Source organism: Massilia sp. DJPM01 (genome assembly GCF_030348125.1).
Classification (GTDB): Bacteria; Pseudomonadota; Gammaproteobacteria; order Burkholderiales; family Burkholderiaceae_D; genus Telluria_A; species Telluria_A frigida.
Genome location: NZ_JAQOZV010000024.1, coordinates 1 through 57671, shown reverse-complemented (window position 1 = coordinate 57671; position 57671 = coordinate 1). Strand labels below are relative to the sequence as shown.

The window sequence follows — 57671 nt, the reverse complement described above, 5'->3', positions numbered from 1 at the left end:
AGCCTCGCTGCGCGCGGAACTGGGCACTTGGTCGGCACCGCTGGCTGGCTACAGCATCGCGGCGGCGGCCGGCGTCTCGCACGGCAAGGCGCGCGACAGCAGCACCGGCAAGCAAGGCGAACTGGCCTCCACCCTGCCACGCAAGGCCAGCGCCACCTTCGCCTACGACGCGCCGAACGATGGGTACGGCGTCTCGCTGAGCGCCGTCGCCAGCGCCGGCAAGCAGCCGGCGTCGGACAGCGTCGGCGACACCAGCGCGCCGCGCTTTCGCATCGCCGGCGCCACCGTGGCCGACTTGGTCGCGTACTGGAACATCGGCAAGCACGTCAAGCTCCATGTCGGCATCTACAACCTGGGCGACAAGCGCTATTGGGACTACGCGACCTCGCGCTCGCTGGCCGCCGGCCTTGATGCCGCCACGCTGGCCGACATCGAACGCCAGGCGCGTCCCGGCCGCAATGCGGCAGCCATGTTGACGTTCCAGTACTAACCCCTATTTTTTTCACCACCCAGGAGACTCCATGAAACGCCTACGCACCCTTCCGCTGGCCATCGCCGGCGCCCTGCTTGTCCTGGCGGGCCACGCCGGTGCCGCCACCCTGTCCGAGCGCTGGAACACGCTGCGCGCCGAACAGCCCAAGGTGATGATCCGGGATGCCGCGCGCACGCTCGGCGTATCGGAAGCCGAACTGCTGGCGACCGGCATCGGCAGTACCGTCACCCGCCTGCGCAGCGACGGCAACGATCCGCGCGAGATCATGCGCCGCGCGCTCGACCTGGGCACCGTACTGGCACTGACGCGCAACGAGAATGGCGTGATCGAACGCACCGGCGTGGCCACCAGGGTCAAGCCCCAGCCCGACGACGCCAAGGACGCGGTGAAGGATGAAGAACGCGAAGCGCGCCAGCGCAACATCGCCGGCGGCTACCTTGGAGGCGAGATCGACCTGCGCTTCACGTTCTCGAAGTGGAAGCACGCCTTTGCGGTGGCGCAGCCGGGCGCCGACGGCGTGGTCAAACGCAGCCTCCAGTTCTTCGACGAGAACGGCGCCGCGATCCACAAGATTTATCCGAAAGACGCCGCCGGCGTGGCGGTATTCGACAAGCTGGTGGCCGACTTCCGCCACCCCGAGCAGAACGCGGTATTAACAGTGCAGGCGCGCGCGCCCAAGGCTGCCGAACTGGCCGACGCCAAGGTCGATGTGAAGGAATTCCAGCAGGCCTGGAACGAGATGAGCGACGTGCACCAGTTCAACCGCCTGCTGACCGAGTTCAAGATCACACGCGAACAGGCCATGCGCCTGGCGCCGGCCGGCATGGTCCAGCGCCTGAAACCCGAAGCGGTCCGCACCCTGCTCGATGAAGCGGCCAAGCAGCAGCTGCCGATCATGTCATTCCTGGGCAATGGCGCGCTGATCCAGATCTTCAGCGGCAAAATCACCAAGACGGCGGCGAGCCCGGGCTGGTACAACGTGCTCGATCCGGCCTTCAACCTGCACCTGCGCGAGAGCGCCTTCAAGAGCGGCTGGGTGGTACGGCGCGCCGGCGTGACCTCGGTCGAGTTCTACGACAACGAAGGCGAACAGGTGGTGAGCTTTTTCGGGGTGCGCGAACGCGGCCAACCGCAGCCGAAAAGCTGGGTTGACCTGACCGCCGCCCTTCCGAAGGGCTAAGCGGAGATTACTTTGCTTCCTTCGCGTCCTTCTTCTTCGCGGGCGTGAACAGCAGGTCCGCGAAGTCGTAGCTGAAATCGGTCTCGGTCGACACCGGCGCCATCTTCATGCGCTCGATACTGCCGTCCGGGTTCAGTGAAAACGTCACGTAGGCGTCGGCGTTGAAATTGCGCTCCTTCCAGCGCACGATGAAGGTATCGTGCTGGAAGTGCTCCAGTTCCCCTGTCAGGTCGGGCGTGCGGGTAAAGCTCATCACGCGCTTGCCGCCCACCGGCTTGATGGTCACCGTGCCGTACCAGGCATCGTTGTACTCGCCATCGTAGGATGCCATCGGCAGCGACGGGCGCGAGGCGGCGGCCCGGGTGGCGCCGGCGCTCTTCTGCTTGGCCAGGTCCTTGTTGCGCGTCTCGGTTTCCACATCGCTGATCAACTTGATCCAGTCGCTCGGCGCCGCGTCAAGATAATGATCGAGCAGGCGGTATTGCAGGGAGCCCAGCGCCCCGCCGCTTTCGGCATTGGTAAAGATCGCGATGCCCAGCTTCGCTTCCGGCACCATCACCACGCGCGAATAAAAACCCTGCAGCGCGCCGCCGTGCAAGGCCAGCTTGCGGCCCTTGTAGTCGCGCAGCTGGAAGCCCAGGCCATAGGCGAAGAAATTCGGCTTGGTCGCCGCCAGCGCCGGTTTCGGTTCGCTGATTTTCATCGGCGTTTGCGCGGTCCACATCTCGCGGCTTTGCGCCTCGCTGAACAGGCGCGCGTCCTTGCCCTGCGCGTCTTTCGGCGCGCCGGCTATGGCGCCGCCGTCGAGCAGCACCATCATCCAGCGCGCGATATCCTCGGCGTTGGTATTGATGCCGACCGCGCCGACAGCGTTCGGCACCGGCAGCGCGCGCACCGCCGCGGCCTTGCCGTTGATTTTGCTGTGCGGCGCCGAGACATTGGGATTGCCCGCATTCTCGGCCAGGCTGGTGGTGGTCGTATTCATCCCGAGCGGCTTGAGGATACGCTCGCGCACCGCGTCGCCCCAAGGCTTGCCAGCCTTTTGCGCGATGATCTTGCCGGCCACGATATACAGCAGATTGTCGTAGGCGTAGCTGTTGCGAAAACTCGTTGCCGGGCGCACGTAGCGCAGCTGCGCGATGATTTCATCGGTCGTGAAATTCGTGGTCGGCCACCACAGCAGGTCGCCGGCCCCCAGTCCCAGGCCGCTGCGGTGCACCAGCAGATCGCGCACCGTCATCTCGTGGGTGACGTAGGCGTCGTACATCTGGAAGTCCGGCAGGTGTTTGGTGACCTTGTCGTCCCATTCCAGCTTGCCCTCGTCGACCAGCATCGCCAGCGCGGCGGCAGTGAATGCCTTGGAATTCGACGCCACTTCGAAGATGGTCTTGCCGTCGACCGGCGCCGGCTCGCCCAGCTTGCGCACGCCGAAGCCGCGCGTGGCGACTACCTTGCCATCCTTGACGATCGCAATGGCTATGCCGGGAACATCGAAGGTCTTCATCACGCTGGTGACGTCGGCCTCCAGGTCGTAGGCGCGTGCCGGCGCACTGGCGCTGACCGGGGTGGCGGGCGCCTGGGCGACGGCCGCGAAGCTGGTGAATGCGAGCAGGATCGCTGCCGCGATACGGTTCATATGGAGCACGTGTCGGTCCTTTTATTTGCCAGCCATTTTTTTGTCGACGCTGGCCTGGGTGGCCGGGTGATAGCGTTCGCGCGCTTTCTTGTAGACCGACTCCGCGAAGACCTTGTCGGCCGGCTTGGCGCGCAGTGCGGCGTACAGCGGCACCACAAATTTCTGGCGGCCGACGCTCATGAGGAAAGCTTCGAGCGGTGCGCGCACCTCGCTGTAACCGGCGTTGATGGCGGCGCGGTAGAAGCGGAAAGCGACTTCGTTATTGGTACTCTTGGCCAGGCCGAAGGTCTGGTCGAGTTCCTTGAGCTGGGCGGCGGTGGCCTTGTTGTCGATATCGTTCAGGAACTTCATCCACTCGGTGGCATTCCATTTTTTGGTATCGAGCTTCGCGGTGGGGGTGACGCCCGACAGCCAGCTGGCGCGGGTCGCGTCGAGTGCGGCCAGGCGGGTCGAGACCACGCGCTTGGCACCAGCCGGGATGCCGGCGCCGTGCAGCCACTCTTCCAGTTCGGCCTCGCTCAGCACCTTCGGATGCTGCGCCAGCAGGTTCTTGCGCAGGTAATCGACGAACTGCCCGGTGGTCACGCTCTGGAACGCATGCTGGTCGAACCAGCCGCGCAGGAAGGGATCGAACACTGCGCGGCCGGCGCGCTGCTCCAGGGTGCGCAGGAACCACGCGCCTTTCGGGTAAGCCAGGCCTTCATCGGTGTAGTTGGCCGACGAGGTGTCCGGGTCCTTGGTCAGCAAGGCCTGCTTGGCGGCCGGGATGGTGGCCAGCGAAGCGATGGCTTCTTCCTGCTCCAGTTGCAGGTTCATGTCCGCCACTTCGGGGCCGTACAGCGACTCCAGGATGCGGGTGGTGACGTAGGTGGTGAAGCCCTCGTTGAGCCACCAGTGCTTCCACGACGCGTTGGTGACCAGGTTGCCCGACCAGCTGTGCGCCAGTTCATGCGCGATCAGGTCGACCAGGCTGCGGTCGCCCGCGATCATGGTCGGCGTGAGGAAAGTCAGGCGCGGGTTTTCCATGCCGCCGATGGGGAACGATGGCGGCAGCACCAGCATGTCGTAACGCCCCCAGCGATAAGGACCGAACAGGGATTCGGCGGCGGCGACCATTTTTTCGGTATCGACGAATTCATAGGCAGCCGCGCCGATGCGCTTTGGCTCGGCGTAGACGCCGGTGCGCGAACCGAGTGCACGCACATCGATCTCGCCGATGCCGATGGCCAGCAGGTAGGAGGGAATCGGCTGCGGCATCTTGAAGTCCCAGCCGCCCTTGCCGGTGGCATTGAGATCGTTATCGGCGCTCATGACCACGCGCAGGTCCTTGGGCGCTTCGATGTGCGCGCTGTAAGTAAAGCGCACGGCCGGCGTATCCTGCAGCGGCACCCAGGAACGCGCCTCGATGGTTTGGGACTGGCTGAACATGAACGGGCGCTTGCCCGACATGGTCTGCACCGGCGCGAGCCACTGCAGCGCGGTCGACTTCGGGGAGGTGTGGTAATAGATGCGCACCTTCTGCGGCTGCGCCGGCAGCGCGGCCAGGTCGATGTGCATGGCCTGGCCTTTTTCGGCATCCGCCTTGTCGAGCGTGTGGCGCACGGTGACCCATTTGCCGTCGGCGACCTGCGCCTGCACCTTCGAGATGGTCAGCGCGCGCGTGTCGAGATCGAGGATGCGGGCCGACTTATCGAGCCAGTTGAGCGTCAGTTCGGCGTGCCCGGACAAGGTCTTTTTCGCGAAATCGGCCTTCAGGTCCATGTGCACGGCGCTGGTTTTCACCTGGTCGTAGCGAGCGTAGCTGAGGGGGTCGAGGGCGTACGCGTGGGCGCTCAATTGGGCGAACAGGGCGCAGGCGGCGGCGCGCAGGAGGGTCGATGTCTTCATGGTCTTTCCGGGTCGGTGGCGTGTGAATTGGCGCAGGCAGAATATCACTTCCGCTGGCTGGACGATAGCGCGCAGGCGCGTATTGACGGTGCGCTGGCGCGCGTAGCCACGCTGGCGGCTCTGCTATGATCCGCGCTTTCCGCATTGGATCATGTGTATGGACGCCTTTCTAGTCTCAACGGGCATCGTCGCCCTCGCCGAAATTGGCGACAAGACGCAGCTGCTGGCGTTTCTGCTGGCGGCCAAGTTCCGGCGGCCGGTGCCGATCGTGCTGGGGATTTTGGTGGCGACCATCGCCAACCACGCGTTTGCGGCGGCGCTGGGGGCCTGGATCAGCGCCATGCTGGGACCGAATGTGATGCGCTGGGTGCTGGGGGTGTCGTTCCTGGCGATGGCCGCCTGGACCATGGTGCCGGACAAGCTCGATGGCGACGACCAGCCGGGGATGGGGCGATACGGGGTTTTCCTGACCACCCTGATTGCCTTCTTCCTGGCCGAGATGGGCGACAAGACGCAAATCGCCACGGTGGCGTTGGCGGCGCGTTACGACTCGATGCTGGCGGTGGTGGCCGGCACCACCTTCGGCATGATGCTGGCGAACGTGCCGGCGGTATATTTCGGCGAGCGGATTGCCAACAAAGTACCGTTGAAACTGGTGCACGGCATCGCCGCCGCCATTTTTGCCGTGCTCGGCATCGCCACCCTCCTCGGCGCCGGCGCCCGCTTCGGCTTTTAGTCCTAGAACAGCCCCACAACTCCCACAACCGGGGTCTGACCTCTGATTCGAAACATTGCAAAACCGTAGGCCGATCCACGCGAGGAAGCTCTCTAATTTTGCAAGTTTTGATGACGGTTGTTCCAGCGCTGTACTCGCGGCGACGGTTTGTTGTAAAAAAACGGCGGGCGGTGAACGGGAGTGTGCCCCTGTTCACCGCCCGCCGTTTTTATAACAAAAAAGTTTCGAATCAGAGGTCAGACCCCGGTTGGGGAATTGTTGCGTTTGGTTATTGGGCCGTGAGGGTCACGTCGTCGATGAGGAAGGCGGTCGGGACCATCGAGCCTTCCACGCCTTCAAAGTAGATCCGCACCGTCTGCCCTTTGTAGGCCGACAGGTCGAACGTCTTTTGCACGTAGCTGCTGCCCTTGTTCAGGTTGGAGTACGTCGCCAAGGTCGCCAGCACGGCATTGCTGCCGCTGCGCACTTGTACCTTGAGCTTGTCGTAGGCGCTCGTGGTCGTCGTTTCGCTCGAGACCACTTTCAGCCAGAACGCCAGGTTCGCCCTCGTCGCCGTCGATGGGATCGTCACCTGCTGGTACACGCTGTCGGTATTGACCGAGCCCGCACCATTGAACGCAGCCTTCCAGCTACCGCCATGCGCCGCCTGCCCCGACGAGGTAATCACGCCGCTGGTGGCAACCCAGGCGCTCGCTCCCGACTCGAATCCACTATTTAATAGCAGTTGCTGCGCCGCGCCGGCATTGCTCACGCTGAAACTGACCGGCGCCGAGACCGCGCTGTTAAGCGCCACATCGAAGGCCTTGGCCGTCAACTGGTGGCTGCCGTTGCTCAGGGTCGCCGAGTTCAGGCTCAGCGAATAGGGCGATGTCGTATCCGTTCCCTTGAGAACGTTGTCGACATAGAACTCGACCCGGTTGATGCCGCCATTGTCGCTCGCCGTCGCCGCCAGGCCAATGGTGCCGCTGCTGCCGCTCGCGCTGGCACTGACCACCGGCGGCGTAGTGTCGCCACCGCTGGCGTTATTCACGCTGAACGTCACCGCGGCCGAGGTACCGGCATTGCCGGCGGCATCGTAGGCCTTGGCCACCAGGCTGTGGCTGCCATTGCTCAAGGTCGTCGAGTCGATCGTGGCGCTGTACGGCGCCGCACCGCTGGTCGCCTTGAGCTGGTTGTCGACGTAAAACTCGACCCGGGTCACGCCCACGTCGTCGCTGGCATTGGCGGTCAAGCTGATGATGCCGCTGCCACCGGATTCGCCCGCCGTCACGCGCGGGGCCGTGGTGTCGCCGCCGCCATCGGTCTGGGTTACCCAGATCGGTGCCGACCACAAGATCTTGCCGTCGTCCTGGGTCAGCTTGGCATAGTAAAAGTGCTCGCCGACGGATGGGGTGACGGTGGTGTTTGCCGTACCGGACAGCTGGCTGACCGTGCCCTTGCGCCCCGGTACGCCTTCGACGATGGACACCGTCGACACCGTCCTGCCGCTGGTGCTGGCGAAGTTGGCGATCAGGTTGAGCGGGCCGCTGTTGCTGAAACGCTCGCCCATGACGCGGCCGTTGGCAGTGAGCACCAGTTGCGAGCTCTTGTCCATGGTGGCGAACACGCGGCGCGCCTTGAGTGCCTCGATGAAACTGGCTTGCGTCAGCGGCGTGCCGTTCGGAATCAGTACGCCAGTGCGGTTGGTGTAGGAAGCGCCCCAGTTGGCGCAGTGATTATCCTGGTTGGTGGCAAAGGCGATGTGGAATCCGGATTCCAGCGCCTTGTTGCACGCGCCCTCAAAGGTGCTGCGGCCGGTTTCGGTTTCGGTGGTGTTGGTCGAGAACGCCGACGTGTTGAGCACTTCGCACAGAACCATGGCCTGGTCGCCGTCCGCCGTGTAGCCGAGCGGCACACCATTGATGAGGAACTGTCCGCTCGACGATGGATGGTTGAACTGGCCGACCCAGCCGCGCTGGCGCATCATGGTGTACAGGCCGCTGTAGTCGCCCTTGGGCGTGAGCGTGTCGCCGATCACCTGGCCGCTGCTGTTGAGCTCCCACTCCAGCAATTCCGGCGTGTTGAAGATGTTCAGGTGGCCGCCGTTGTTGATGACGCCCCATTCGAGGCCGTACACGCCCAGGAAGTCGGGATTGGCGGCATTGAAGTCGGCGGCCGCGGTCAGGCCCGATTTGAACAGGGCCTTGGCGGTGGCCGGGCTGGCCGAGGTGTCGGTGCCGTCGGAGCCGTCGTACATGTGGTTGTGCTCGGACGTCATGAGGATGTCCAGGCCCTTGTTGCGGGCGTAGGCGTAGGCCTCGGCCGGGCCGTGGGCGGCGCTTTGCGGCGCCTGGGCACCGGAGCAGCTGCCGAGCGTGCCACCACCATCGCTGTGGTTGGTCTGGCTGTGCAGATTGGCGAAGTAGATGGTGTACGGCAGCGCGCCCGGTGCGGGCGCGGCCATTTGCACCGAGGACATCCCGCTCGACTTGCTGTCGGCCCTGCTTTCAACCCGGCTTTCGGCCTTGTTGGTCTGCAATGCGCGGAAGGCGGGCATGGCCGGCTTGGCGGTCTTGCCCAGCACCAGGTCCCAGCTCTGCTCGACCAGCTCGCCGGCACCGGCCGCCAGCAGGCGGTCGACCGATTCTTCCGACAGATCCGGCTCACGGCCGCGCTCGGCGGCATCGTTGGAGACGGCCTGCATGCGCACCTGGTAGACCCCGTCGGCCAGGCCGGCACGGCCAGCCCAGCGCACCTTGACCTCGACCGGCTTCTGGAACATGCGCTGCACGCCATGCCAGCGCTGGACCACCTGGCCGGATGGGCTGACCAGCTCCACCTTCCAGCTCACTTCCTGCAAGCGCTCGACGTGCGGATACTCGAAGGCCAAGGTGAACACGCGCGCCTGGGTTGCGCCGGCATACGGCACATGCAGGGTCGCTTCGAACTCCTGGTGGTCCGCTTCGGATGCCATGACGGCGTGGCTGGCGGAAAGCGCCAGGGCGATCGCGAGTGGGCGGAACAGCTTGAATGTCGTGAGGTGGCGCATGGGAATCCCGTTTACGTTGATAGTTACAGACAAATGAAGTCTCGCAACTATGCATGACGTAAACATGACAGAGTATTTACATTTTGAAATAATTTATTTGCCGAAATGGAGTTTCGTTACGTGAATCGACACGTATTTTTCCACAAGTCAACAAATTACTGACGGACTTAGCAGGGAGAATGGGATTTATTGCCGTGGAGCAGCGCGGCGCGCCTGTGGAAAACTAAATTAAACATTTGTTGTATGAAACACGAAAATGTCTAATTTAGGACAAAAATCCCGCGCGGGGCCTGAGCCGCGCGCGGGAATCGGCGCTGTTTATGCCGGTGCCGACGGCTGGCGGCGCACCCGCAGTTCCACCTTGTGCGGGCGGCCGTCATCGACCAGTTGGATCACATTCATCGGCTGCGGCACGCCGTCGACCGTCATCGCATCGGCGTCGGCGGCCTGCACCGAAATCGCATACACCGTCTCGCGATAGCGGTACTGCAGCGTGAAGCCAGGCCAGTCGGCCGGCAGGCGCGGCGTCATGGTCAGCTTGTCGCCGGCCAGGCTCACGCCCAGCAGCGACTCGACGATCAAGCGATACATCCAGCCCGAGGACCCGGTGTACCAGCTCCAGCCGCCGCGGCCGATGTGCGGCGAGACCGCGTACACGTCGGCGGCCACCACATACGGCTCGACCTTGTACAGGGCCGCGCTTTCCGGGGTACTGCCATGCTGCACCGGATTGATCATGCGCAGCAGCTCCCAGGCGCGCTCGGTGTCGCCCATCTTGGCGAACGCCATCGCGGTCCAGATCGCGGCGTGCGTGTACTGCCCGCCGTTCTCACGCACCCCCGGCACGTAGCCGCGGATGTAGCCCGGATTGAGCACGCCATCGTCGAACGGCGGATCGAGCAGCTGCACCAGCCCATAGTCGCGCCGCACCAGGCGCTCGTCGACCGCTTTCATGGCCGACGCCGTGCGCTGCGGATTGGCCGCGCCCGAAAGCACGCCCCAGCTCTGCGAGATCGAATCGATCTGGCATTCGTCGTTGGTGTGCGATCCGAGTGGCGTGCCATCGTCGAAGTAGGCGCGGCGGTACCACTGGCCGTCCCAGGCATGCGCTTCCACGTTGGCCGCCAGCGTGGCCGCCTCGCGCTTGCAGGTTTCCGCAAACGCGGGGTCGCCGTACACCACTGCCACCTCGGCGAAGCGTTGCAGCACTTCGTACAGGAAGAAGGCCAGCCACACGCTCTCGCCCTTGCCTTCGTTGCCGACCCGGTCCATGCCGTCGTTCCAGTCGCAGGTGCCGATCAGCGGCAAGCCATGCTCGCCGAAGCGCAGGCCGCGCTTGATGGCGCGCACGCAGTGCTCGTACAGGTCGCCGGTCTGGCTGGAACGCCCGGGCATGTCGTAGTAGGACTCTTCCTCGGGTTTGAGCATGCGCCCTTCCAGGAACGGTGCCGGCTCGGTCAGCACGCTGCGATCGCCCGTGCCGATGACGTAGCGGTGCGCCGCCAGCGGCAGCCACAGATAGTCGTCCGAACAATGGGTGCGCACGCCGCGGTCCGATGGTGGATGCCACCAGTGCTGCACGTCGCCTTCCACGAACTGGTGGGCCGCGCACATCAGCAAGTGCTCGCGCAGCAGGTGCGGCTCGGTGTGGATCATCGCCATGGCATCTTGCAGCTGGTCGCGGAAGCCGAAGGCGCCGCCGGACTGGTAGTAGCCGCTGCGCGCCCACAGGCGGCAGGCGATGGTCTGGTACATCAGCCAGCCGTTGGCGATCACGTCGAGCGACGGATCGGGCGTCTGCACCTGGATCGCGCCGAGCGTGTGGTCCCAGTGCTTGCGCACCATCGCCAGCGAGGCCGCCGCCGCCACGCTGCCGCTGTATTTCTGAACCAGGCCGCTGGCGTCCGCATTGCGGCGGCCACCCACGCCCAGCATGAACACCAGTTCGCGTTCCTGGCCCGGCTGCAGTTCCATCATCACTTGCAGCGCGGCGCAGGGGTCGAGCGCGGCGCCGATCTTGCCGGACAGGCGCGCGCGGCCCATCGCCGCCGGACTGGCCAGGGTGCGGTTGCGGCCGATGAATTCATTGCGGTCGGCGGTGAAGGTTTTGTGCTGCGCGTCGACGTGGAAGAACCCCACGCGGCCGGTGAACTCGGTGTTGTAAGCGTTGCGCGCGAAGATCGCGCCACTCATCGGGTCCTGCTCGGTGGTGACGTGCATGGCCGACTTGGCGCGCAGGTCACCCAGCACCCACTCCACATAGCCGGTGGCCGACAGGCGGCGCGGCACGGTGCTGTCGTTGCGGATCTTGATGACCGAATACTTGATCGAGGCGTCGAGCGCCACGAAGGTGGACAGTTCGGTGTGAATACCCTCTTCGCTGTGCTCGAACACGCTGTAGCCGAAGCCATGGCGGGTGATGTATTCGCCCGCCGCGCGCACCGGCAGCGCGGTCGGCGACCAGAAGCGGCCGGTCTGCTCGTCGCGGATGTAGAACGACTCGCCGCTGCTGTCCGACACCGGGTCGTTGGCCCATGGCGTGAGCCGGAACTCGTGCGCGTTTTCGCTCCAGGTGTAAGCCTGGCCGCTCTCCGACACCACGCTGCCGAAGTTCGGGTTGGCCAGCACGTTGGACCACGGCGCCGGCGTGCGGTTCTGGCCATCGGTGCGGATAACGTATTCGGTGCCGTCCGCGCTGAAGCCTCCCAGCCCGTTGTGCAGGATCAGGTCGCGCGCTTCAACAGGAATTCCGGCGCGCGGCTGGTATTCCTCGGCGCGCGCTTCGACCACCAGCGGCGGCAGTTTCGGCGCCACCGGAACGGCGCGCTTGACCTGGTCGGCCAGGGTGCCGCGGCTGTCGGAAATGATGGCACGCGCCACCGATTGCATCAGCACCCGGTCTTCCTGCGCGATCTGGTCGAGCAGGCGCACGAAGATGCCGCCCGGGCGGTCGATCGCTTGCGCGTCGATGCCGGAGGCGATCAGGCCCATGATCTGGTCGTGCAGCAGCTGGCGGTAACCCGACTGGTCTTCGTACCAGATGACCAGGTCGACCACCAGGCCCTTGAGGCGCCAGTAGGCGTGCGCCTGCACCATCTGGCGCGCCAGGTCGATGTTGGCCGGGTCCTTGATCTGCATCAGCACGATCGGCAGGTCGCCCGAAATCGCATACGCCCACAGGCCGGACTGGCCGCGCTGGTTGCGGATCAGGATGCCGGCGTCGGCGCGCAGCGAGGCATTCGGGTAGATCACCGTGCTGGCCAGGCGGCTGTAGAGCTGCGCGTCCGATTCGGTGGCGTTCAGCTGGCGCAGCACGACCTGGCTGTGGGTCCATGCCAGTTCGAATACACGGTCGGCCAGATGGCGGTCCTGGTATTTGTCGATCAGGTGCACGGCCTGCTCGCGCGTGTCGGTCATGCCGGTGACGACATCGAGCACCACCACCTGGTCTGGTTCGAGCGTGACCTTGTAGCGGATCGCAACCACCGGATCGAGCACCGAGCCTTCGCTGCCGCCCAGCGGCTGCGCTTCGAGCATGGCGCGCGGGGCGACCGTGCTGTTGGCGCGGCCGAGGAATTCGCTGCGGCTGGTTTCGTACGAGACGTCCACCAGCAAGCCGTCGTGCACCGTCATCAGGTTCAGCATCCATGGCATCTGCTCGTCCTTGGCGCGCGGACGGCGGGTGCACAGGATGGCATTTTCGTTGCGCAGGATTTCGGTCTGCACGAACAGTTTGCTGAACGCCGGATGGGCGTTGTCGGCGGCCGCCGGCGCCATCACCACTTCGGCGTAGCTGGTGAACTCGATGGTGCGCTTGACGTTCGATTTGTTGGTGATGCGGGTGCGCCGCAGTTCGATGTCGTCTTCCGGCGACACCACGATTTCGGTGTACAGGTCCAGGCCCCGGTCGTGGCGGCGGAATTCGGCGCGCCCTTCCGAGAAGATGACTTCATACGACTTCGGTTCGACCAGCGTTGGCTGGAAGGCGGTCGACCAGAAATGGCCGCTGTCGACATCGCGCACGTAGCAGAAGTTACCCCAGTTGTCGGAGGTGCCATCTTCGCGCCAGCGTGTCACGGCCAGGTCTTTCCAGCGGCTGTAGCTGCCGCCGGCGCTGGTGACCATCACGTGGTAGCGTCCATTCGAGAGCAACTGCACTTCCGGCTGCACCGTGGTGGTCTGGGTGATGATGCGGGTGGCGGCGGTCGACACTTCCTGCGCCGGGGCGCGCATGACCGCCAGTTCGGCGGTGTTGGAGTAAAACGCGCCGGCGCGCGGCACGCGTTCCTGGAGCACCAGCAAGGTGGCCTGGAACAGCGGGTCGGACTCGAAGCGGCGCTGCATCGGACGGTCGTGCAGCAGGTAGCTCAAGGCCAGGAAGCCCATGCCCTGGTGGTGCGCCATGAAGGAGCGGATCACGGCAAAGGTCTGGCCGCGCGGCAGGCGCGCAGCGGTGTAGTCGATCGCTTCGTAGAAGCCATGCTTGCCCATGAAGCCCAGGTCGGCCATGCGCTGCAGGTTTTCCACGGCGGCGTCCGGGCTCACCATCAAACCCATCATGGTGGCGTACGGAGCGATCACCAGGTCGTCGGCCAGGCCGCGTTTCAGGCCCGTGCCCGGCACGCCGAAGGCGCGGTATTGGTAATTGAGGCTGGCGTCGACGGTGTTGTAGCCGGATTCGGAAATCCCCCACGGCACGTCGCGCTGCTTGCCGTACTCGATCTGCGCGTTGACGACCGAATGGTAAGTCTGGTCGAGCAGCGTGTTCTGGTAGGTCGGCATGACCAGCAGCGGCATCAGGTACTCGAACATCGAGCCGCTCCACGACAGCAGCAGCTGCTCGTTGCCGATGATGCACAGCTGGCGTCCCAGCGCGAACCAGTGCTCTTGCGGGAACTGGCCCTGCGCGATGCCCACAAAACTGCACAGGCGCACTTCCGACGCCAGCAAGTCGTAGCAGGCCGCGTCCAGGCGGCGGTCGGACACGTTGTAGCCGATCGCCAGCAGGTTGGTGGTGGTGTTGTACATGAAGCGGAAGTCCATGTTCGCGAACTCGCGCGCCTCGGCCGCCATGCGGTTGATGTCTTCGATGCGCTGGGCGGCGCGGGTGCTGCCCTGGGCCACCAGGTCGGTCAGGGTTTGCTGGCGTTCGCGCTCGCTCGGGGCGAGGTCGGTGCTGGCACTGCCGGTGAGGGCGAAGTTGGCCAGTTCGCGCAGGGTCGGAATGCGCGTCAGGCTGGTGTCGACCACGTACTCCTGGGCCGCGCGCATCCACGGCGCCAGTTGCAGCAGTTCGTCGCGCGCGCCGTGGCACTGCTCGGCGAGCTTGTCGGCCCAGCCTTGCAGGTTCGGTTCGCCCACCGGATGCATGGCGGCCAGGATCGCGTCGGCGCAGCCGGCCAGGCGCGCCAGTTCGGCGGCCATGCCGGGCAGGCTTTCGGTTTCGCGCACACGGTCGGCCGACAGGTGGCTGCGCATGGTGTCGATGGCGGCCTTGACGCCCGCTCCGGCATCGACCGCGTGTTCCTGCACCACGTTCAGGGTGATGGCGATGCCGGCCAGGGTCTGCTTGCCGACGATAGGCTGGTCGGCCAGCTGGGTCAGGCCCGGCGCCAGCGTGAGCAGGTGGCCGGCCAGGTTGCCGCTGTCGACCGCCGAAATGTACATCGGGTGCAGCGGATTCAAGGTCAGCGTGTCGTACCAGTTATAGAAGTGGCCCTGGTGGCGCTCCATGCGCGCCATGGTGTTGAGCGTGTCGCGGGTGCGCTTGAGCAGGCGCCCGGTGGTGATGAAGCCGAAGTCCCACGCCGTCAGGTTGGCCAGCAGCGCCATGCCGATATTGGTCGGCGAGGTGCGGTGTGCGACTACCTTGACCGGGTGCTCCTGCATGTTGTCGGGCGCGAGCCAGTTGTCTTCCGCCGTGACGTAGGTCTCGAAGAAGCTCCAGGTCTTGCGGGCCAGCGATTCGAGGAACATGGTCTGCGGCGACGACAGTTCGGTCGCGGCGCGGGCCAAGGGAAGGCTGATCCACCACGCCACCACCGGTGCGAAGAACCAGAGCAGCAGCACGGGTGCGGCGATCGGCAGCGCTGCGCGCTGGAAGTAGCCGAGCAGGGCGGCGGTGGCCACGGCCAGCAGCGGCGAGATCCACATGCTTTTCCAGTTGCTCTCCATGTCGGTGCTGGAGCGGTTCAGGCTCGATGGACGCCATTCCAGCAGGCGGCGGCGCGTGACCAGCATGCGCCACGAGGCGCGCACGATGGCGTCGAGGCTGAAATATGCTTCGTACGGCAAAAAGGCCAGTTGCAGCGCCGAGTGGCCGAACATCAGGCGCGCGCTCTTGAACGCGGTCGCCAGATGCTGGCGCCACAGGACGTCGTGCGGTTTTTCGATGATGTCGAACATGGCGCTGAAGAAGGTCGGCAGGAAGATCACCGCCAGTACGCCCAGGGTCCAGAACAGCGGCGTTGGCATCAGGGCCCAGCAAAAGACCAGCAAGGCGGTCAGGGTGGGGGCGATCAGGCTGCGGCGCAGGTTGTCGAACAGCTTCCAGCGCGACAGCGCGCTCAATGGATTCGATTCGCGCTTGCCGTTCGCGCCAGGCACGCGCGGCAGCAGCCAGCCGGCCAGCTGCCAGTCGCCACGGATCCAGCGGTGGCGCCGGCTCACGTCGTCGCTGTAGCGCGCCGGGTATTCTTCGTACAATTGGGCGTCGCTCAGCAAGCCGGCGCGCAGGTAGCAGCCTTCCAGCAAATCGTGGCTGAGAATCTGGTTGTCGGGCAGGCGCTGGCCGAGCACCGTCTCGAAGGTATCGACATCGTAGATGCCCTTGCCGACGAACGAGCCTTCGTAGAACACATCCTGGTACACGTCGGAGACGGTGCGGGTGTACGGGTCGATGCCCGGTTCGCCGCCGCACAGGTGCTCGTAGCGCGAGGCGGTGTCGCCCGGCAGGGCTGCGGCCACGCGCGGTTGCAGGATGCCGTAGCCTTCGAGCACGCGTTTGCCAGCCTTGTCGAGCGTCGGGCGGTTCAGCGGGTGCGCCATGGTGGCGATGAACTGGCGCGCGGCGTCGCGCGGCAGCTGGGTGTCGGTGTCGAGCGTGATCACGTAGCGCACGTTGGCCAGGCCGTCGGTGGAACCGGCGACCATGGAGAACTGCTCGCGCGCGCCGCCGCGCAGGAAAGCGTTGAGCGCGGCCAGCTTGCCGCGTTTGCGTTCGTAGCCGATCCAGGCGTTTTCGCTGGCGCTCCATACGCGCGGGCGGTGCAGCAGCAGGAACGGTTGCAGGTGGCAGCGCGACATGGCCGGCTCGCCGTCGGCGCCGAGGATCTCTTCGTCGACATCGCAGCCGTATTTCTCATTGAGTTCGGCGATGGTGGCGCGGGCTTGCTCGACCAGGTCCTCGTCGCCCGGCATGTGCTGCTTGGGCGCGTCGACGAAATCGGTCAGCAGGCAAAAGCGCAGGTTCGGATCGCGGTTGGCAAGGTAGCGCACTTCCAGCGCTTCGCACAGCGAGGCCACGTTGTCGCGGCTGTACAACAAGGTCGGCACCACCACCATGCTGCGCGCGTCGGTCGGGACGCCCTCTTTGAAGTCCATGCGCGGCAGCGGGTGCGGGCGCGTGAGCTGGGTGGCCATGAAGTTGACCAGCGCCAGCGCCAGCTGGCTCGATCCAAGCAGGGCGAACACGCCCAGCAGCGCCAGCACCCAGTCGTCGACGCCGTCGGCGCGCGCGTGGATGATGGCGGTGCCGGTAAACAGCAGGGTGAGCACGACGATGCCGCCCAGGTAGGTCGACAGGGGCGCAGCACGCCCGCTTTTATTGAGCGCTTCGAGCGGCGGATTGCGCACGGCGAGACGCTTTTCGAGCTGCGCCTGGCCGCTGCCGACCAGGTAGTAGCCGATGTGGCGGGTGCGTTCATCGAGTCCGCCGGCGGCCGGCGAGCGGTTCGCCAGCGCCAGTTCGAGCGCGATTTCGGCAACCTGCACCTCGGTGAAGTCGCTGCGCCGGGCCAGCTTTTCGATCACGTGGCGATAATTGTCGCGCGTGGAGAAATCCATCTTGCCATAGGTGCCGGCCGGGTCCAGGCGCAAGGTCTGTTCGACCGCGCTCATGGTCTCGACGAACTCTTGCCAGTCCATGGTGCCGAGGAAGCGCAGGCTGCCGATACTGTTGCTGATCGAGACCTGGTCGGCGGCCTGCTGGCCGATTTCAGCCTGGATCTGCTGTTCGATGGTCAGGCCGGCGTCGGCCAGGCGCGTGGTCACCCATTGCAGCGCCAGGGTCAGGGCCGGGCTCTGGCCCTGCAGGCGGCGCGCCAGTTCGGCCACAAAGCCGCTGTTCATCGGCTGGCCGGAACGGGCCATGTCGGCCACCAGCAAAATCAGGTCGCTCGGATTCTTTTCGGCCGTCTCGCTCATCTGGTCGGCCCAGGTGTTGGCGCGGTCGCGCTGCACGCGGTTGTCGTACACGCGCGCGGCCACGCGGCGCAGGTTCTCGATCAGCGCGATGCGCAGCATGATCGGGATGGCCCACAGTTCGCCGAGTTTGAGCGTCGCCACTTCCTGGTAGGCGTCGACGAAGCGCGACAGGCTTTCGGGATCGACCCGGCCATCGCCGTGCGAGATGATTTCGAGCGCGATCTGGTACACGCGCGGATTGCCGTCGGCATCTTCGTTGGCCAGGCGCGGCAACTGCTTGGAGTAATTCTTCGGCAAGTGGCGCCGGGCGATGCGGATCTGTTCTTCGACCAGGTAGAAGTTATCGAGCAGCCATTCGGAGGCGGGCGTAATCTGGCGCCCGGCCTTGATCGCCGTCGTCAGTTCCGTGCACGTGTCGGTGATGACCGCCGCGTTGTCGGTCAGGCGCGGCAGCAGGCGGTCGGAACCGCCGCGCTCGCTGAGCTGGTGGGAGGAGGCAAGATGCTTGCCGTGCATCGCCATCTGGGCGGCACTGAACAATTCCGAGCGCAGGGGAAATTCATCGTCGACGCGTCGTTCGCCGTCAAGGACATTGCGCCAGGCATAGAGCGTGTCCGCTAATTTTGTGTTTTCTTGATTCAACAGAGACCTCGCGTGGGCATGAGTAGCCAACACGCTGCTGGACAGCGAGTTGCGACCGGGTCGTACGGCTGTTGCAATCTTATAACGGTGCTATGGGAATGACTGTGCGCCAGCGAACATTTGAGGGTTGTCGGTCAGAAGCAATCACGGCCGTTTTGGCTCATTCCGCCGGCAATATTGCACTTCGTAGCATGGCACATGATACGAAGCATCAAACGATGAGTGACGTCAATGCCGTCAAGCGGCCAGCGGCAAGCTGCCGCCCGCGACGCCGCCCGCCACATGCCAGGCATTGCGGTAGCCCAGGCGGTGCAGGCACTGCGCGGCCTTGATGCTGCGTCCGCCGCTGCGGCAAAAGAACACCAGCGGGCGCTCCTCGGCGCGCAACCAGCCCGACAGGCGGTCGGCCAGGCGCGACAAGGGCACGCTGTGCACCGTGCGGCCGTGCCAGTGGCCGGCGTGCGCCGCCGCGTGCTCGTAGGCTTCGCGCACATCGATCAGCAGCGCGTCCGGATGGTCGTTGAAGAAGCGCTCGAGGCCATGTGCCTCGAGCTGCATCGCCAAGGGGTTGGCAACCGCGGCGGCGCCGCCGCATTCGGCGCTCAAGGTGGTGCACGGCAGGTTGCCCGCTTCGCAGGCCGGACAGACGATGGCCTGGGGCGACACCAGCTGCGCCAGTTGTTGAATCGCCGCGTCCGGGCCGGTGAAGGCAAAGCGCACATCGGCGGCGGCCAGGCCGGCGGCCGAGCGCTCGCCGAACAGGTAGCTGGCGCCATCGGCGTGCGCCACGCGCGCCAGCACGCGGGTGCCGAACATCAGGGCACTGGCGACGTCACCGTTTTCAAGCATGGCCTGGTCGGCCAGCGCGGGCCAGCCCAGCGCTTCGTGGCTGATGCCGCCGGCCAGTTGGCCGCCCAGCGCCGCCACCAGGGCCGCGCGTCCGCCGCCGGCGCCGCCATGCGTGTCGATCACGGCGCGCACCCGGTAGCCCTGGCAGCGCACCTGCTCGGCGATGCGCACGGCCAGCGCGGCGAGCGGATTGATGATGGCGCAGGTGCGGCTGGCCGCGTCGAGCACCAGCCAGGTACAGGCCCCCTCGAAGCCCAGTTGCACCACGCCGTCGCTGCCCGGCGCGGGCGCCGCCGACGGAATCAGGCAGCTGGCGCGCAAGGCCGCGCCGCAGCGGGCGATGCGCTCGCAGGCGGCGTCGATCAGGGCGTCGTCCGCCATCGGCCCGAACGACATGCGCACCGCCGAGGCGCAGCGCCACGCGTCCAGCTGCATCGCCGCCAGCACGTAGCTGGGGGCGGCCTTGGCCGCCGAACAGGCCGACCCGGCGCTCACGCGCACGCCGGCGGCGTCGAACAGGTCGAGCAATTCCTTGCCGGCCAGGCCGGGCACGGAAAAATTCAGGGTGGTCGGCAAGCTGTGCTCGAACGGCGCATTGAAGACGATGCCCGGCAGCGCCGCGCGCAGGGCGCCGGCCAGCCGCTCGCGCATGTGCACCAGCTGCGCGTGGCTGCGAAAGCTCACGCCATCGTCCAGCGCCGCCAGCACCGCGCCCAGGGCGGCGATGCCGCTCATGTTTTCGGTGCCGGAGCGCTGGCCGGCTTCCTGCCCGCCGCCCATCATCAGCGCGGTGTAGGGCGCACCCTCGCGCACATACAGCATCCCGATGCCCTTGGGCGCATACAGCTTGTGGCCCGAGAACGGCGCGTAATCGATGCGGGTCGCGGCCAGGTCCAGCGTGAGCTTGCCGAGCGCCTGCACGCTGTCGACCATCCACAGCGCCGTGGGCGCGCACTCGCGCAATACGGCGTCGATGGCGGCCAGGTCCGAAATGACACCGCTTTCATTGTTGGCGGCCATGGTGCAGACAAACGCCGCGCGCGGCGCCAGCTCGCGCAGCACGTCGAGCCGGTGGCGGCCGTCGGCATCGACCGGCAGCGCGCGCAGTTCCAGTCCGGTGCCGAGCAGCGCGTTCCAGTGCGCCAGGCTTTCGGGCACCGCCTTGTGCTCGGTGGCGCCGTACAGCAGCAGGTCGCCGCTCGCTTCGCCCCTGGCGCGGCGCGCGCGCAGCTCGCACAGCGCCGACAGCACGGCGGTCTGGATGCCTTCGGTGGCGCCGCTGGTAAACGTCAGCCCGCCCTGCCCCGCGCCCAGCACGCGGCGCGCCAGTGCGCGCACGCCGTCGAGCATCGCCTTGGCTTTCAGGCCGGTGGCATGGCTGCTGCTCGGGTTCCCGTAGCAGTCGCGCATGGCCAGGGCGGCGGCGGCGATGGCGGCCGGATGAACGGCCGAGGTGGCATTGGCGTCGAGGTAGATTTCAGTGTGCATGGCAGGTCCGGGCAGCGGCAACAGGAGGGGGAAACGGTAATGTCATTCTTGCGTGATATGTTATCGTCTTAAACGTGAGAAAATATGCCAAAATTTGCTGGTATTCGCACTCGTTAAGCATATTCATACCAAATTTCAGCGGAAAGCAGAATGAATTCTCTCGATAAGCATGATTGCGCCATCCTCGCGGCCCTGCAGGCCGATGGCACCCTGTCGATCGCGGCCCTGAGCGAGAAGGTCGGCTTGTCCAGCACCCCGTGCTGGAAGCGGGTCAAGCGGCTGGAAGAAGAAGGCTATATCCAGAGCCGCGTGAGCATCATCGACCGCGACAAGGTCGGGCTGCCGGTCACGGTGTTCGTCAGCATACGCACCACCGAACACGACGAAAAATGGCTGACCCGCTTCGCCGCCGCCGTCATCGCCCTGCCCGAGGTGATGGAGTTTCACCGCATGAGCGGCGATGTCGACTACCTGCTCAAGGTCGTCACCACCGACATCGGCGGCTACGACCGCTTTTATAAAAAGCTGATCAAGACGGCGCACCTGAGCGGCGTGTCGTCGGCCTTCTCGATGGAGCAGATCAAGTACACAACGGCGCTGCCGCTCGACCTGATTTTGAAGCGTCTTCCTGCCTAAAACGGCATATAAAATTGTGCCGAATCGTGCGATGATGCCGCTGTCCAGATCAGAGGAGAGACATCGTATGGCATCGAACAATAAGAGTATTGCTTTCGCCGCAGCGTCCCTGCTGCTCGCATCCCAGGCCGCGCTGGCGCAGGAGCAGGTCGTCAAGATCGGCATCACCGGGCCGCTCTCGGGCGCCAACGCCTTCGCCGGCAAGGATAACGAAAACGGCGTGCGCCTCGCGCTGGAAGAATTGAACGCCAAAAAAGTCAGCGTCGGCGGCAAGACCATCAAATTCGAACTCAAGTCCGAGGATGACCAGGGCGATCCGAAAGCCGGCGTGGCGGTGGCGCAAAAACTGGTCGACGCCGGCGTGCACTTCGTGCTCGGCCCCTACAACTCCGGCGTGGCCATTCCGGCCTCGCGCATCTACAACGACGCCGGCGCGATCATGTCGACCGTCGGCACCAATCCCAAGGTGACGCAGAGCGGCTACAAGGGCGTGTTCCGCATCGTCGCCAGCGACACCCAACTGGGCGGATCGATGGCCGGTTACGCGGCCAAGCAGCTCAAGCTCAAGACCATCGGCGTGATCGACGACCGCACCGCCTTCGGCCAGGGCATCGCCGCCGAATTCGTCAAGCAGGCCAAGGCGTCCGGCATCACGGTGGCGGGCCACGAGTTCACGACCGACAAGGCGAGCGACTTCGCCGCCATCCTCACCAAGCTCAAATCGAAGAACATCGATGCGATTTTCTTCGGCGGCTACGCGCCCCAGGGCGCGCCGATGGCGCGCCAGATGCGCCAGCTCGGCCTGAACGTCAAGCTGCTCGGCGGCGACACCCTGTGCAGCCCCGAAATGGCCAAGCTCGGTGGCGATGCGGTCGGCGACAATGTGCTGTGCGCGCAGGGTGGCGCGATCCTCGACAAGCAGGCCGACGGCCCGGGCTTCCAGACGCGCTACAAGGCACGCTTCAAGCAGGCACCCGATGTGTACGCGGCCGCGTTCTACGACCAGACCATGTTCATGGTGCAGTCGATGAAGGCCGCCAATTCGCTCGATCCGTCGGTGGTGGCCGCAGCCATGCGCGCCAGCAGCTACAAGGGCGTGGTGGGCACCTATGCCTACGATGCGAACGGCAATATGAAGCAGTCGGCCGTCACCATCTACACCTTCAAGAACGGCGCGCCTTTCGCGCTGGCCACCAACTGATGCGCGCCTCCCTGATCCTGGCGGCGGCGCTGGCCGCGCCGGCCTTCGCGCCGGCTACCGCATCGGCTACCGCGCCGGCTACCGCGCCGGCTACCGCGTCGGCTACCGCGCCAACGCCCGCACTGACCCCGCCGCTGTCGCACTTCGGCATCGCGCAGCAAGCCATGCCGGCCTTTATCCAGCGCTACCAGCTCGACTACGCCAGCCTCGACAAACTGTACACGGTGGCCAACGGCAGCGCGCGCGCGCGCCAGATGCAGGAGTTTTTCGAGCAGTGGCGCGCGGCCCTCGACGCCCTGCCGTTCGACAGCTTCGGCGTGGAAGACCGTATCGACGCGGTCATGTTGCGCAACCAGATCGACTTCGAGCTGCGCGAGCTGGCGGCCCAGCGCCAGCGTTTCGCCGAGGCCGAGCCGCTGGCGCCGTTCGTGCGTCCGCTGATCGACATGGCCGAAGCGCGCCGCGTGATGCAGGCGCAGGATGGCGCGGCCAGTGCGGCCGTGCTGCAGCAGGCGCTGGTGGCGGTGCGCAAGGCGCAGGAAACGCTGCTGGCCGGCGCCGACATCAATGCGCCCAAGCCGATGGCCTCGCGCAGCGTGGCCAACCGCGCGGCGCAGGTGCTGGCGGCCACCGCCAAGGACCTGAAAGCCTGGTACGCGTATTACGAAGGCTACGATCCGCAGCTCACGTGGTGGGTCAAGCGCCCCTACGCGGACCTGGACAAGGCCATGAGCGATTACGCGGCCAGCCTGAACGAACGGCTGGTGGGCAAGGCGTCGGCCAAGCTGCTCAATGTGACGGGCGACCCGATCGGACGCGAAGGGTTGATGAGCGCCCTGCGGCGCGAGATGATCCCGTACACGCCGGAAGAACTGATGGCGCTGGCCGAAAAGGAGCTGGCCTGGGGCGAGGCCGAACTGCGCAAGGCGTCGGCCGAAATGGGTTTCGGCAGCGACTGGCATGCGGCCATGGAGAAGGTCAAGACCATGTACGTGGCGCCGGGCGAACAGCCGGCCATGGTGCTGGGCCTGGCCAAGGAAGCGATCGATTACATGGCGGCCAACAAGCTGGTGACGGTGCCCGAAGTGGCGCGCCGCAGCTGGCGCATGGACATGCTCTCGCCCGAATCGCAGCTGATCAACCCCTTTTTCCTGGGCGGCGACACGATCCTGGTGTCCTATCCCACGGCCGACATGACGCACGAGCAAAAGCTGATGTCCATGCGCGGCAATAACCCGCACTTTTCGCGCGCCACCGTGCAGCACGAACTCATTCCAGGCCATCACCTGCAAGGGTTCATGGCGGATCGCTACCAGCCGCAGCGCCGCCTGTTCGATTCGCCCTTCTTCACCGAAGGCTGGGCCGTGTACTGGGAAATGCTGCTGTATGAGCGCAAATTCGCTGTCAGGCCGGAAGACCGGATCGGGATGATGTTCTGGCGTAATCACCGGGCGGCGCGCATCCTGTTTTCGCTCGGCTTCCACATGGGTAAAGTCACGCCCGAGCAGGCGGTCGAGATGCTGATTGCCCGCGTCGGCCACGAGCCGGATAACGCGCGCGCCGAGGTGCGGCGCTCGTTCAACGGCGATTATCCGCCGCTGTACCAGGCCGGCTACATGGTCGGGGCGCTGCAACTGCGCGAACTGAAACGCGAGCTGGTCGACGGCGGAAAAATGACGCTGCTCGAATACCACGACCGCATTCTCGAAGGCGGCGTGCTGCCCATCGAACTGGTACGCGCGCGCCTGAAGAACGAGAAGGTCGCGCGCGACTTCAAGGCGGGCTGGCGCTTCTACAAATAGCCGTCAGCGCCGCAAGCGCTTGAGGAACACCGTCATCTCGCGCGAGGACTGGAGGTCGCCCTGCTTCACGGCCACTTCCAGTCCTTTGTTCCAGGCCGCTTCCGCCTCCTGCGGCCGCTCCAGCGCTTGCCAGGCTTTACCGAGCAGCTTCCAGGCCGCCGAATGAGCGGGATTTTGCCGCGTGGCCTGTTGCAGGTGCAGCGCCGCCGCCGCCGCGTCGCCCTCCTTGAGGCAGGCGTTGCCCAGGCCGAAGCGCAGCAGGGCGTTATCGCGCCCCGCTGCCAGTAGTTTTTCCAGTTGTTCGCGCATGATCCTCTTCTCCTATCGTTTGCCGCTCGCGCGTGCCAGCAGCGCCGCCAGTGCGGGCGCCAGCGCAAAGCTGGCGAACAGCCACATGGCCGCCGACTGCGCGCCCGCCTTGCCTCCCGGCTCGGTCAATCCGGCGCCATTGGCCACCAATCCCGCCACCGCCGCGCCGATCGCCATGCCGTACAACTGCACGGTGGTGATCGCCGCCGATGCCAGGCCGCCCTCGCCCGCCGGCGCCAGCGTCAGCACGCGCGTGAGCAGATGCGGCCAGCCGAGGCCCACGCCAGCGCCGGCGCCGGCCAGCGCCAGGCCGCACAGGAGCATCAGCATGGCGGGCGAAAGGACGTCGCCGGCCGGCACCAGCAGCGCGAGGGCCAGCAGGCTGCCTGCGCCCAGCAGCGGGCCGGCGCGCAGCATCGCCAGCGCGCGCGCGCCTTCGCGGCCTGACGACAGCATCGAACTGGCGCTCCAGCCGGCCGCCATGGCCGCGCTCAGGTAGCCGGCCGCCAGCGGCGTGTAGCCGTGCAGCGTCTGCAAAAAATACGGTACGTAGATTTCAGTGGTGGTGCCGACCAGGAGCAAGGCCACGCTGGCATACACCGCGCCCAGTGGCGATTTGAGGGCGGTGGTCCCGGCCGGCAGCAGGCGCACCGGCGAGCGGCGCTCGACGGCGATGGCCGCCACGCCCAGCGCGATCCCGGCCGCGACGCCCGCGCCCTGCCAGGCGAGCATGCGCGACAAGCCGCCGGCGGCCACCGCCAGCACCGAGGCGGCCAGCAGCGCGATCTGGAGCACCGGGATCGGTGGCTGCGCGGATGCGGCGGCGGCCGGACGCAATCGCCCCGCGACCAGCAGCGCCTGCAGCAAGGCCACCGGCAGCAGGGTCCAGAATGCCCAGCGCCAGTGCCCGGCCTGGGCGAACAGGCCGCCCACGGCCGGCCCGCACAAGGTGGCCACGCCCCACATGCCCGATACCAGGGCCACCGCGCGCGGCCACAGGGGCGCGGGGAACACCACGCGGATCAGCGCATAGCTCAGTGCCGCCAGGGCGCCGCCGCCCAGGCCCTGCACGCTGCGCCCGGCCAGCATCCACGGCATGGACATCGCGCTGGCGCAGGCGCTTGACCCCAGCGCAAAGATGCCGAGCGCCGCCAGGCAGGCGCCGCGCGCACCGGCGGCGGCCAGCAGGCGCACCGACAGGGCCGCGCCGAGGATGGAGGCGACCACGAACAGGGTGGTGTTCCAGGCATACCAGTCCAGGCCTCCGATGTCCCGCACCACCGATGGCAGCACGGTGGTGACGATGTGGACATTGATCGCGTGCAGCGCCACGCCGCCGGTCAGGGCCAGGGCCAGCAGGCCGTTCTGGCCGGAAAACAGCGCGCCCCAGGAGGCGCTGGAAGGTAAGGCAGCGGACATGGTGGATGATCGACAGGAGGGGTGGATTGGCTTAATATGCAAGCAATTGGTTGGATTAATAAGTGGATAATAAGGCGGCAGTATGACTTATGCAAGTAAATTGTTGGATAATTCGGCCGATGGCAAGACGGCCGACCGCATCCTGTTCTTCATCAAGTCCAGGGGGCCGAGCGCCACGGCCAGCCTGGCGCAGATGCTGGAGATGACGCCCGAGGCGGCGCGCCAGCAGGTACAGAAGCTGGCCGCAGCGGGCTTGATCGAAGGCCAGCAGCAGGATGCGGCGGGCGTGGGCCGGCCGCGCCAGCACTGGGTGCTGACCGAGGCCGGCAACCGGCGCTTTCCCGACACGCATGCGCAAATGACGGTGCAGCTGATCGGATCGATCCGCCAGTTGTTTGGCGAGGAAGGGCTGGACAGGCTGGTGGCGCAGCGCGAGAGCGAAGCGCGCGCGCTGTACCAACAGGCTTGCGGCGGCGCCAGCGTGGTCGAGCGGCTGGAACAGCTGGCCGCGATCCGCACCGGCGAAGGCTACATGGCGCGCATCGAGGCCGATGCCCAGGGCTGGCTGCTGATCGAAGACCACTGCCCCATCTGCGCGGCGGCGCGCACTTGCCAGGGCTTTTGCCGCTCCGAGCTGCAACTGTTCACCGAGATCGCCGGTCCCGGCACGACGGTGACGCGCGAACAGCATGTGCTGGCCGGGGCCACGCGCTGTGTTTACCGCATCGCTCCTGTATGAAAGTTGCTTGATAGACTCAGCCAGATTGACTATGCTTCGCGCATCTGACTATTGCGGAGCTGGCATGACCACACAAACACCAACAGGCATCGGAAAACTGTTCGCCGTCGCCTGCCTGATCGAAGGCCTGACCTGGACCGGCCTCTTGATCGGCATGTTCCTCAAGTACGTCACCGACACCACTGACCTGGGCGTATGGCTGTTCGGGCGGCTGCACGGCGTCGCCTTCATGTTCTACGTGGTCGTGGCGGTGCTGTCCGCGCTGCGCCTGCGCTGGCCGTGGTGGGCCAGCACCATCGCCGTGCTCGCCGCGGTGCCGCCACTGGTGACGATTCCGGTGGAGATCTGGTTCAAGCGGCGCGGCTTTCTTACCGAGAAACCAGGCGCGCAAGCGTAAAACAAAAAGCCGCTCACGTGGATCGGTGAGCGGCTTGAATGGCAGCGGCCACGGGCTCGGCGCAAGGCGCTGCAAGCCGGGCTTGCCTGGGCCGGTCAGCATCTCGCAGTTTGCTGGCTCGGCGAAAGCAGGTCGTCTGGCGTCGATCATACGCGCGAGCGCGCTGGCGCGACAATACAAATTCCCACTCGTGCGGACGTGGCCGATATGGCAAATCTATCGCGCACTGGACGGGCGGTAAGCGATCTGAAAATCGCGTATCCTGATGGCCGATTTCACTTTTCCAGCGGATATACATCATGCATAAAAGTCTTGCCCGGACCGCCTTGTGGGCGGCGCTCGCCCTGACCTTCGCGCCCGCTGCGGCGCTGGCCGCGCCGCCGGCCGGAAAAGTGTCCGGCGTGGTCTCGGCCCAGGCCAAGAAACAGCTTGATGCGCTGGCGCTGGAGTATTACGAAGCGGTGGCGCGCTTCGACCCGGTCGACGCCACCGACCGTGGCGACAACCGCTTCGACGACCAGATCGGCCTGAGCATCGGTCCCAAGGAGCACGCGCGCCAGAATGCGCGCTACAACGTCTTCCTCAACCGCCTGCACGCGCTGGACCGGCGCGCGCTCGACCTGCGCTCGCAGACCAACTACGACGTGCTCGAATTCGAGTTGAACGGTCTACTGTCGTTCGCCAACCTGCCGGAACTGATGCTGCCCGTGAACCAGATGGACAGCATCCCGGTCACCATCGCCAACTACGCCAGCGGCGACGGCGCCCAGCCCCTGACCACGGTCAAGCAATACAAGGCCTACCTGAACCGCCTGACGCAGCTGCCGGCATGGATCGACCAGGCCCTCGCCAATATGCGCGAGGGAATGCGCGTGGGCGTGACCCTGCCGCGCGCGGCGGTGGTATCGATGCTGCCGCAGTTCCAGAAGCTGGTCAGCGCCAAGGTGGAAGAGAGCATTTACTACACCCCGATCCGCAACATGCCGGCCTCTTTTTCGGCGGCCGACAAGGCCGCGCTGGCAACCGGCTACCGCAAGGCGATCGACGCCAGGCTGGCGCCGGCGCTGGTGCGCCTGGCCAGCTTCATCGAAAAGGACTACCTGCCGGCGGCGCGCACCAGCACCGGCTGGAGCACCCTGCCGGAGGGCAAGGAGTGGTATGAAAAGCGCGTGGCGCTCCAGACCACCACCAGCCTGACGCCGGAGCAGATCCATGCGATCGGCCTGAAGGAAGTGGCGCGCATCCAGGGCGAGTACGCCGTGGTGGGGCCGAAGATGGGCTACACCGGGCCGGCGGTCGCTCTGCCGGGGTGGGTAGCGCAGCAGGATAAATACAAGCCGTTCAAGACCGACCAGGAAGTCATCGACGTGTACCGCAAGCTCGATGCGCTGCTGCGCACCAAATTGCCGGCCTTGTTTACGCTGATGCCGAAAGCGCCGCTCGACCTGCGCCTGGAGCCGGAACTGTCGCGCGCGACGGCCTCGGACCACTACTCGGCGCCGGCCATTGACGGCTCGCGGCCGGGCGTGTTCTGGTCGGTGGTGAACGATCCGGCGCAGTACGGCAGCACTGGCATGGTGACCCTGTTCCTGCACGAGGGACAGCCGGGCCACCACTTCCACATCGCCCTGCTGCAAGAGCTGGACCTGCCCAAGTTCCGCCAGTTCAGCGGCAACACCGCCTACACCGAAGGCTGGGCGCTGTATGCGGAAACCCTGGGCAAGGAGATGGGCCTGTTCGACAAGCCGGAGGATTACTTCGGCCACCTGAACGACGAAATGCTGCGCGCGGTGCGGCTGGTAGTCGATACCGGCATGCACGCCAAGGGCTGGACCCGCGAGCAGTCGATCCAGTACATGCGCGATACCCTGGGCTACCCGGAATCGACGGCACGCAGCGAAACGGAGCGCTACATGGTGTGGCCGGGCCAGGCGCTCGGCTACAAGATCGGCGCGCTCAAGATCACGGAGCTGCGCCAGCGCGCGCAAGCGGCGCTGGGCGATAAATTCAACCTGCCCAAGTTCCACGAAATCGTGCTGGAAGACGGCACCTTGCCGTTGTCGCTGCTGGAAGTGAAGATCAAGCGCTGGATCGAGAAGAACCAGTAAAGGAATCGATGGATCGGCCATAACCTTGTGTGGCGGCCGATCCTGACCATCCCGTTGATCATCGAGGAAGAAACCAGGGAAAGACCCAATGAAAACCATCGTTTTGCTCGGCGTGCTCCTGTCGCTCGCCGGCATGTCGCCGGCGAACAGCCAGGAAGACGCCTCCGGCTTCACCAGATTGAAGGGCGCATACCGGACCTATTCGCGTGGCATCGGCGACCCTGGCGAACCCACCGCTGCCGACACCAAGATCATGTTTTCCATCGACGGCAAGGCCGCACGCGAGATGTTCGATGCCATGGGCAAGGACGTCAAGGACGCGTGCACCGAAGGTAGCGCAACGCGCGTGCGCACGAAGGATCACGAACGCCTGTGGTGCAGCCGCAGCAAGCAGGGCGTGTATTCCTGCGCGTTCGGATTCGATCTGAAAAGCGGAAAGAGCATCGGCGGCATTGTGTGCTGAGCGATCATCCGCGCCGGTGAAAACGGCGCCGGGCGGCCGACGGCTGGACCTGCGAACAATCGATCCAGTACCTGCGCGATATCGTGGGCAACCCGCAAGCGGCGGCCCACAGCGAAACGGGGCGCTACATAGTGGGCCGGGACCGGCGCCCGGCTGCAAGGCCGGCGCGCTCAAGATCACGGAGCTGCGCCGCCTCGACCCACGGTGCCGTTACTGAAATTAATTGCAAGCAATGTGGAGATCCATTGGGAAAAACCAAAAAATTAGATCTGGAGATTCTTCGATCCGCTCTCTTTTCCGGGCCGGACGAGGACATAAACGGGTCGCCCGACAGTGCCGGGAACAAAGATGAGCAATTATTTCTTCTACTTGAAGCCGCTGAAGACAACGGGACTATCGGGGCCATAGACTGGAGAGCCGAGCCAGCTGACACCACAACTGCGATAGACCAGATGCTGAGCGATCTCGGCATACTGAACTTCGATTGGACCTTTATCGATCTTCTTGCAGAAATGGATCAAGGGGAGGCTCTAAGAAACCACAATTTCCTTTGCCATGTTCGGGATCAGCTCAAATCGATAGGCTTGAATCTGGTCTATTTCAATCGTTTTGACGACGCATATAGATTTTCGATTTTGAACGATGAAAATTACCTGAAAATCGAAGGAATGTTCAAAAAAAATCATATTTATGCCAGCAATGATTTCAAACCTGATGCCTACTACTCGCTGGGGAAATTCCATCTGAAGAAAACGGGTTTTGCGCAGCCTGGAAAGAGCACCGACTCCAGCGTTCTGGAGGATAAGCAAAAAGAACGAAAGATCAAATCGCTTCGGAAAATGCTCAGCGATGAAGCGGAATTGGAGCCGGGCGAGGAAAATAATTCACTTGCCCCTCCTTATGCCCGTTTTGCCATTCCAGACAGACTGAGCGAAGACGATAACCCGTGGAGAATGAGTACCGACATCGCTTTACACGCGACCTGGACGGCACGCCGTGCTTCCCAGCGAATCATCGATGGAGAAACAGGCTGCCTGCCGGTCATCGTGGACGGTTGGCGGCTTAGCCTTTCATCTCGGGATTTTCTGGAGCAGAGTTATTTGCAAGCGCTGACCGACTATCCACGCATTGAAGAGCTGAGGCAAAACGCCAGCTTTTATGAGGCATGCGAGTATTGGAAATTAACGATAGCAGCTACCGGATTTTTCTATTTTGGTTACCAGGAGGAATGGCTCACCTGTATTGCCTACTACACCATGTTTGAACGTCGCAATGCAATGACAACATCCTTCGATGAAGATTTTGAACGCATGCAATTCGCGTTGATACGTTTTCTCGCCAAAGATAGTCCGAAGAATGAGGATTTGAATGAACTCTCCAAAACAGAACCATTCGGATTATTTTCGGAACGTGGGCTGATGATGTTTTTTTCACACAAGCGCTTGATGGATTATGCGACTGGCATATCGACCAATGTCATGCCGCCATTCGGGGCAACAGTAAGATACATGCGTCCGGATATGATTTTTTACCCGTATGGATCTTATCTATTGCGCGCAAGCGGGAGCAGGCAATCGGGCGGCTCAGCCTGCCGCATAACGCATTGATGAGAATAACGGAAAAATATTTATCCATCCCGACGCCCCTGCCGGACAATTTGCCATGGACCTCAACGCGCTTTACACAAAGGAATTTGGGGGCCGGTCGGACTTCCATCATGCTTGGGACAAGTATCTTACTAATAATCGCCTATGAAACCCGGCACGCCCTGCGTCGTGATTACCCGGGCCTTGGCATTCAGGGAAATATTTATTGCTTGACGCGAGGGAGGCAGTCCGCGCCTCCCTCTTGCATGGAAAAACCAACACCAGCTCATGTGACTGTATCAAACAGCCTGCTTACGGTAGGCTGATTCCCTCAAACCAGGGAATGCGACATCGCCGCACGGCATTACATCACCGACAGCACCGGATAACGCCGCCACTCCGGCTCCACATAGCGCGCGCAATTGGCGAAGATGAAGTCGAGCACCGCGCACTGGTCCGACAGCAGATCCGGATGGGCCGCCTTCCAGGTCTCGAACTTCGCCTGCAAGGCCGGCTCGTCGCGCAGCAGTTCGAGCGCGTGGTCCTCGAACACGTAATCCGAAAACGCTTCCTTCTTCTCCAGCACACTGTTGAAAAATCCCCAGCGGAAGAAGCTGTCGTGGCCCTGCGGCTCCAGCGTTTCGACCACGTAGCGCGCCATGTCCTGGTCCAGCGCAATCCACCAGTCGCCCGCGCGCAGGGTCACGGCCTGGGTGACCGTCTCCAGCCGCATGTCGTCATGGAACATATGGCCTTCGTACGCATTCGCGCGCGAGTCGACCGACACGATGCGGTAGCAGCGCACCTCTTGCATGCGGTCGGCCTCGATGCGCTGCATCGCCACGCCGTTCCACTGCAAGCGCTCGACCACTTCGCGCCAGGCTTGCGGCACCACATACGCGCGCGGCGTCGCCACCACGATATCAGCCGGGAAGCTGTTGAAGTAGGCGATGTCGCGCTCCCACGGCTCGTTGCGGTCGTACGACAGGCGCGTGTAATCGCCGATCACGCTAGGCGTGTACCTGGCCGCATAGCCGCGGAACGGGAAGGTGGAAGGATTGTCCGCATCCATGGACCAGTGCACCGGCCACTCGCGCCGCGCCTTGCCCTCGTCGCGCGCGGCGCGGCGCAGTGCCTGGATGGTGGCCGCCTGCGCGACCGTGAAATCGAGCGCCGTTTCGACCAGCGCGCGCATCGAATCGTAGCGGTCGGCGAAGGGCTTGAGCATGTGCGTTTCGGGCATGAAGCCGATGGTGTGGTGCAGCGCCGCGAAGCCGGTCGAAAAGCGCGGCGTTTCCAGGAATTCGGCAATGCCGTGGTCCGGGCTGTCCTTGACTGGATTGACATACGGGCAGGTCGGCCAGCCGCGCCGCGCCATTTCGGCGAACATATGCGGCAGCATGGTGCCGCGCAAAAATTCGCCGAGCGCGCCGCCAAGCTTGTCGGCCTGGGTGTGAATCAGGGTCATCGTGTACGGATAATCGGCGCCGTTGGAGGTGTGGGTGTCGACCATCACGTCCGGGTCCCAGGCGCTGAACAGCTTGTTGAACACCTGCGCGGTGAGGCTGTCGCACTTGACGAAATCGCGGTTCAGGTCGAGGTGGCGGCTGTTACCGCGAAAGCCGAACTGCTCGGGGCCATCCTGGTTCACGCGCGAGGTGTTGGCGCGGTTGATGCTGCCGTCGACGTTGTACAGCGGGACGAACAGGAATACGGTTCTACCCAGCGCGGCCAGGCGCGCGGGCTCGGTGCAGAAGTCGCGCACCAGCGCCATGCAGGCGTCCACGCCTTCCGGCTCGCCCGGATGGATGCCGTTATTGTTGAAGAAGACCGGACGCGCTTCGTCTCTCAGGCGCTGGCGGTCGAACACGCCGTCGGCGGTGATGACGCCAGCGTGGATCGGCAGGCCGGCGTCCGAGGTGCCGACGACGCCAAAGTGCAGCACGCGGGGAAAGCGGCGCGCCAGCTGTTCGTACCATGCGATGCAGTCAGCCCAGGTCGTGGTCTGATTCCGGTTGCCCTGTTCGTAGGGCGTTTTCAATTCGTTCGACATGATGTGTTGTGCGATGAAGGTTAATACAGTGGGAATACGATACAGCAGTCAGGCCGCTTGTGCGATCGGCAGGGCGATGCCGATCACGGTGCCTTTGTCAGGCTCGGAGCTGAAGTCGATGGTGCCGCCCAGCGCGTACACGCGTTCGCGCATGCCGATAATGCCGATGCCGGACGAGGCGCTGGCGGTGCTGAAGCCGGCGCCATCGTCGGCGATTTCGATATGCAGCGTGTCGTCCTGCTCGGACAAGGTCATCGCCACCTGCGCATGCGTGGCGCCCGCGTGCTTGAGCACATTCGACAGCGCTTCCTGCACGATGCGGTAAGCGGAAATGGCCAGTTCGCTCTCCAGGCCCGAAAAATCGCCGTCGGAGTGGAACTGGAAATGGCATTCCGGATGGCTGGCGTCGTAGTGGCGGATCATTTCTTCCACCGCGCCGTGCAGGCCGAGCATGTCGAGCACCTCTGGGCGCAGGCGCCGCACCAGACGCCGTCCGCTGGCGTACAGGTCGAGCGTGAGCTTGGTGATCGCTTGCGACTTCTGCTTGATCTCGTCGATCATCGGGCCCTGCTCCACCTTGCCGGCCAGGTGCAGAATACTTTGCGATTCCAGGCGCGCGGCGATCAGCGAGGCATTGAGTTCGTCGTGGATCTCGATGGCGATGCTCTTGCGCTCATCTTCGACGATCGAGTTCACTTTCTGGATCAGCTTGCGCTTTTCGGCATCGGCCTTGAGCGCTTCGTTGCGCGATTCGACCAGGTCCTTGGTGCGTTCGGCGACCTTGTTTTCCAGGTCCTGGCGCGAGCGGCCCAGTGCCACCGACATTTCGGTGATCGATTCCTGCAGTTCCCCCACCTCGCCGCCGGTGGTGACGGGCAGCGCCACCTGGTAGTTCCCGCCACGGATTTCGCGCAGCGCGCCGATCGAGGACTTGAGCGGAATGGTCAGGCTGCGCGCCAGCACGTAGGCCAGCGCGCCGCTGACCACCAGCGCCAGTGCGGCCATCACCAGCTCGACCTGGAAGCGGCGCGCCTGCTTGTGCAGCATGTTCGTGGGCGACATCGTCACCCGCACGTAGCCCACCACCTCGGTCGGCACGGTGGTCGGCTTGGTGTCGCTCGACCCCGACACGTGCGGCACGCCGTTGTCCGAGAACAGGTTAATCCAGATCATCTGCTTCTTGATCGGCGCTTCGTAAAAACGGTCTTCGCCGACGGCGGAGTTCTGCGAGACGACGCTGATGGCCCCCTTCTGGTTGGCGTCCACCACTTCGATGCGATGGATGCTCTTGTCCGACTGGACCAGGCCATTGATGGTCAGGCGCAGGTCGGACAGGTTGCCCGAGATGACGTTGTATTCGCTGGTTTCGGCCAGGGCCTTGGCCAGGATGCGGCCGCGCTCTTCCAGCTCCAGCGCCACCTGGGCGCGGTGCGAGTACCAGGAGTAGCCGACGAAGGACGAGAACAGGAACACCACCGGCAGCATGGTGATGAAGGCCATGCGCGTGCCGATGCTCCAGCTTTGCCAGAATCGCAGCTTCATCGGCGCCTCACCGGTGGACGGCGCGTGAAATGGCGGGCGGCGTCGTCGACCGCCACATCGAGCGAGCGCGCCACGCCTTCGTTGATGACGGTGCTGAAGTAGCGCGGAAACTGGGGCGGCGCCAGTTCGCCCGTGGCCACGAATTCGTTGGCCACGTCGGCCACCTGGGCGTTGATCTGCTCGATGGTGGAATAGGTGGTGGCCAGTGCGCCGGCCATGACCATGTCGGCCGAAAAACCGATCACCGCCTGGTTGTGGCGGTAGGTCGAGAGCAGGATGTTGCGCACGTTTTCGGTGTTGTAGACGCTGCGGTCGGGCATGGCCAGCAGGACCTCGGTTTTGCCGATGCGGTTCAGGACCACGTTGATATCCTCACTGGGGTCGTAATGTTCGATTTCGGCGATGCCTTGCAGCGTCGGTTTCAGAAAGCCGGTATTACTGCTGACGATGGCGGCCACGCGCACGGGGCGCTTGTAGAGCAGCTCGATCAGGCGCAGCTGGTCGACCGGGGCCGGCTCGGCGTAGATGGCGGTCATGGACAGCGCGCGCGCGGGCAGCAGGCCTTCGGTGACGGAGCGCCAGACCTGGCTGGAGGTAAAGGCGGCGATAACGACGCAGTCGCACTTGCGCGCGGCCACGTTGCGCAATGCGACCGGGCCGATGGCGACGTACACCATGCGCCGGTGCTGGGCCAGTTCGGTGCGAAAGCCGCCGAAGATGGGGACCAGTTGCTTGTACAAGTCGTCGGCGATGCGGCGCGTGACGCCGGAATCGTCGGCGGTGACGATCTGGAAGCGAAAGCCGGTGGGGTCGGCAGCGTTGGCCGGGCTGGCGACACCGGCGGCGGCGGCGCTGGCGAGCGTGAAGCCCAAGGCCAGAGGAATGACAGCCAGGCGACAGCGCGCATTCGCGACCCATCCGCTCAAGCCTGCGAACACGCGACCTCCCACTACGGCTCGATCAAGCCGTACTTGACGGCCAGCTTGGTGATATACGCCTGCCGGTGCACGCCCAGCTTTTCCTTGACCGACTGGCTGATATTGCTGATCGTCTTGGTCGACAGATTGAGCTTCTCGGCGATTTCGGCATTGGTCAATCCTTCGGCCATCAGCTTGAAGATCTCCAGGCCGCGCTGGTCGAGCTGCGACTGCGGCGAAGCGTCGCCGCGCACCGACAGGTTGGCCAGGCGCTCGGCGATCTGCGGCAGGAAATACAGCTTGCCTTCATGCGCGTGGCGCACCGCCGTGGCCAGGTCGGCCGGGTCGCAATCCTTGGTGACGAAGGCGCGCGCGCCCAGGCGGTAGGTTTCCTTGATCAGGCTATCCTGGTCGAACTGGCTCAGGAACACGATGCGCGCCGCCGGAAACTTTTGCAGGATGCTCTTGGCCGCATCCAGCCCGGTCAGCTCGGTGCCGAAGCGGATATCGAGCACCAGCACGTCCGGATCGAGGGCGGCATACATCTCTTCGGCTTCATCGGGCGTCTTGGCCTGTCCCACCACATCCATGCCGACACCGGCCAGCGACATGGCGAAACCGGTCATCACAATGGGATGGTCGTCCGCCAGCAAGACCCGAATCGATTTTTGCTCAGTCTGCACTTTCATTCTCCACGGGTAAAGGCTGCGTTGACTTACCCCGCCTTGCCATTGAATCGCACCAATATGTGCGACCCGACCGCAGGCACGCCGCGCCTACCAGATTATTTCACACATCCGCCCCTGACGCGAGCCATCGCCCACCCGGCAGGATTTGCCAGAAGAATCACCCGCATGGAAGCAAGCACAGCAATAAGATTACTACGAAAACCCTTTTCAATTGCTAGGACATAGCATATATTCGATCCGTGGACTGGAAAAAGCGGTGCGAACTTCCACCATGCGAGCCATTTCGTGAACACAACAATACGGAGCACATCATGCATTTCTCTCAACAGCACATTGGCAGCGGCAACAAATTCACCAAAATGGCCATCGTCACCGCACTGCACATCGCCGTTGGCGTGGCGCTCATCCACAATATGAACCGGGTTGCGCCAGTCACCGTCACCGAAGCGGGGCCGATCGAAGTGACACCCGTGCTCGAAAAGCCGCTTGAGCCGCCGCCGGAACCGGAGCAGTTCAAGACCGATCCGGTGGTGCCGCCGCTCCTGATCCCCCGGCCGGTGATCGATATCGTGCCGCCGCCACCGGACGTGGCCATCACCGGCACCGTCATCGACAAGGTGCCGCCGCCGCCGGCGATCGAACCGGGGCGCAAGGTCGAGCAGGTCATCCCGCCGTCCGTGGTGCCGGCGGCCAAACAGGCCCGGACCGCCGTGCTGGCCGACGCTTCCGCCTGCGTCAAACCCGACTACCCGGCGCGCGCCGCCCGCAATGGCGACACCGGCACCGTCAGCCTCGCGCTGCTGGTCGGCGTGGATGGCAAGGTGAGCGACGCCCGCGTCGACAAGTCGAGCGGCTCGCGTGAACTCGACAAGGCCGCCGTCGCCGCCCTGAGCATGTGCAAGTTCAAGCCGGCCACGACCAACGGCGTCGCCGAACCGGCATGGGCGCAGATCGCCTACGTCTGGACGCTCGACTGAGCGAAGCGCCCGGCCCGCCATGCGCATGAACAGACGCGCCGCCATGCCAGCCGGCGTCGCGGGACTGGCCGCCGCGCTGCTGATGGTGGCGGCGCTGGCCTGGCGCGCGCTGTGCCCCGCCGCGCTGCCGGCGGCGCCGCCCGCTGCCGCTCCGGCGGCGTTTTCGGCCACCCGCGCGCTGGCGCATGCCGCCTTCTTGGCTCAGGCGCCGCGCCCCATCGCCAGCGACGCCAATGCGCGCGCACGCGACTACCTGCTGGAAAAACTGCGCGCGCTCGGCCTCGACCCGCAGGTACAGACGGCAACCGTCAGCAGCGGCGGGCGCGATGGCGCCGGCAATGCCCGTCTCACGGTCGCGGTAGTGCACAACATCGTGCTGCGCATCCGTGGCAGCGCGCCGCCGCGCCACCTTCCGCTGATACTGGCCTCGCACTACGACAGCCTGCCCGATGCTCCCGACGCCGGCGGCGCGGTGGCCGCCCTGCTCGAATCGCTGCGCGCCCTGGGCCAGGGTGCGCCCCTGGCCAACGACCTGATCGTGCTTATTGCCGATGGCGAGCACGCCGGCTCGCTGGGCGCGCGCGCATTCGTGGAGCAGCACCCGTGGACCCGCAAGGTCGGGCTGGTACTGCGTTTCGACGGCGCGCCAGGGCCCGCGCCACTGGCGCTGCTCGATACCCACGGCGGTAATGGCAGCACCGTGGCGGTATGGGCGCGCCTGGATGCGGTGCCGGCCGGCTCGTCGCGCGGGCCAGGCGGGGCGGCCGATCCGTCACCACTACGCACCATCGGCCTGGCCAGCATGCGTTTCGCCAGCCCGGCGCACAGCGTGAACGGCAGCGCCGCCATGCAGCACGGCGGCGAGGCGATGCTAGCGCTGGCGCGCGCGTTCGGCGCCCGGCCGCTCGATACCATCGCCGCAGCGGACCGCGTGTTCTTCAGCGTGCCGCTGGCCGGCGCGCTGCATTACCCGCAGCGCATCGTCTGGCACATCACGCGCGTCGCCGGCGCCCTGTGCCTGCTGGTGTGCTGGGCCACGCTGCGGCATGGCGCGACGCGCATCGGCCCACTGGCGCTGAGCGGCGCCATGGCGGGCGCGCTGGTGGCGCTGATCGTCCTGAGCGCGGCCAGGCCGGGCGCCACCTACCTGCTGGCGTGGCCGCTGATCGGCGTACTGATGGCCACGGGTGCGCTGCACCTGCCGCAGACGGCGGCGCTGTCGCGCCATGCGCGCGCCGCCATCCTGGCCACCGGCACGATGCCGGCGATCGCGCTCCTGCTCCCGCTGGCGGCGGCCGCGTGGACGCGGCCAGCAGCACCGGCGGCGCCAGCGGACAGCATCACCTACCTGGCCGACGCCAGCACCTGGAAATCGTACTGGCTCGATGGCGCCGGCGCGCGCGCATCCACGGCGGCGCCGCGCACCGGCATCGCCTTTCCGCACATCGCCATGCTCGAAGACGACAGCACGCCGGCCAGGCGCCAGGTGGCGTTTGCGCTCACCTCGAAAAACGCCGCGCCGACCATCGAACTGCGGGTCGACGGCGCACGCGTGCTGGCCGCGCATCTCGACGGCCGCGCACTGGCGACACAACGTGGCGGCGACTGGACGCTGACCCTGCACGGCATGGGCGAGCGGCGCCTGCACGTCAAGCTGGAGCTGGAAGGCGGCGCCAGCGCGCGCGTCCATATCCAGGAGTCGATCCCCGGCTTGCCTGCGGACGCCATCCCGGGCAAGCGCACGCATGCGCCGCGCGGCGGCCGCACACTCTCCACGGACATGCTGGTGCTGCGCTAAGGCCGCGCGATTTCGTTTGCAAACGGCGTGGCGGAATGGCATACAATGTTTCGCTCCGCCCCCGTGGGCGCCGTATTTACCACCCTCCACCGCACTAGGAACCCATGCAAAAGATGCTTTCCTCCCTCGTGAGCACGGCCCTGGCTATCAGCCTGGCCGCAGCTTTCCCCGCGTACGCCGCCGGCGCCGCGTCCGTCCCCACCGTCAAGGAAGCGCCGCTGCGCGCCCACCTGTCGTTCCTGTCGAGCGATGTACTCGAAGGACGCGGTACCGGCCAGCGCGGCGGCGACCTGACCGTGGCCTACCTTGAATCACAGGCGCTGGCCGCCGGCCTCAAGCCGGGCAACGGCGACAGCTTCCGCCAGTCGGTCAAGATCGCGGGCGTGAAAGCCACGCCGGAGAGCAGCAGCGTGGCGCTGGAAGCGGGCGGCAAGGCGCAATCGCTCGCTTTCGGCAAGGACTGGGTCTGGGCGCCGGGCGACGCCAAGGCGGTGCACGCGATGGATGCGGAACTGGTCTTCGTCGGCTACGGCATCAGCGCGCCGGAAGCAGGCTGGGACGACTACAAGGGCATCGACGTCAAGGGCAAAATACTGGTCATGATGGTCAACGACCCGGCGCCGACGGCGGCTGAGCCGAATCGCTTCAACGGCAAGGGCCTGACCTACTACGGCCGCTGGACCTACAAATTCGAAGAAGCCGCGCGCCACGGCGCCGCCGGCGTGCTGCTGATTCACACCGACGCCTCGGCCTCGTATGGCTGGAGCGTGGTGCAAAACAGCTGGCTGAGCGAACGCTTCCAGCTGGCGCAGGGCAAACTGGGCGCCAATATGCAGGGCTGGATGACGGAAGCCGCCGCGCGCACCCTGTTTTCCGCCGCCGGCGCAGACCTGGACGCGCTGCGCAGCGCCGCCGAGAACAAGGACTTCAAGCCGGTGGCCCTGAAAGCCAAAGTCAAAGGCGAGATGAAGTCGGCCATCCGCATGGTCGAACAGTTCAACGTGGCCGGCGTGGTACCGGGCACCGATCCGACGCTCAAGGACGAAGTGGTGATCTACAGCGCCCACTGGGATCACCTGGGCAAGCAAGGCGAAGGCGCCGACACCATCTACAACGGCGCGGTCGACAATGCCTCCGGCAGCGCCGGCCTGCTGGCGATGGCGCAGGAAGCGGTGCGCGCGCCGGCCAAACGCAGCCAGATGTTCCTGTGGGTGGCGGCCGAAGAACAAGGCCTGCTGGGCAGCGCGGCGTACGCCAGCAGCCCGCTGTGGCCCGCGAACAAAACCGCGGCCAACCTGAACCTGGACAGCCTCAATTTCGTCGGCGCGGCCAAGGATATCAGCACCCAGGGCAGCGAACGCACGGAACTGGGCGCGATGGCGGAAGCGACCGCGAAGGCCATGCGCCTGGTGGTGCGCAAGCCGGAGCCGGACCTGGCGGGCGGCTACTTCCGCAGCGACCATTTCAGCTTCGCGAAAGCCGGCATTCCGGCCTTTTCGATCGAAGGCGGCAAGGATTATGTGAAGGATAGCGTCGCGGGCAAGGCCAAGGAAGACGCGTACCAGGCGCGCTATCACCAGGTGGGCGACGAATACGATCCGACCTGGGATTTGTCGGGCATGGTGCAGCAGGCGCAGTTCACGCTGAACCTGGGCTTGCGCGTGGCGAACGCACCGAAGATGCCAGCCTGGAAAGCCGGCGACGCCTTCGGCAAGGTACGCGCCTCGGGCAAATAAAACAGCACGGGGTGGGCTTGCGGCCCACCCCATCTTCTTATTGCAGTTCGAATTCGGCCGGGCTCAGACCGAGTTCCTTGCAAATCTTGACCGCCACGACCTTTTCGCTGGCATCGAAATTGCCGTCGGCCGAAGCGATGGCGATCACCATGCGCACCAGCAGGCGCGCCGCTTCACCGTTCGATTTCATCTTGCCCAGTGCCTGGTAGGCTTTCGATTCGCCGATATCCTTGTCGAATTCGAGCTGGCCCACGTGATCCTGGAAAGCCTTGATCACGTCGCTGGTGGTGAACACCGACAACGCATCGTGGGTCTCGATGAACTTGACCATTTTTTGCTTCTCATCCGATGTGATACTACCGTCCGCCATGGCGATCAGCGCGGAACCGGCCATCGCCGCATCCATGAAATTCTTGTTCTTGAATTTCAGGACGTCCGTCTTCATTTCACCGGCTTTGGTTTTCAGGCGAGTCAGAAAATTGTCGAAACTCATGGTGTACTCCGGTTTGCAAGTTGATAAGAACAGCAATCTTACTCTGATTTTTGGCTTGGCCACAGCAAACGGGCGTTCCTTTAAGCCGCCCGTAACAAAGGCAGCTCTCAAAACCGTGCGTGGTAAGTCAGGTCGGCGCTGCGCGGTGCGCCGAGAATCACCTGGCTGTTCGCATTCGCCCCGCTCCAGCTGGCATACAGCTTGTCGCCCAGATTGCGCACGCGCAGCGTCAGGTCGCCCGCGCCGAGGCGCCAGCGCGCGTACACGTCTGCCGTGGTGAAGGCGTTCATGCGGATCGTGTTGGCGTTGTTGGTGAAGCGCTCGCCCGTGTAATTGAGCGCGGCGCCCAGCTTGAGCGGCATCTGGTCCACCCTGTAATCAACCCACAGGTTGCCGGTCTTTTTTGCCACATTGGGTGGCAGGTTCCCCGCGCGCGACACCTTGCCCGCTTCGAGCATCTGGTCGAATTGGGCGTCCAGCACCGCCACGTTGCCATTGATGCTCAACTGGCGCGTTGGCCGCCACGCGGCCGCCAGCTCCACCCCGCGCGAGGATTGCTTGCCGCTGTTGACGGTCAGGGCCGGCACCGTGGCATCGCGCGAGAGGATGTTATCGAGTGCGATCCGGTACAGCGCCAGCGTAGTGTCGAGCGTGCCGCCGAACAGCGACTGCTTGATGCCGATTTCGCTCTGCGTGCCTTTCGACAGGTCGAAGGCGGCATTCGCGGCGCTGAGCAGCAGCAGGTTGCCCGAGCCGACCGGCGCCGAGGCGCTGGTGTGCTGTGCGTACACCGAGATATCCTTGTCGAACGCGTACACGGTGCCGATGCGCAGCGAGCGCGGATCGTAGGTCTGCGCGTACGCGCTTGCCACGCCCGTGTCCAGGTCCGCCGTGCGGCGACCGAGCCTGACCCGGTCCTGGCGCAGGCCCGCCACGATGGTCCACTTGTCGGTCACCCATAGCGCGTCTTCAAGGTACAGCGACGCGGTCGGAATACTGGTGGAAAAATTGGTGCGGTTGCCGGCGCCCGTGTACAGCGCGGCGTTGGCGCCCAGCGCGTCGTAGCTGCCGTAGGCAGGATCGAACAGGTCGACCGTCAACGCGGCGTTGGCGGCATTGCCCCCGTTGGAAAAACGGCGGCCGCTGGCAAAGCGCGTCTTGCTGTATTCCGCACCGGCGGCGAAGCGGTGCTTCATGCCCGCAAGATCGCCGCTGTAGGCCAGGTCGAGCCGGTTGCCGAACACGTGATGGTCGTGGGTCACGCCAACCAGGTCGCGCACGATCTGGCGCGGCGCGCTGAAAGTGTAGCTCTCGGCGTTGCGCCAGCTGCGGTCGGCCGTGTAGTACGACAGTTCGTTGCGCAAGGTCCAGCCGGGGGCGAGCTTCCAGGTCAGTTTGGCGCGCGCCCAGGCGCTGCCGGACTTCATCACGGCGTCGTCGACGTTGTAGTTCTTGAATGCGAGGCGGCGATCGATCACGCGCCCGCCGGCATCGCTGACCGCGCCCATCGGATCAGTCGCAACAGCGCGCGGCACCAGCGGCGAACCCTGATACGCGTTCACGTTATCGGACAGCAGGTCCAGGCTCAGGTCGAGCGTGATTGCGCGCGTCAGTGCACTGGTGGCGGCCAGGGTCAGGCTGTCGTAGCGCTGCTTGTTGCGGTCGATGTAGCCGTCCGACTGCTGGTGGCTGTAATCGATGCGCACCGCACTGGCCTCGCCCAGTGGACGGTTGATGCCCGCGCCGAAGCGCCAGGTATTGAAGCTCCCGTACGACAGCATCGCTTCGCTGGCCGGCAGCGCGCGGTCCGGCCGCTTGGTGACGAAATTGATCGCGCCGCCGATCGCGCCGTCGCCCGACATCAGCGAGGCCGGCCCCTTGAGCACTTCGATACGCTCGAAGTTCCAGGTGTCCTGGGTGCGCGCGCTCATGGTCGGCACAGCGATGCGGCTGCCGTCATACAGATAGCTGACAAAGCCCGAACTGAAACCGCGCGACGAGCTTTGCGACGGCGCGCTGGCATTGCCGCCCTGGGTAATGCCGACCGCGCCGCGCACCGCTTCGTCGAGGCTGCGCGCGCCGCGCACGTCGATCAGGTCGCGGTCGATCACATCGACCGAGGCCGGGGTTTCGCGCAGGGTCAGGTCCAGGCGGCTGCCGACACCCGTGCTGTCGCTGCCGGCCGGCGCGCGGGCACTGTCGATGACGACCACCTGCATCGGTGGCGGCGCATCGTCGGCGTAAGCGGCCAAAGGGCTGTACAGGCAAAGCAGTGCGCAAGGCAGCTTTCTCAATTTCACGGCAAGACTTCTATTGATAATAAGTTCTCATTATCGTATAGTCCTCGACACTTTCGCAATCTTTTAGTTATGCCAACCCCATGGATATGATGAAACCTGCCCTCCAGATGGACAATGTCACGCGCCGATTCGGCGAGCGCGTGGCCCTGAATGGCCTCTCGCTCACCTTGCAGGCGGGCGAGGTGTACGCGCTGCTCGCCCCCAACGGCGCCGGAAAAACCACGGCCCTCAACCTGATCCTCGGATTTTTGCAGCCGGATGGCGGCAGCATCCATGTGTGCGGCGAACCGGTGGCGGGCGACGCGGCCCGCACGCGCCGCGCGATTGCCTATCTGCCGGAACAGGTGGCGATTTATCCGGAACTGAGCGGGCTGGAAAACCTGCGCTACTTCTCGCTACTGGCGTCAATCACGCTCGATGACGCCACCCTGCGCCGCCTGCTGACCGAGTCCGGCCTGCGTGCCGATGCGCACGACCGCCACGCGCGCAACTACTCGAAAGGCATGCGCCAAAAAGTCGGCATCGCGATTGCCATGGCGCGCGACGCGAAGCTGCTGCTGCTCGACGAGCCGACATCGGGCCTCGACCCGCTGGCCGCGTCCGAGCTCTCCGGCCTTCTGCGCGCGGCGGCCCGGCGTGGCGTCGCCATTTTGATGGCCACCCATGACCTGTACCGCATCAAGGAAGTGGCCACCCGCGTCGGCGTGCTGCACGGGGGCCGCATCGAACGCGAAATCGATCCGCAGGCGACCGCGCACGCGGCGCTGGAACAGGTCTATATCGCGGAGCTGGCGCAATGAGCGCGGCGCTGCTGCGCGCCGAAGCCCAGCGCCTGTGGCGCGAACCGCGCCTGCGCTGGGTCGCCATGCTGGCGCCACTGCTACTGCTGATCGTGTTTTTTTCATCGATGAACGGCGCCGCGCGCCTTGCCGACGAACGCACGCGCTTCGCCGCATCCGAACGCGCGCGCTGGGTCGCCCAGGGCCAGAAAGACCCGCACAGCGCCGCGCATTTCGGCGTGTGGGCGGTCAAGCCGTCGTCGCCGCTGGTGGTGCTGGCGCCGGGCATCGAACCGTTTGTCGGCCTGTCGGTCTGGCTGGAGGCGCACAAGCGCAACGAGATGATTTTCCGCCCCGGCCAGGATGCCGATCCGATCATGCGCAGCGCCGCCTCGGTGGCGCAAGTGCTCGAAGTGCTCGGGCCGATATTTGCGATCCTGCTAGGATTTGCCGGCTTTGCCCAGGACCGCCAGCGCGGCACCCTGCGCATGGCTTTCGGTAATGGCGCCACGCCCGCACGGCTTCTGCTGGCGCGTTTCACGGTGATGGTGGGCGCGCTGGTGTGCATGGCGCTCGCTCCCGTGGTGGCGATGGGGACCTTCGCGCTGCAAGCGCTGCCCGACGCCGGCTGGAACGGCGCGAGCCGGCTGGCCATCTGGAGCCTGCTGAACTTCATGTACCTGCTGGTGTTTTTACTGATTGCGCTGGCGGTGTCGCTCAAGGCGCCCAGCGGACGCGCCGCACTGACCATCATGCTGGTGCTCTGGCTGGTGCTGTGCGTGGTGCTGCCGCGCGCCGCCGGCAATGCCGCGCAGGTGCTCGCGCCGGTGCCCTCGTACCAGGAAGTGCGCAGCCGCCTTGAGAACGCGGCGCCCGCCTACGAAGGCGCCGAGAAATGGGAAGCGCGGCGCCGGGCGCTGCTCAAGGCCAATGTGAGCAATGTGCGCGCCGCACAGCTCGACCAGTCGGAGCGCGAATCGCATGAAGTCTTCGACCGCATTCTCGGCCGTTTTTACGACTCGGTGGAGGAGCAGGACCGCGCCTTCGGCTGGCTGGGCGCCATCTCGCCGACGGTCGCGCTGCAAGCGGCCGGCGCGGCCGTCGCCGGTACCGACTTTTACCAGCACCGGCTTTTCATCGACGCCGCCGAAACCTACCGGCGCGCGATGGTCAACCGCCTCAATGGAGACTTGATGCGCCACACGGAGCACGAGGACGCGAGCGCGTCGACCGGCAAGCAGTTCTGGGAATCGGTGCCGGCCTTTGCCTACCGCGCGCCGCCCTTGCACGGCGTGCTTGTAAACGCGGCGGCGCCATTGCTGCTGCTGTCTGGATGGTGCGTCCTGGCCGGCCTTGCCGCCTGGCGCGCGGCGAAAGGAGTGCAGCCATGACGCGCGCACTGTTCCTGATCGAACTGGCGATGCTGCTCAAGGCACGCTTTACGTGGATTATCGGCGCGCTGCTGTTTGCGGCGCTGGCGTGGGGAGCGGTCAACGGCCAGGCCAATGCCGATCAACAGCAAGCCACCGTCGACCGGGTGAAGATGCACGCGGCAACCAAGGTCGCAAGGCAGCAGGCCGACGTGGCGCGCTACGGCCGCCCCGCCGGCACGCTGCTGCCGTACTGGCAAGACCCGTCCGACGCCGCCGGCTACATGCGTTACGGCCTCACGGCGTATGCGCTCAAGCCGCCGTCGCCGCTGGCGGGGCTTGCCATCGGCCAGTCACGCCTGCTGCCGTTCTATATCAAGACCGATCTCGATTACGTGGCGCCGCCGGCTGCCGCGTTCGACTTCATCAACCCGCGCATCCTGAGCCTGGGCGACTTCGACCTGGCGTTCGTGCTGGTGTATGTGCTGCCGCTGGCCTTGATCGCCATCGGTGCTTCTCGCCTGGCGGCGGAGCGCGACTCCGGTGCGCTGCGGCTGATGGCGGCGCAACTGCCATCCTTCCGCCAACTGGTGATGCTCAAGTTCAGCGTTGCCGCCATCGTATGCGTGCCGTTCACGCTCGTGGCGACGGTGCTGGCCCTGCTGGTGGCGGACACCCCCTGCTGGAGCATGCAGGCGCTCGATACGATGCTGCTGCTGGGCGCGGCGCTGGCCGGCTTCACCTTGTTCTGGGTGGCGCTGACGGCGCTGGTGGCGAGCCGCATCGGGGTGGTGGGCAGCTATCTGCGGCTGGTGTCGGTGTGGATCGGATTTACTTTCTTTGTGCCGGCGGCCGGTGCGCTGCTGATTGACATGGCGTATCCGGCGCCGTCGCCACTGCTGTATCTCGACGACCTGCGGCGCGCGAACGACTTCACACCGGCCAATCGCGACGCGCTGTTCGTCAGGTTTGCGCGGGCCGAGCCTGCGTATGCGGCGGCGGCAGAGCGGATTGGCAAGGTGTCGTATGCAACCAAGCAGATTGCGGTACAGCAGGCGGTGGAACGACAGGTGGAGGAGCGCGTTGCGGCTGCGGCGCGCCAGAGCGAGGATGCGGCGGGACGGGCAGCCGCGCTGCGCTGGCTATCGCCGGCGATGGTGTTCGATACCTTGCTGCAGCAGGCAGCGGGCAGCGGCGTGGAGCGGCACAAGCGCTTCTTGCAGCGGACAAAGGACTATACGGACGAACTGCGGGCGTTTTTTTGGCCGCGCGCGCTGGCGGAAGCGGCCAATCCGGCCAATCCATGCCAGGGTTGCGCGGCGCGGCTGAACTTCACGGATCACGACAAGATACCGCGCTTCCAGGCGGACCGGCCGCTCGATGGCGTGGCCGGGCGTATTGGCGGGGCGGTGGGGTATTTGTGGATGCTGGCGGATGCAGTGGTGCTGATGCTGTGGAGCGGGCGGCGGTTCAGGGTGTGACGCGAACAGTCGTTCCCGCGCCAAGGCGGCACTCGGCGGGAACGACGGGGTTAATGCGTCTTCGGCGCGCGCGCCCGGCGTTTCGGCACCGGCGCCGCCTTCGCGCGCTCCGCCGAGCAGTCCGCACACACGCCGTACAGGGTCAGCTCGTGGCGGTCGATCACAAACCCCGCCGGCGCGAGATTTTCCATCGTGCCCGGACAGCCTTCGACATCGAACACCCGATCGCACGGCACGCAGTGGAAGTGGTGATGGTGGTGATGCGCCGCGTGGCTCATTTCGTAACGCGCATTTTCGCCCGGCAGGCTCACGGTCTGGATCGTGCCGTCGTCGAGCAGCAGCTTGAGGTTGCGGTAAATGGTCGCGATGCCGATTTCGGACACGGTCTCGCGTACCCCGGCGAGAATTTCCTGAGGTGTAAGCGGGCGGGCCGCCGCATCGATGACAGTACGAATCGCTGTCCGCTGGCGTGTAGAACGTTCCATGGCAAGGCTGTTGAAGCAAAAACCCATTATCCCATAAAGCTGAACAAACACTTGCCCCACTAATGATAATGCATTATCGTTAACGCCAAGCAGTCAGGTAATGCTCTCCCGACCTCCACCACGAAAGCCATCATTCCGTGCCTTCCATCGACTTCGCAGACAGCAGATCCACACCAGCGGCGCGGCGCGACTTCGCCTGGCCGACCGACCCGGCCAGCGCGCCGGCAACGATCAGCAGCGGGATCTGCCACGGCACCCTGGGCGAGCTGATTCAAGGCCCGTATATCGACGATGGCGCGGCACATATCAGCCTGATCTCGCTACCGGTCAAAAAATACAGCTGCATGCACTTCACCCACGGCGAACGCGCTGGCGCGGATCACGCGCTCGCCACCAAGACCAAGTGCCAGCAAGCGATCGCACACTACCTGGCGCTGCACCGCAAGCGCCTGCCGCCCGGGACCTGGAGCCACGATTCCGAACTGCTGGAAGGGAAAGGGATGGCCAGTTCGACGGCCGACATCGTGGCCACCATCCGCTGCCTCGACGCGATCTTCGGCATCGAGTCGCCTGGCGAATCGATATCGGCCACCCTGCGTGCGATCGAACGCTCGGACAGCGTGTTTTTGGATACCTACGCGCTGTACCTGAGCGGGCGCCAGCAGGTGGTGCAGTGCTTCGGCAGCGCACCGACCTTCCATGCCTGTTATATCGACGAGGGCAACCGCATCGATACCGAAAGAACCGGCGCGCGCCTGCTCGCGCTGTACCAGGAGCGGCTGACGCCCTACACGGCCAATCTCGACAAGGCGGTCGACGCTTTCCTGCGCAACGACCCGGCCGCCATCGCGGCATGCGCCACGGCCAGCGCGGTGCTGGGGCAGGACGCCATCCCCAAGCGCAACCTCGGCGTGCTGCTCAAGAACCAGGCGCGCTATGGCGCCGATGGCATTTTCGTCGCGCATACGGGCAGCCTGGCGGGCTACCTCTACATCCACAAACCGGGCCCCACGCAAATGGGGGCGCTCTCGTCATTCTTTCGCGGCCTTGGCTATCAAAGCCGCTTCGTCCAGACAGGATTCTGACCATGTTCGATCACATTGCGGACGCCATCAAGGCGCCGGACTTCGTACGCCTCGGCCCCAACCTGTATGTCGCCCGTTTCGAGACGATGAAGGTGTATTCGACGCTGGTGGCGGTCGAGCGCTTGCTGGCAGCGGGCGTGATCCGGCGCGGCGACACACTGCTCGACAGCTCCAGCGGCATCTATGCCTACGCGCTCGCACTGGCATGCCACAAGTTCGACATGCAGTGCCACATCATCGCCTCGAAAACGGTGGACAAGACGCTGATGGTGCAGCTCCAGCTGCTCGGGGCGAACGTGGAACAGGTGCCGCCCTCGGCCACGCTGAAGATGGACCAGAGCCTGCGCGTCGCGCGCATCCAGGACATCCGCGCGGCCAACCCGCATGTGCACTGGATGCAGCAGTACCACGACGACATTCATTACGCCGGATATGAGCCGATCGCCAGCGAGATCGAACGCCTGCTCGGCACCGATAAGCTGACCATCGTCGGCGGCGTCGGTTCGGGCTGTTCCACCGGCGGCCTGGCGCGCGCGCTGCGCTGCTCCGACGATGCGGTGGAACTGGTTGGGGTACAGCCGTTCGGCAGTGTCACCTTCGGCTGCGCCCATATCGAAGACCCGGGCATCATCATCGCCGGCATCGGCACCGGCATCCCCTTTCGCAACGTGCAGCACGCGCTGTACGACCAGATCCACTGGATCGGTTTCGATTATGGGCTGGCGGGCGCGGTGGCCCTGCTGCGCAGGCACGCGATCTTTGCCGGCCTGTCGAGCGGCTGCTGCTACCTTGCCGCCGCCCGTGAAGCGCAGTTGCGTCCCGAGCGCACTGTGCTGTTCATCGCGCCCGATACCGGTCACCGCTACGTGGACGCGGTCTTCGCGCAGCACGCGAACGCGCTGGAACTGCATGCGCTGGCGCCCGTCCACGTCGACTCGCACGAGCAGCTTGTGCTGCCCTGGTCGGTGATGGACTGGAAGCGCCGCACCGCCACCGAAACATTCAACTGAAAAGGGAGTAATCACACCATGGCACACCTGTTAATGATCGAAAGCTGGGTCGGTGGCACCGGCCGCATCTTCCCCGCCACCATCACCGGCGCCGGCCACACCTACACCTTCGTAACGCGCAACCGCGGCCACTATCTGGACGGGGACGACGCTCCGATTCATCCGGTGCTGGCGCACGCCGCCAACGTACTGACGACCGAGACCAACGACGTGCCGGCGCTGATTGCCTTCCTGCGCGCCCAGCACCGCATGCTCAAATTCGACGGCGTGGTGACCATCTGCGACTACTACATCGACACCGTGGCCCAGGTCGCGCAGGTGCTGGAACTGCCGCAGGCGTTTTGCAGCAACGTGGCGATGGTGCGCCGCAAACACCTGGTGCGCGAGGCGCTGGAAAAGGCCGGGCTGCCCAATCCCGTATTCCGCGCGGTGACGTCGTGGGACGCGGCACGCGAGGCGGCCAACGAGATCGGCTATCCGCTGATCCTCAAGCCGTCGGACCTGGCATCGAGCGCGTTCGTCAAGCTGGTCAGGGATGAAGCGGAACTGCACGCCGCCTTCAGCGCGCTGGAAGCATTCCCGGCCAACTTCCGCGAGCAGGCGCGCGAGCCGTTATGGCTGCTGGAAGAGTACATGAAGGGCGAGGAAGTCAGCGTGGAAGCCTGCACCTTTGGCGGACAGACAAGCATCATCGGCATCACCGACAAGAGCCTGACGGGTTTCCCCTGTTTTATCGAGGATGGGCATATGTTCCCGGCGCGGCTGGACGGCGACGTGAGCGAAGCGGTATGCGAGCTGGTGACGGCGGCGTTGCAGGCGGTCGGCTTCGACCACGGCATCAGCCACACCGAAGTGAAGATCACGCGCAAGGGGCCGCGCATCGTCGAGATCAATCCGCGCCCGGGCGGCAATTACATTGCGGAGTTGATCGAGCGGGTGACGGGCATTGCATTCCTGTCCGCCCAGATCGACCTGGCGCTTGGCCGCCAGCCCGACCTTGCGCGCAAGGAGACCGGCGTGCAGAGCGCCGCCATCAAGTTCCTGGTCCCGGCGGGCGCAGGCAGGGTCAATGCCATGACCGGCATCGATAGCGTGGCCAGCGCGCCGCACGTTGCGCGCGCGCTGATTGCGAACGCCACCGGCAAGGACCTGGACGCGCCGATCGACAACGCCTGCTACCTGGGCCACGTGGTCGCGGTCGATCCGGACGGCCTGGATGCGCGCAAATATGCGGAGAAGGCATTAAGCCGGGTCGAGATCAGCTTCGCGGGCGGCGCCAGGGAGCCGGCCGCGCCGTGGAACGTGGCGGGCCTGATCGAAGACGTGCAGTGCGGCCTGTACGGACCGGCGCCGGAGTCGATGCACGTGGCCGGCGCATCGTGGATTTCGCAGAGCACGCGTTTTCCGGGCACCCAGCAAACCTACCGCAACTACTATCTGGTGCTGCGCGTGGGGGCGGCCTTTGGCGCCTGCTGCATCGAACGCGACGCGCTCGACCCGACGATTGCGCCCGCGCTGGCGGGCAGCAGCGTGGCCGACCTGCTGGCCGATCCGCGCCTGCCGGTGCGCATCGCCGCGCTCGACGCTTACCTGAACGCGGTGCGGCCACCGCGCGAATCGGCGCTGGCGCAAGCGATGCTGCTGCCAGCCGGCGCGCCGCCGGTGCGTGCCGTGGCGCGCGACAATGCGATTGCCGCGCTGGTGTCGATCAAGCCGGGCCAGCGTGTGGGCCTGATCGGCGTGGTCAATCCGCTGGTGGACGCGATCGTGCGGCATGGCGGGATTTGCCTGCCGTGCGACTTCAACATGGACCGCACCCAGAGCGGGCTGGAAGTGGCGCGCGACATGCTGCCGATCCTGGAGCAGGCCGACATGATCATCGCCACCGGCATGACCTTGTCCAACGGGTCGTTCGACGAGATCCTGATGGCGGCGCGGCGGCGCGGCATTCCGCTGATCGTGTACGCACAGACGGGCAGCGGCATCATCCCGCGCTTCCTGGGCGACGGCGTCAGCGCGGTATGCGCCGAACCGTTCCCGTTCTCGCAGTTCAGCGCCGACCCGACCTCCGTCTACCTGTACCGCGCGCCATGACTGTGCTATCCGGCCAGGTCTGCAAACGCGGACTCAATGCCCTGCTGGTGTACACCTTCCTGATGGTGGTCGGCTTTGCGATGCTGATGCCGCTGGTGAGCGTGCACTTCGTGAGCAACGCGGGCATGGCCGCAGCCGTGGTCGGCGGCGCGCTGGCACTGCGCCAGATGACCCAGCAGGGCCTCGCACTGGTGGGCGGCATGCTGGCAGACCGCTTCGGCGTGCGGCCCATGATCTGCCTGGGCGTGCTGCTACGCGCGGCCGGCTTTGCCAGCCTGGCGTTCGCCGATGATGCCGTCATGCTGTGCGTGGCGATGGTGGTGTCGGCACTCGGTGGCGCACTGTTCGAGGCGCCTTACCAGGCGGCGATTGCGGCCCTGACCACCGACGAGACGCGGCCGCGCTACTACTCGCTCAGTAACTGGGTCAGCGGGATTGCCAGCACCATTGGCCCGCTGGCCGGCGTGGCGCTGCTGCATGTGGACTTCCAGATGGTGTGCCTGGCTGCGGCCGCGTGCTTCGCGCTCAACTGCGGCATCGCGCTGTGGATGCTGCCGCCGCTGGAAATCCAGGAGGCGCCGCAGGCCATGACGCACCGTCTCGGCCTGGTGACGCGCGACCGGCCCTTTTTGCTGTTCACCGGCCTGATGATGGGGTACTGGTTCGTGGCGGTACAGATCAATATCAGCTTTCCGCTGCTGGCCGAACGCCTGAGCGGAAACCAGGATAGCGTGGGCATCATGTTCGCGCTCAGCGCCGGCCTGACGGTGCTGCTGCAATATCACCTGCTGCGGGTGGCGGAGCGCTGGCTGTCGACGCAGCAGATCCTGGTGCTGGGCGTGACCATCATCGCGCTCGGTGCCGGCGCCATCGCGCTGGCGCATACCTTCGCGGCCTTCCTGGTGTGCGTGGCGGCGTTTTCGGTGGGCGCCATCCTGGTACGGCCGACCATGCAGAACCTGATCGCCAGCATGGCCAATCCGCAGGCGCTGGGGACCTTTCTCGGTTTCAGTTCGCTCAGCCTGGCGCTTGGCGGCGCGATCGGCAATGTGACCGGCGGCTGGCTGGTCGAGTTCTCAAGCGCGCGTCAATGGCCGCAACTGCCGTGGATGATATTTTGCGCGGTCGGGCTCTTGAGCGCCTTCGGCCTGTTCCGTTTGGCGCCACGCGCGCGGGAGGCCGCATGAACAAGCAGCATGCGATTGCCCTGCTGTGCGGCGCGGTGGCCGTGGCCAGTGCGGCGCGCTACTGGAGCACGCCCGCGCGCGCCCAGGCGGCTCCGCCCTCCCCGCCCGCCGTCGTGGTCAATACCGTGGTGGCGGTGGTGCGCGACGTACCGGTGGTGCTGCGGGCGAATGGCACGGTGACCCCGTCCAGCGAGGTGGACCTGCACGCGCAGACCACCAGCCTGGTGAAGCAAGTGCATATCCGCGAGGGCCAGTTCGTCAAGGAAGGCCAGCTGCTGTTTTCACTGGACGAGCGTGCCGAACGCGCCGGCGTGGAGCGCGCGCAGGCGCAGGTGATGCGCGACGAGGCGGCGCTGGCCGGCCTGGAGCTGCGCTACGGGCGCAGCATGGAACTGCTGGAGAAGCAGTTCATCGCCATCAACGCGGTCGATACGCTGCGCAGCGAGGTCGATGCGCAGCGCGCACTGCTGCGGGCCGGCCAGGCAGCGTTGCGGGCCGCAACGGTGGGCGCCAGCTACAACACGATCCGCGCGCCGATGGCGGGCCGGGTTGGCGCGATCACGGTGTATCCGGGTAGCCTGGTGCAGGTGAGTACCCTGCTTGCCACGGTCACCCGGATCGATCCGATTGCGGTCGCATTCACCCTGCCGGAGTCGAACGTGGGCGAACTGCTGGCGGCGCACCAGCGCGGCGCGGTCGCAGTGGAGGCTAACCACCGCAGCGGGACGCTGAGCTTCATCGACAACCGCGTCGACCCGGTCGCGGGGTCGATCCGGGTCAAGGCGAGTTTCGAGAATGGCGACGCCGGCATGTGGCCGGGGCAGTATGTGGACGCGCGCGTCACCGTGCGCACGCTGCGCAGCGCGGTCGTGATTCCGCAGGCGGCGATGATCACCAGCCCCGCCGGCACCTTCGTGTATGTGGTGGGGCCGGACCAGACGGTGGCACAGGTGGAGGTGACGCGGCTGCATGCGTTCGGGTCGAATGCGGCGGTCACCGGCCTGGCGGGCAGCGAAACCATCGTCACCGAGGGCAAGCAGAATCTGAAGCCCGGTGCGCGCGTCAAGGCGGGCCGGGGATGAACCTGTCCGCCTATTGCATCGAGCGCCCCGTGATGGTGGTGCTGCTGTCGGCCAGCCTGGTGATTGCCGGGCTGCTGGCTTACCGCTTCATTCCCGTGTCCGCGCTACCGAGCTACAACACGCCGGTCATCAACGTGCAGGCCAACCTGCCGGGTGCGAGTCCGGAAACGATGGCCGCGTCGGTGGCGCTGCCGCTGGAGAAGGAGTTTTCGGCGATTGCCGGCGTCACCTTGCTGACCTCCACCAGCACCCTGGGCGCGACATCGCTGACACTGGAGTTCGGGCCGGCCATCGACATCAATGCCGCCGCGGTGGACGTGCAGGCGGCGCTGCTGCGGGCGCAACGCGCGCTGCCGCGAGAAATGACCGAGCTGCCGTCGTACCGCAAGGTCAATCCGGCCGAAGCGCCGGTGCTGTCAATGGAGTTGACGTCGCCATCGATGGACTTGTCGGAGCTGAACGACTACGCGGAGAACCTGATCGCGCCAGCCTTGTCGGGCCTGCCCGGCGTGGCGCAGTTGACGGTACTGGGCCAGAAGCGCTTCGCCGTGCGGGTGCGCGCCCATCCCGGCCGCATGAAGGCGCGCGACCTGTCGATGGATGAACTGGCGGCCGCGCTGCAAGCGGCCAACGCCAATACGCCGCTCGGTGTGCTGGACGGGCCGGCCCAGACCATGGTCATCCAGGGTAACGCACAACTGCTCAAGGCAGCCGACTATGCCGGGTTGATCGTGGCCATGCGCGCAGGCCAGCCGGTGCGCCTTGGCGACGTGGCCGACGTCGAGGACAGCTACCAGTCGGTGCGCTCGGCCAGCAGTTTTAACGGCGAGCGCTCGATCGTGCTGCTGCTGTACCGGCAGCCGGATGCGAATACCCTGGCCGTGGTCGACGCGGCCAGGCGCACGCTCGAACGCATGCGCACGCAGTTGCCGCAATCGGTGGCGATCAATATGGTCAACGACCGTTCGGTATCGGTGCGCGAGGCGATGCATGACGTGAATATCACGCTCGGGCTGACCATCGCGCTGGTGATCCTGGTGATCTTTTTGTTCCTGCGCCATGCGGCGGCGACCCTGATCCCGGCGCTGGCGATTCCAATTTCCCTGCTTGGCGCGCTGCTGCTGATGCACTGGCTCGGCTACAGCCTGAATAATGTCTCGCTACTGGGGATCACCCTGGCCGTGGGGCTGGTGGTGGACGATGCGATCGTGGTGCTGGAGAACATCGTGCGCCATATCGAGGCGGGCAAGACCCCGGTTGATGCCGCCATCACCGGGGCGCGCGAAGTGAGCCTGACCATCGTGTCGATCTCGATCTCGCTGGCGGCGGTGTTCATGCCGGTCTTCTTCATGCCGGGGGTGATGGGATTGCTGTTCCACGAGTTTGCCGTGGTGGTGTCGCTCGCGGTACTGGTGTCGGCGCTGGTGTCGCTGACGCTGGTGCCGATGCTGTCGAGCCGACTGCTGACTGAACATGAACGTCACGGCGCAGCCACCAATACCGCCTTCGGGCGCGTCGAAAGGGCGTATGCGAGATCGCTCGACAAGGCGCTCGCGCACCGGCCCATGGTGCTGCTGGCGGCACTGGCCCTTCTGGCGCTGACGGTGGGGCTGTATGTGGCCATTCCCAAGGGCCTGCTGCCGGAAGAGGACCTGGGCCAGATCCGCGTGTCGACCGAGGCATCGGAAGATATATCGCCCGCCGCCATGCTGGCACTGCAAGTGAAGGTGGCGGCGGCAATCAAGGCCGATCCGAATGTGCGCGATGTGACGTCGTCGGTCAGCGGCGACAACAGCGGTAGCCTGTTCCTGCTGCTGAAACCACGCGGGCAGCGCGCGCCGATGGCCGATGTGATCGCGAGCCTGAAGCGCGCCACCAGCACCATTGCCGGCGTGGCCGTGTATGTCAAGCCCGTGCAGAATTTCCAGGTGGGCGGGCGGCCGAGCAAGAGCCGCTACCAGTACACGCTGCAAAGCGTAGGCGCCGGCGGTCCCGATGAATGGGCAGCGCGTTTCCTGGAGCGGATGCGGGCCGACCCGCGCTTTAGCGACGTGACCAGCGATGCGCGCAACCGCGGCTTGCAGGCGAGCTTGAAGATCGACCGCGACAAGGCGGCGGTGCTGGGCGTGCGGGTCGCCGATCTGCGCAGCGCACTGTATTCGGCCTTTGGCGAGCGCCAGGTGGCGACCATGTACGGGACGGCCTCCACCTATTCGGTCATCCTCGAATCGGCGCAGGCCGAGCGCCAGTTCGAGGACGCACTGGGCCATGTGTCGGTGCGCAGCAAGGCGGGTGAGCTGGTGAACGTGTCGAGCTTTGCGACGGTGGAGCGCACGCTGGGGCCCTTGTCGGTCAATCACCAGGGGCAGCTGCAAGCGATCACGCTGTCGTTCAACCTGGCGCCCGGCGTGGCGCTGGATGCGGCGACCGGCGCCATCGATGCCATGGGGCGGGACATGCGGCTGCCGGCGTCCATCGTGGCGCGTTATGGCGGCGACGCGGCGGTGTTCCAGGAGGCGCAATCGAGCCAGGTATGGCTGATCGTGGCCGCGCTCGGGGTGATCTACATCCTGCTCGGGGTCCTGTACGAGAGCTATATTCACCCGCTGACCATCCTGGCCGGGTTGCCATCGGCGGCGGTTGGCGCGCTGCTGACCTTATGGCTGTCCGGGATGGAGCTGACCATGATTGCGGTAATCGGCATGTTGCTGCTGATCGGGATCGTGAAGAAGAACGCCATCATGATCATCGACTTTGCGCTTCACCTGCAGCGCGAGGAAGGCATGGCGCCGGACCTGGCGGTGCGGCAGGCTTGCCTGCTGCGCTTCCGGCCGATCATGATGACGACGATGGCGGCGCTGATGGGTGCCCTGCCGATTGCGCTGGGATGGGGTGCGGGGGCCGAGCTGCGCCAGCCGCTGGGACTTGCGGTGGTCGGGGGACTGGCGTTTTCGCAGCTGGTTACGCTGTATGTGACGCCGGTGATGTACCTGGCGCTGGACCGGTTTGAGCGCAAGGCGAAGCGTCGGCGGGAGAAACCGGCGCGGGCCGGACGCCGTGATTGCGTTGTTGGCGAGACGGTCCTTTGACGGAGCGCCGTCCCCGGCGCTCCGCCTGGCAAAAACGATCAGGCAGGCTGGCGGCCAGCCGTGCCAGCGGCTTTCGACTCCAGGCTGTACGCACCGGCGCCAAAGGCGACCACTTGCAGCAGGCCCCCGGCCATGGCCAGGTTTTTCAGCAGGTGAATCAGCTGGTTCTGGTCGCCGATCGCATGGTGGAACACCAGGCCGGTCACGATGGAGAACAGCGCCAGCCCGAGTGCCACCAGGCGTGTCTTGATGCCCAGGGCGAGCATCAGCCCGCCCACCAGTTCGACCGCAATGGCGACGACCAGGCCAACCGATGCCAGCGGCAGGCCCATGGCCTCGATGTAGCCGATGGTGGCCGCCGGCGCCATGATTTTCCCGATCCCGCTGAAGATGAAGATCGCTGCCAGCAGTACGCGGCCGATGACGGGAATAACGGAAGTGTGTTGAGTCGTGCTGTTCATGGTATTTCCCTTCGATTCAG

The 57671-nt window shown here is 65.3% G+C and carries 38 protein-coding genes (1 of these 38 running past the window's edge); 23 read left to right on the top strand and 15 right to left on the bottom strand.

Features of this window, described 5'->3' with window-relative positions:
* Window positions 1-490, top strand: partial view of a TonB-dependent receptor domain-containing protein gene (locus PO883_RS16785; protein WP_289310786.1) — the 3' portion only. The gene continues 1844 nt to the left of window position 1, outside the view; the window shows 490 of its 2334 coding nt (coding positions 1845-2334); its start codon lies off the left edge, out of view; its stop codon occupies window positions 488-490.
* A gap of 31 nt (window positions 491-521) precedes the next feature.
* A complete protein-coding gene (locus PO883_RS16780; protein WP_289310785.1) occupies window positions 522-1673 on the top strand; it encodes a hemin-degrading factor in 1152 nt (383 codons plus the stop codon).
* A 7-nt stretch (window positions 1674-1680) separates the two neighbouring features.
* Here PO883_RS16780 and PO883_RS16775 read toward each other — a convergent pair whose 3' ends face one another.
* Together PO883_RS16775 and PO883_RS16770 are read right to left on the bottom strand one after the other, a co-directional pair.
* Window positions 1681-3309: a serine hydrolase gene (locus PO883_RS16775; protein ID WP_289310813.1), complete on the bottom strand. Its 1629-nt coding sequence runs from the start codon at window positions 3307-3309 to the stop codon at window positions 1681-1683.
* Window positions 3310-3330: 21 nt separating this feature from the next.
* Entirely contained in the window at window positions 3331-5196 is a 1866-nt protein-coding gene (locus PO883_RS16770; RefSeq protein ID WP_289310784.1) for a M1 family metallopeptidase, read from the bottom strand.
* A 157-nt stretch (window positions 5197-5353) separates the two neighbouring features.
* Here PO883_RS16770 and PO883_RS16765 point away from each other — a divergent pair, with 157 nt between their 5' ends.
* Window positions 5354-5932 (top strand): TMEM165/GDT1 family protein, encoded by a 579-nt coding sequence (locus PO883_RS16765; protein ID WP_289310783.1) that lies wholly within the window; start codon window positions 5354-5356, stop codon window positions 5930-5932.
* Window positions 5933-6200: 268 nt separating this feature from the next.
* On the opposite strand, the gene PO883_RS16760 is transcribed toward PO883_RS16765, so the two are convergent.
* The 3 genes from PO883_RS16760 to PO883_RS16750 form a co-directional block, all read right to left on the bottom strand.
* Window positions 6201-8960, bottom strand: coding sequence for an Ig-like domain-containing protein (locus tag PO883_RS16760; RefSeq protein WP_289310782.1), 2760 nt, complete (start codon window positions 8958-8960; stop codon window positions 6201-6203).
* Between the two features lie 318 nt (window positions 8961-9278).
* Window positions 9279-18026, bottom strand: a complete 8748-nt coding sequence (locus PO883_RS16755) for a GH36-type glycosyl hydrolase domain-containing protein (RefSeq protein ID WP_373890076.1) — start codon at window positions 18024-18026, stop codon at window positions 9279-9281.
* 237 nt (window positions 18027-18263) lie between these two features.
* The gene (locus PO883_RS16750; RefSeq protein ID WP_289310781.1) at window positions 18264-20363 is read right to left on the bottom strand and encodes an aminotransferase class V-fold PLP-dependent enzyme; all 2100 of its coding nucleotides are present in this window, start codon (window positions 20361-20363) and stop codon (window positions 18264-18266) included.
* Between the two features lie 150 nt (window positions 20364-20513).
* Between PO883_RS16750 and PO883_RS16745 the strand changes: the two genes are divergently transcribed.
* The 3 genes from PO883_RS16745 (at window position 20514) to PO883_RS16735 (ending at window position 24002) form a co-directional block, all read left to right on the top strand.
* The gene (locus PO883_RS16745; RefSeq protein WP_289310780.1) at window positions 20514-20999 is read left to right on the top strand and encodes an Lrp/AsnC family transcriptional regulator; all 486 of its coding nucleotides are present in this window, start codon (window positions 20514-20516) and stop codon (window positions 20997-20999) included.
* 67 nt (window positions 21000-21066) lie between these two features.
* Complete coding sequence (locus PO883_RS16740; RefSeq protein ID WP_289310779.1) at window positions 21067-22200, top strand: branched-chain amino acid ABC transporter substrate-binding protein; 1134 nt, start codon at window positions 21067-21069, stop codon at window positions 22198-22200.
* Window positions 22200-24002, top strand: coding sequence for a DUF885 family protein (locus PO883_RS16735; RefSeq protein WP_289310778.1), 1803 nt, complete (start codon window positions 22200-22202; stop codon window positions 24000-24002). The genes PO883_RS16740 and PO883_RS16735 overlap by 1 nt, the downstream gene beginning before the upstream one ends.
* Window positions 24003-24005: 3 nt before the next feature.
* Here PO883_RS16735 and PO883_RS16730 read toward each other — a convergent pair whose 3' ends face one another.
* Window positions 24006-24311: a tetratricopeptide repeat protein gene (locus PO883_RS16730; protein ID WP_289310777.1), complete on the bottom strand. Its 306-nt coding sequence runs from the start codon at window positions 24309-24311 to the stop codon at window positions 24006-24008.
* 12 nt (window positions 24312-24323) lie between these two features.
* Window positions 24324-25730 carry an MFS transporter gene (locus PO883_RS16725; protein ID WP_289310776.1) on the bottom strand — a complete coding sequence of 469 codons (1407 nt, stop codon included), beginning with the start codon at window positions 25728-25730 and terminating at the stop codon, window positions 24324-24326.
* An 82-nt stretch (window positions 25731-25812) separates the two neighbouring features.
* Here PO883_RS16725 and PO883_RS16720 point away from each other — a divergent pair, with 82 nt between their 5' ends.
* The 5 genes from PO883_RS16720 (at window position 25813) to PO883_RS16700 (ending at window position 31044) form a co-directional block, all read left to right on the top strand.
* Window positions 25813-26469 carry a metalloregulator ArsR/SmtB family transcription factor gene (locus PO883_RS16720; protein WP_289310775.1) on the top strand — a complete coding sequence of 219 codons (657 nt, stop codon included), beginning with the start codon at window positions 25813-25815 and terminating at the stop codon, window positions 26467-26469.
* Window positions 26470-26533: 64 nt separating this feature from the next.
* A complete protein-coding gene (locus tag PO883_RS16715; RefSeq protein ID WP_289310774.1) occupies window positions 26534-26866 on the top strand; it encodes a DUF3817 domain-containing protein in 333 nt (110 codons plus the stop codon).
* A gap of 299 nt (window positions 26867-27165) precedes the next feature.
* Complete coding sequence (locus PO883_RS16710) at window positions 27166-28974, top strand: DUF885 family protein (protein ID WP_289310773.1); 1809 nt, start codon at window positions 27166-27168, stop codon at window positions 28972-28974.
* Window positions 28975-29062: 88 nt separating this feature from the next.
* Window positions 29063-29437: a hypothetical protein gene (locus PO883_RS16705; RefSeq protein ID WP_289310772.1), complete on the top strand. Its 375-nt coding sequence runs from the start codon at window positions 29063-29065 to the stop codon at window positions 29435-29437.
* A gap of 245 nt (window positions 29438-29682) precedes the next feature.
* The gene (locus tag PO883_RS16700; protein ID WP_289310771.1) at window positions 29683-31044 is read left to right on the top strand and encodes a hypothetical protein; all 1362 of its coding nucleotides are present in this window, start codon (window positions 29683-29685) and stop codon (window positions 31042-31044) included.
* Window positions 31045-31387: 343 nt separating this feature from the next.
* On the opposite strand, the gene PO883_RS16695 is transcribed toward PO883_RS16700, so the two are convergent.
* The 4 genes from PO883_RS16695 to PO883_RS16680 are packed head-to-tail and all read right to left on the bottom strand — an operon-like array spanning window position 31388 to window position 36224.
* Window positions 31388-33076 carry a M14 family zinc carboxypeptidase gene (locus tag PO883_RS16695; protein ID WP_289310770.1) on the bottom strand — a complete coding sequence of 563 codons (1689 nt, stop codon included), beginning with the start codon at window positions 33074-33076 and terminating at the stop codon, window positions 31388-31390.
* Between the two features lie 48 nt (window positions 33077-33124).
* Window positions 33125-34618, bottom strand: a complete 1494-nt coding sequence (locus PO883_RS16690) for an ATP-binding protein (protein WP_289310769.1) — start codon at window positions 34616-34618, stop codon at window positions 33125-33127.
* Window positions 34615-35556: a hypothetical protein gene (locus PO883_RS16685; protein WP_289310768.1), complete on the bottom strand. Its 942-nt coding sequence runs from the start codon at window positions 35554-35556 to the stop codon at window positions 34615-34617. Before PO883_RS16685 ends, PO883_RS16690 begins: the two co-directional genes overlap by 4 nt.
* Before the next feature lie 11 nt (window positions 35557-35567).
* Window positions 35568-36224: a response regulator transcription factor gene (locus tag PO883_RS16680; protein ID WP_167084034.1), complete on the bottom strand. Its 657-nt coding sequence runs from the start codon at window positions 36222-36224 to the stop codon at window positions 35568-35570.
* Window positions 36225-36535: 311 nt separating this feature from the next.
* Here PO883_RS16680 and PO883_RS16675 point away from each other — a divergent pair, with 311 nt between their 5' ends.
* The 3 genes from PO883_RS16675 to PO883_RS16665 all read left to right on the top strand — a co-directional run bounded on the left by PO883_RS16675 (window position 36536) and on the right by PO883_RS16665 (window position 40735).
* A complete protein-coding gene (locus tag PO883_RS16675; protein WP_289310767.1) occupies window positions 36536-37201 on the top strand; it encodes an energy transducer TonB in 666 nt (221 codons plus the stop codon).
* A gap of 25 nt (window positions 37202-37226) precedes the next feature.
* Window positions 37227-38999 carry a M28 family peptidase gene (locus tag PO883_RS16670; RefSeq protein ID WP_289310766.1) on the top strand — a complete coding sequence of 591 codons (1773 nt, stop codon included), beginning with the start codon at window positions 37227-37229 and terminating at the stop codon, window positions 38997-38999.
* 104 nt (window positions 39000-39103) lie between these two features.
* Window positions 39104-40735, top strand: coding sequence for a M28 family peptidase (locus tag PO883_RS16665; RefSeq protein ID WP_289310765.1), 1632 nt, complete (start codon window positions 39104-39106; stop codon window positions 40733-40735).
* A 37-nt stretch (window positions 40736-40772) separates the two neighbouring features.
* On the opposite strand, the gene PO883_RS16660 is transcribed toward PO883_RS16665, so the two are convergent.
* Window positions 40773-41228, bottom strand: coding sequence for a tellurite resistance TerB family protein (locus tag PO883_RS16660; protein ID WP_289310764.1), 456 nt, complete (start codon window positions 41226-41228; stop codon window positions 40773-40775).
* A gap of 107 nt (window positions 41229-41335) precedes the next feature.
* Window positions 41336-43528: a TonB-dependent siderophore receptor gene (locus PO883_RS16655; protein ID WP_289310763.1), complete on the bottom strand. Its 2193-nt coding sequence runs from the start codon at window positions 43526-43528 to the stop codon at window positions 41336-41338.
* An 86-nt stretch (window positions 43529-43614) separates the two neighbouring features.
* On the opposite strand from PO883_RS16655, the gene PO883_RS16650 reads away from it, so the two are divergent.
* Genes PO883_RS16650 through PO883_RS16640 form a run of 3 tightly spaced genes read left to right on the top strand, consistent with a single transcriptional unit; the run spans window position 43615 to window position 47158 of the window.
* Window positions 43615-44328, top strand: a complete 714-nt coding sequence (locus tag PO883_RS16650) for an ABC transporter ATP-binding protein (protein WP_289310762.1) — start codon at window positions 43615-43617, stop codon at window positions 44326-44328.
* Complete coding sequence (locus PO883_RS16645; RefSeq protein WP_289310761.1) at window positions 44325-45698, top strand: ABC transporter permease subunit; 1374 nt, start codon at window positions 44325-44327, stop codon at window positions 45696-45698. The genes PO883_RS16650 and PO883_RS16645 overlap by 4 nt, the downstream gene beginning before the upstream one ends.
* The gene (locus PO883_RS16640; RefSeq protein ID WP_289310760.1) at window positions 45695-47158 is read left to right on the top strand and encodes a DUF3526 domain-containing protein; all 1464 of its coding nucleotides are present in this window, start codon (window positions 45695-45697) and stop codon (window positions 47156-47158) included. Before PO883_RS16645 ends, PO883_RS16640 begins: the two co-directional genes overlap by 4 nt.
* 50 nt (window positions 47159-47208) lie before the next feature.
* Here PO883_RS16640 and PO883_RS16635 read toward each other — a convergent pair whose 3' ends face one another.
* Window positions 47209-47643: a Fur family transcriptional regulator gene (locus PO883_RS16635; RefSeq protein WP_289310811.1), complete on the bottom strand. Its 435-nt coding sequence runs from the start codon at window positions 47641-47643 to the stop codon at window positions 47209-47211.
* Between the two features lie 137 nt (window positions 47644-47780).
* Between PO883_RS16635 and PO883_RS16630 the strand changes: the two genes are divergently transcribed.
* From PO883_RS16630 to PO883_RS16605, 6 genes are read left to right on the top strand one after another with little or no spacing between them, the layout of a single operon-like run.
* A complete protein-coding gene (locus tag PO883_RS16630) occupies window positions 47781-48728 on the top strand; it encodes a hypothetical protein (RefSeq protein WP_289310759.1) in 948 nt (315 codons plus the stop codon).
* A gap of 2 nt (window positions 48729-48730) precedes the next feature.
* Window positions 48731-49738 carry a pyridoxal-phosphate dependent enzyme gene (locus PO883_RS16625; RefSeq protein WP_289310758.1) on the top strand — a complete coding sequence of 336 codons (1008 nt, stop codon included), beginning with the start codon at window positions 48731-48733 and terminating at the stop codon, window positions 49736-49738.
* Between the two features lie 18 nt (window positions 49739-49756).
* Complete coding sequence (locus PO883_RS16620; protein WP_289310757.1) at window positions 49757-51832, top strand: ATP-grasp domain-containing protein; 2076 nt, start codon at window positions 49757-49759, stop codon at window positions 51830-51832.
* Window positions 51829-53019, top strand: coding sequence for an MFS transporter (locus PO883_RS16615; protein ID WP_289310756.1), 1191 nt, complete (start codon window positions 51829-51831; stop codon window positions 53017-53019). Before PO883_RS16620 ends, PO883_RS16615 begins: the two co-directional genes overlap by 4 nt.
* Window positions 53016-54101 (top strand): efflux RND transporter periplasmic adaptor subunit, encoded by a 1086-nt coding sequence (locus PO883_RS16610; RefSeq protein ID WP_289310755.1) that lies wholly within the window; start codon window positions 53016-53018, stop codon window positions 54099-54101. Before PO883_RS16615 ends, PO883_RS16610 begins: the two co-directional genes overlap by 4 nt.
* Window positions 54098-57190, top strand: a complete 3093-nt coding sequence (locus PO883_RS16605; RefSeq protein ID WP_289310754.1) for an efflux RND transporter permease subunit — start codon at window positions 54098-54100, stop codon at window positions 57188-57190. The genes PO883_RS16610 and PO883_RS16605 overlap by 4 nt, the downstream gene beginning before the upstream one ends.
* 38 nt (window positions 57191-57228) lie before the next feature.
* Here the strand turns inward: PO883_RS16605 and PO883_RS16600 are convergent, their stop codons facing one another.
* On the bottom strand, window positions 57229-57651 hold the full coding sequence (locus PO883_RS16600) for a DoxX family protein (protein WP_289310810.1): 423 nt from the start codon (window positions 57649-57651) through the stop codon (window positions 57229-57231).
* Between the last annotated feature and the right edge of the window lie 20 nt (window positions 57652-57671).

Coding starts and splice junctions, on each gene's coding strand:
- PO883_RS16660 (WP_289310764.1), bottom strand. CDS start 41,228: ATGAGTTTCGACAATTTTCTGACTCGCCTGAAAACCAAAGCCGGTGAA.
- PO883_RS16610 (WP_289310755.1), top strand. CDS start 53,016: ATGAACAAGCAGCATGCGATTGCCCTGCTGTGCGGCGCGGTGGCCGTG.
- PO883_RS16615 (WP_289310756.1), top strand. CDS start 51,829: ATGACTGTGCTATCCGGCCAGGTCTGCAAACGCGGACTCAATGCCCTG.
- PO883_RS16760 (WP_289310782.1), bottom strand. CDS start 8,960: ATGCGCCACCTCACGACATTCAAGCTGTTCCGCCCACTCGCGATCGCC.
- PO883_RS16710 (WP_289310773.1), top strand. CDS start 27,166: ATGCATAAAAGTCTTGCCCGGACCGCCTTGTGGGCGGCGCTCGCCCTG.
- PO883_RS16705 (WP_289310772.1), top strand. CDS start 29,063: ATGAAAACCATCGTTTTGCTCGGCGTGCTCCTGTCGCTCGCCGGCATG.
- PO883_RS16750 (WP_289310781.1), bottom strand. CDS start 20,363: ATGCACACTGAAATCTACCTCGACGCCAATGCCACCTCGGCCGTTCAT.
- PO883_RS16650 (WP_289310762.1), top strand. CDS start 43,615: ATGATGAAACCTGCCCTCCAGATGGACAATGTCACGCGCCGATTCGGC.
- PO883_RS16780 (WP_289310785.1), top strand. CDS start 522: ATGAAACGCCTACGCACCCTTCCGCTGGCCATCGCCGGCGCCCTGCTT.
- PO883_RS16695 (WP_289310770.1), bottom strand. CDS start 33,076: ATGTCGAACGAATTGAAAACGCCCTACGAACAGGGCAACCGGAATCAG.
- PO883_RS16690 (WP_289310769.1), bottom strand. CDS start 34,618: ATGAAGCTGCGATTCTGGCAAAGCTGGAGCATCGGCACGCGCATGGCC.
- PO883_RS16635 (WP_289310811.1), bottom strand. CDS start 47,643: ATGGAACGTTCTACACGCCAGCGGACAGCGATTCGTACTGTCATCGAT.
- PO883_RS16640 (WP_289310760.1), top strand. CDS start 45,695: ATGACGCGCGCACTGTTCCTGATCGAACTGGCGATGCTGCTCAAGGCA.
- PO883_RS16720 (WP_289310775.1), top strand. CDS start 25,813: ATGACTTATGCAAGTAAATTGTTGGATAATTCGGCCGATGGCAAGACG.
- PO883_RS16665 (WP_289310765.1), top strand. CDS start 39,104: ATGCAAAAGATGCTTTCCTCCCTCGTGAGCACGGCCCTGGCTATCAGC.
- PO883_RS16770 (WP_289310784.1), bottom strand. CDS start 5,196: ATGAAGACATCGACCCTCCTGCGCGCCGCCGCCTGCGCCCTGTTCGCC.
- PO883_RS16775 (WP_289310813.1), bottom strand. CDS start 3,309: ATGAACCGTATCGCGGCAGCGATCCTGCTCGCATTCACCAGCTTCGCG.
- PO883_RS16620 (WP_289310757.1), top strand. CDS start 49,757: ATGGCACACCTGTTAATGATCGAAAGCTGGGTCGGTGGCACCGGCCGC.
- PO883_RS16745 (WP_289310780.1), top strand. CDS start 20,514: ATGAATTCTCTCGATAAGCATGATTGCGCCATCCTCGCGGCCCTGCAG.
- PO883_RS16600 (WP_289310810.1), bottom strand. CDS start 57,651: ATGAACAGCACGACTCAACACACTTCCGTTATTCCCGTCATCGGCCGC.
- PO883_RS16740 (WP_289310779.1), top strand. CDS start 21,067: ATGGCATCGAACAATAAGAGTATTGCTTTCGCCGCAGCGTCCCTGCTG.
- PO883_RS16605 (WP_289310754.1), top strand. CDS start 54,098: ATGAACCTGTCCGCCTATTGCATCGAGCGCCCCGTGATGGTGGTGCTG.
- PO883_RS16725 (WP_289310776.1), bottom strand. CDS start 25,730: ATGTCCGCTGCCTTACCTTCCAGCGCCTCCTGGGGCGCGCTGTTTTCC.
- PO883_RS16670 (WP_289310766.1), top strand. CDS start 37,227: ATGAACAGACGCGCCGCCATGCCAGCCGGCGTCGCGGGACTGGCCGCC.
- PO883_RS16715 (WP_289310774.1), top strand. CDS start 26,534: ATGACCACACAAACACCAACAGGCATCGGAAAACTGTTCGCCGTCGCC.
- PO883_RS16645 (WP_289310761.1), top strand. CDS start 44,325: ATGAGCGCGGCGCTGCTGCGCGCCGAAGCCCAGCGCCTGTGGCGCGAA.
- PO883_RS16680 (WP_167084034.1), bottom strand. CDS start 36,224: ATGAAAGTGCAGACTGAGCAAAAATCGATTCGGGTCTTGCTGGCGGAC.
- PO883_RS16625 (WP_289310758.1), top strand. CDS start 48,731: ATGTTCGATCACATTGCGGACGCCATCAAGGCGCCGGACTTCGTACGC.
- PO883_RS16675 (WP_289310767.1), top strand. CDS start 36,536: ATGCATTTCTCTCAACAGCACATTGGCAGCGGCAACAAATTCACCAAA.
- PO883_RS16765 (WP_289310783.1), top strand. CDS start 5,354: ATGGACGCCTTTCTAGTCTCAACGGGCATCGTCGCCCTCGCCGAAATT.
- PO883_RS16735 (WP_289310778.1), top strand. CDS start 22,200: ATGCGCGCCTCCCTGATCCTGGCGGCGGCGCTGGCCGCGCCGGCCTTC.
- PO883_RS16730 (WP_289310777.1), bottom strand. CDS start 24,311: ATGCGCGAACAACTGGAAAAACTACTGGCAGCGGGGCGCGATAACGCC.